Origin of the sequence: Serratia sp. CMO1, from assembly GCF_015689115.1 — a bacterium.
Lineage (GTDB): Bacteria > Pseudomonadota > Gammaproteobacteria > Enterobacterales > Enterobacteriaceae > Serratia > Serratia marcescens.
Map to the genome: position 1 here is coordinate 3,009,848 of NZ_CP065032.1, position 56,130 is coordinate 3,065,977.

General features: G+C 59.4%; 56 protein-coding genes and 3 pseudogenes (1 of these 59 running past the window's edge). 35 read left to right on the forward strand and 24 right to left on the reverse strand.

The features are described 5' to 3' along the window. The 6 genes from IT763_RS14350 to IT763_RS14370 form a co-directional block, all read left to right on the forward strand. On the forward strand, nt 1–889 hold the 3' portion of the coding sequence (locus IT763_RS14350) for a serine/threonine-protein kinase (RefSeq protein WP_193842866.1). The gene continues 557 nt to the left of window position 1, outside the view; 889 of the gene's 1,446 nt are visible here — the last part of the coding sequence; the start codon falls outside the window, past its left edge; it ends in the stop codon at nt 887–889. Between the two features lie 81 nt (nt 890–970). Further along, nucleotides 971–2,899 (forward strand): type VI secretion system Vgr family protein, encoded by a 1,929-nt coding sequence (locus IT763_RS14355; protein WP_206194791.1) that lies wholly within the window; start codon nt 971–973, stop codon nt 2,897–2,899. 55 nt (nt 2,900–2,954) lie between these two features. Continuing rightward, the gene (locus IT763_RS14360; protein ID WP_016927243.1) at nt 2,955–3,395 is read left to right on the forward strand and encodes a DcrB-related protein; all 441 of its coding nucleotides are present in this window, start codon (nt 2,955–2,957) and stop codon (nt 3,393–3,395) included. 2 nt (nt 3,396–3,397) lie between these two features. Continuing rightward, nucleotides 3,398–4,624, forward strand: coding sequence for a DUF6531 domain-containing protein (locus tag IT763_RS23380; protein WP_241005474.1), 1,227 nt, complete (start codon nt 3,398–3,400; stop codon nt 4,622–4,624). Nucleotides 4,625–4,633: 9 nt separating this feature from the next. Then, nucleotides 4,634–7,858 carry a glycohydrolase toxin TNT-related protein gene (locus tag IT763_RS14365; RefSeq protein WP_241005475.1) on the forward strand — a complete coding sequence of 1,075 codons (3,225 nt, stop codon included), beginning with the start codon at nt 4,634–4,636 and terminating at the stop codon, nt 7,856–7,858. Between the two features lie 6 nt (nt 7,859–7,864). Then, a complete protein-coding gene (locus tag IT763_RS14370) occupies nt 7,865–8,239 on the forward strand; it encodes a hypothetical protein (RefSeq protein ID WP_016927241.1) in 375 nt (124 codons plus the stop codon). Between the two features lie 181 nt (nt 8,240–8,420). On the opposite strand, the gene sbmC is transcribed toward IT763_RS14370, so the two are convergent. Together sbmC and kynA are read right to left on the reverse strand one after the other, a co-directional pair. Then, a complete protein-coding gene (sbmC, locus tag IT763_RS14375) occupies nt 8,421–8,888 on the reverse strand; it encodes a DNA gyrase inhibitor SbmC (protein ID WP_049299086.1) in 468 nt (155 codons plus the stop codon). 23 nt (nt 8,889–8,911) lie between these two features. After that, the gene (kynA, locus tag IT763_RS14380) at nt 8,912–9,754 is read right to left on the reverse strand and encodes a tryptophan 2,3-dioxygenase (RefSeq protein ID WP_016927239.1); all 843 of its coding nucleotides are present in this window, start codon (nt 9,752–9,754) and stop codon (nt 8,912–8,914) included. 295 nt (nt 9,755–10,049) lie between these two features. Here kynA and IT763_RS14385 point away from each other — a divergent pair, with 295 nt between their 5' ends. From IT763_RS14385 to IT763_RS14400, 4 genes are all read left to right on the forward strand, one after another. Then, nucleotides 10,050–11,084: a LacI family DNA-binding transcriptional regulator gene (locus IT763_RS14385; protein WP_049299084.1), complete on the forward strand. Its 1,035-nt coding sequence runs from the start codon at nt 10,050–10,052 to the stop codon at nt 11,082–11,084. A 271-nt stretch (nt 11,085–11,355) separates the two neighbouring features. Then, nucleotides 11,356–12,591, forward strand: coding sequence for an MFS transporter (locus tag IT763_RS14390; RefSeq protein WP_016927236.1), 1,236 nt, complete (start codon nt 11,356–11,358; stop codon nt 12,589–12,591). Between the two features lie 21 nt (nt 12,592–12,612). After that, the gene (locus tag IT763_RS14395) at nt 12,613–13,377 is read left to right on the forward strand and encodes an SDR family NAD(P)-dependent oxidoreductase (protein WP_016927235.1); all 765 of its coding nucleotides are present in this window, start codon (nt 12,613–12,615) and stop codon (nt 13,375–13,377) included. Between the two features lie 49 nt (nt 13,378–13,426). Further along, nucleotides 13,427–13,843 carry an RbsD/FucU domain-containing protein gene (locus IT763_RS14400; protein WP_016927234.1) on the forward strand — a complete coding sequence of 139 codons (417 nt, stop codon included), beginning with the start codon at nt 13,427–13,429 and terminating at the stop codon, nt 13,841–13,843. A 52-nt stretch (nt 13,844–13,895) separates the two neighbouring features. Here the strand turns inward: IT763_RS14400 and IT763_RS23460 are convergent, their stop codons facing one another. The 4 genes and pseudogenes from IT763_RS23460 to IT763_RS23470 form a co-directional block, all read right to left on the reverse strand. Continuing rightward, nucleotides 13,896–15,245 (reverse strand): colicin-like pore-forming protein, encoded by a 1,350-nt coding sequence (locus tag IT763_RS23460; protein WP_049299081.1) that lies wholly within the window; start codon nt 15,243–15,245, stop codon nt 13,896–13,898. A 379-nt stretch (nt 15,246–15,624) separates the two neighbouring features. Beyond that, nucleotides 15,625–16,977 carry a translesion error-prone DNA polymerase V subunit UmuC gene (gene umuC, locus IT763_RS14410; RefSeq protein WP_241005476.1) on the reverse strand — a complete coding sequence of 451 codons (1,353 nt, stop codon included), beginning with the start codon at nt 16,975–16,977 and terminating at the stop codon, nt 15,625–15,627. Between the two features lie 2 nt (nt 16,978–16,979). Continuing rightward, complete coding sequence (umuD, locus tag IT763_RS14415; protein ID WP_047574693.1) at nt 16,980–17,414, reverse strand: translesion error-prone DNA polymerase V autoproteolytic subunit; 435 nt, start codon at nt 17,412–17,414, stop codon at nt 16,980–16,982. A 188-nt stretch (nt 17,415–17,602) separates the two neighbouring features. Then, nucleotides 17,603–17,782 (reverse strand): annotated as a pseudogene (locus IT763_RS23470) (hypothetical protein); the annotation flags it as partial. Nucleotides 17,783–17,803: 21 nt separating this feature from the next. On the opposite strand from IT763_RS23470, the pseudogene IT763_RS23395 reads away from it, so the two are divergent. Continuing rightward, nucleotides 17,804–18,037: pseudogene (locus IT763_RS23395) on the forward strand (resolvase); the annotation flags it as partial. 58 nt (nt 18,038–18,095) lie between these two features. Here IT763_RS23395 and IT763_RS14420 read toward each other — a convergent pair. The 3 genes and pseudogenes from IT763_RS14420 to IT763_RS14430 all read right to left on the reverse strand — a co-directional run. Next, nucleotides 18,096–18,467, reverse strand: a complete 372-nt coding sequence (locus IT763_RS14420) for a hypothetical protein (protein ID WP_126502249.1) — start codon at nt 18,465–18,467, stop codon at nt 18,096–18,098. A 75-nt stretch (nt 18,468–18,542) separates the two neighbouring features. Then, nucleotides 18,543–19,052, reverse strand: a complete 510-nt coding sequence (locus IT763_RS14425) for a recombinase family protein (RefSeq protein ID WP_239664309.1) — start codon at nt 19,050–19,052, stop codon at nt 18,543–18,545. 152 nt (nt 19,053–19,204) lie between these two features. Further along, nucleotides 19,205–19,390 (reverse strand): annotated as a pseudogene (locus IT763_RS14430) (DNA polymerase V); the annotation flags it as partial. A gap of 294 nt (nt 19,391–19,684) precedes the next feature. Between IT763_RS14430 and fdhD the strand changes: the two are divergent. The 3 genes from fdhD to IT763_RS14445 are packed head-to-tail and all read left to right on the forward strand — an operon-like array spanning nt 19,685 to nt 22,500. Continuing rightward, entirely contained in the window at nt 19,685–20,527 is an 843-nt protein-coding gene (fdhD, locus tag IT763_RS14435) for a formate dehydrogenase accessory sulfurtransferase FdhD (protein WP_049300278.1), read from the forward strand. A 58-nt stretch (nt 20,528–20,585) separates the two neighbouring features. Next, nucleotides 20,586–21,503 carry a bestrophin family protein gene (locus tag IT763_RS14440; RefSeq protein ID WP_016927223.1) on the forward strand — a complete coding sequence of 306 codons (918 nt, stop codon included), beginning with the start codon at nt 20,586–20,588 and terminating at the stop codon, nt 21,501–21,503. 34 nt (nt 21,504–21,537) lie between these two features. Beyond that, nucleotides 21,538–22,500: a Dyp-type peroxidase gene (locus IT763_RS14445; protein WP_016927222.1), complete on the forward strand. Its 963-nt coding sequence runs from the start codon at nt 21,538–21,540 to the stop codon at nt 22,498–22,500. 32 nt (nt 22,501–22,532) lie between these two features. On the opposite strand, the gene arsC is transcribed toward IT763_RS14445, so the two are convergent. The 3 genes from arsC to IT763_RS14460 all read right to left on the reverse strand — a co-directional run bounded on the left by arsC (nt 22,533) and on the right by IT763_RS14460 (nt 24,658). Then, the gene (gene arsC / locus IT763_RS14450; protein WP_016927221.1) at nt 22,533–22,958 is read right to left on the reverse strand and encodes a glutaredoxin-dependent arsenate reductase; all 426 of its coding nucleotides are present in this window, start codon (nt 22,956–22,958) and stop codon (nt 22,533–22,535) included. 14 nt (nt 22,959–22,972) lie between these two features. Then, nucleotides 22,973–24,262, reverse strand: coding sequence for an arsenic transporter (locus tag IT763_RS14455; protein ID WP_049300279.1), 1,290 nt, complete (start codon nt 24,260–24,262; stop codon nt 22,973–22,975). A gap of 69 nt (nt 24,263–24,331) precedes the next feature. Further along, nucleotides 24,332–24,658 (reverse strand): metalloregulator ArsR/SmtB family transcription factor, encoded by a 327-nt coding sequence (locus IT763_RS14460; RefSeq protein WP_049300280.1) that lies wholly within the window; start codon nt 24,656–24,658, stop codon nt 24,332–24,334. A 151-nt stretch (nt 24,659–24,809) separates the two neighbouring features. Between IT763_RS14460 and IT763_RS14465 the strand changes: the two genes are divergently transcribed. The 4 genes from IT763_RS14465 to IT763_RS14480 all read left to right on the forward strand — a co-directional run bounded on the left by IT763_RS14465 (nt 24,810) and on the right by IT763_RS14480 (nt 27,780). Then, the gene (locus IT763_RS14465) at nt 24,810–25,919 is read left to right on the forward strand and encodes a YbdK family carboxylate-amine ligase (RefSeq protein ID WP_151254663.1); all 1,110 of its coding nucleotides are present in this window, start codon (nt 24,810–24,812) and stop codon (nt 25,917–25,919) included. A gap of 95 nt (nt 25,920–26,014) precedes the next feature. Further along, entirely contained in the window at nt 26,015–26,194 is a 180-nt protein-coding gene (locus tag IT763_RS14470; protein ID WP_004935085.1) for a hypothetical protein, read from the forward strand. Nucleotides 26,195–26,407: 213 nt separating this feature from the next. Further along, nucleotides 26,408–27,004, forward strand: a complete 597-nt coding sequence (locus IT763_RS14475; protein WP_015378329.1) for a hypothetical protein — start codon at nt 26,408–26,410, stop codon at nt 27,002–27,004. 2 nt (nt 27,005–27,006) lie between these two features. Then, nucleotides 27,007–27,780 (forward strand): DUF3307 domain-containing protein, encoded by a 774-nt coding sequence (locus tag IT763_RS14480; protein ID WP_151254662.1) that lies wholly within the window; start codon nt 27,007–27,009, stop codon nt 27,778–27,780. A 48-nt stretch (nt 27,781–27,828) separates the two neighbouring features. On the opposite strand, the gene mgtA is transcribed toward IT763_RS14480, so the two are convergent. Next, nucleotides 27,829–30,528 (reverse strand): magnesium-translocating P-type ATPase, encoded by a 2,700-nt coding sequence (gene mgtA, locus IT763_RS14485; protein WP_028128126.1) that lies wholly within the window; start codon nt 30,526–30,528, stop codon nt 27,829–27,831. Nucleotides 30,529–30,771: 243 nt separating this feature from the next. Beyond that, complete coding sequence (locus tag IT763_RS14490) at nt 30,772–31,470, reverse strand: MgtC family protein (protein WP_028128127.1); 699 nt, start codon at nt 31,468–31,470, stop codon at nt 30,772–30,774. A gap of 432 nt (nt 31,471–31,902) precedes the next feature. On the opposite strand from IT763_RS14490, the gene IT763_RS14495 reads away from it, so the two are divergent. After that, on the forward strand, nt 31,903–32,064 hold the full coding sequence (locus tag IT763_RS14495; RefSeq protein WP_176062997.1) for a hypothetical protein: 162 nt from the start codon (nt 31,903–31,905) through the stop codon (nt 32,062–32,064). A 61-nt stretch (nt 32,065–32,125) separates the two neighbouring features. After that, nucleotides 32,126–33,511, forward strand: a complete 1,386-nt coding sequence (locus IT763_RS14500) for a CoA transferase (protein WP_143778263.1) — start codon at nt 32,126–32,128, stop codon at nt 33,509–33,511. On the opposite strand, the gene IT763_RS14505 is transcribed toward IT763_RS14500, so the two are convergent. Further along, entirely contained in the window at nt 33,508–34,383 is an 876-nt protein-coding gene (locus IT763_RS14505; protein ID WP_016927211.1) for a LysR substrate-binding domain-containing protein, read from the reverse strand. The genes IT763_RS14500 and IT763_RS14505 overlap by 4 nt on opposite strands. A 101-nt stretch (nt 34,384–34,484) precedes the next feature. Here IT763_RS14505 and IT763_RS14510 point away from each other — a divergent pair, with 101 nt between their 5' ends. After that, nucleotides 34,485–35,900 carry a pyridoxal-dependent decarboxylase gene (locus tag IT763_RS14510; RefSeq protein ID WP_033641392.1) on the forward strand — a complete coding sequence of 472 codons (1,416 nt, stop codon included), beginning with the start codon at nt 34,485–34,487 and terminating at the stop codon, nt 35,898–35,900. A gap of 13 nt (nt 35,901–35,913) precedes the next feature. Here IT763_RS14510 and IT763_RS14515 read toward each other — a convergent pair whose 3' ends face one another. After that, nucleotides 35,914–36,555 (reverse strand): GNAT family N-acetyltransferase, encoded by a 642-nt coding sequence (locus IT763_RS14515; protein ID WP_080353574.1) that lies wholly within the window; start codon nt 36,553–36,555, stop codon nt 35,914–35,916. Nucleotides 36,556–37,351: 796 nt separating this feature from the next. Here IT763_RS14515 and rcsA point away from each other — a divergent pair. After that, a complete protein-coding gene (gene rcsA, locus IT763_RS14520; RefSeq protein WP_004935115.1) occupies nt 37,352–37,981 on the forward strand; it encodes a transcriptional regulator RcsA in 630 nt (209 codons plus the stop codon). Between the two features lie 217 nt (nt 37,982–38,198). On the opposite strand, the gene dsrB is transcribed toward rcsA, so the two are convergent. Together dsrB and cspE are read right to left on the reverse strand one after the other, a co-directional pair. After that, nucleotides 38,199–38,399 carry a protein DsrB gene (gene dsrB, locus IT763_RS14525; protein ID WP_004935117.1) on the reverse strand — a complete coding sequence of 67 codons (201 nt, stop codon included), beginning with the start codon at nt 38,397–38,399 and terminating at the stop codon, nt 38,199–38,201. A 320-nt stretch (nt 38,400–38,719) separates the two neighbouring features. Continuing rightward, a complete protein-coding gene (gene cspE, locus IT763_RS14530; protein ID WP_004935122.1) occupies nt 38,720–38,932 on the reverse strand; it encodes a transcription antiterminator/RNA stability regulator CspE in 213 nt (70 codons plus the stop codon). Nucleotides 38,933–39,309: 377 nt separating this feature from the next. Here cspE and IT763_RS14535 point away from each other — a divergent pair, with 377 nt between their 5' ends. The 3 genes from IT763_RS14535 to IT763_RS14545 all read left to right on the forward strand — a co-directional run bounded on the left by IT763_RS14535 (nt 39,310) and on the right by IT763_RS14545 (nt 41,570). Beyond that, entirely contained in the window at nt 39,310–39,687 is a 378-nt protein-coding gene (locus tag IT763_RS14535) for a hypothetical protein (RefSeq protein WP_033639980.1), read from the forward strand. Nucleotides 39,688–40,199: 512 nt separating this feature from the next. Further along, nucleotides 40,200–40,409, forward strand: a complete 210-nt coding sequence (locus tag IT763_RS14540; protein WP_004935132.1) for a hypothetical protein — start codon at nt 40,200–40,202, stop codon at nt 40,407–40,409. Between the two features lie 153 nt (nt 40,410–40,562). Next, nucleotides 40,563–41,570 carry an NAD(P)H-quinone oxidoreductase gene (locus IT763_RS14545; RefSeq protein ID WP_028128134.1) on the forward strand — a complete coding sequence of 336 codons (1,008 nt, stop codon included), beginning with the start codon at nt 40,563–40,565 and terminating at the stop codon, nt 41,568–41,570. Between the two features lie 44 nt (nt 41,571–41,614). On the opposite strand, the gene IT763_RS14550 is transcribed toward IT763_RS14545, so the two are convergent. After that, nucleotides 41,615–42,667, reverse strand: coding sequence for an SDR family oxidoreductase (locus IT763_RS14550; RefSeq protein WP_206194792.1), 1,053 nt, complete (start codon nt 42,665–42,667; stop codon nt 41,615–41,617). Nucleotides 42,668–42,777: 110 nt separating this feature from the next. On the opposite strand from IT763_RS14550, the gene IT763_RS14555 reads away from it, so the two are divergent. Continuing rightward, nucleotides 42,778–43,710: a LysR family transcriptional regulator gene (locus tag IT763_RS14555; RefSeq protein ID WP_033639977.1), complete on the forward strand. Its 933-nt coding sequence runs from the start codon at nt 42,778–42,780 to the stop codon at nt 43,708–43,710. Nucleotides 43,711–43,713: 3 nt separating this feature from the next. On the opposite strand, the gene IT763_RS14560 is transcribed toward IT763_RS14555, so the two are convergent. The 3 genes from IT763_RS14560 to IT763_RS23475 all read right to left on the reverse strand — a co-directional run bounded on the left by IT763_RS14560 (nt 43,714) and on the right by IT763_RS23475 (nt 44,662). Next, complete coding sequence (locus IT763_RS14560) at nt 43,714–44,106, reverse strand: YidB family protein (protein WP_016927203.1); 393 nt, start codon at nt 44,104–44,106, stop codon at nt 43,714–43,716. 95 nt (nt 44,107–44,201) lie between these two features. After that, nucleotides 44,202–44,450, reverse strand: a complete 249-nt coding sequence (locus IT763_RS14565) for a GlsB/YeaQ/YmgE family stress response membrane protein (protein ID WP_004935146.1) — start codon at nt 44,448–44,450, stop codon at nt 44,202–44,204. Nucleotides 44,451–44,464: 14 nt separating this feature from the next. Next, the gene (locus IT763_RS23475) at nt 44,465–44,662 is read right to left on the reverse strand and encodes a hypothetical protein (protein WP_371811594.1); all 198 of its coding nucleotides are present in this window, start codon (nt 44,660–44,662) and stop codon (nt 44,465–44,467) included. A 628-nt stretch (nt 44,663–45,290) separates the two neighbouring features. Here IT763_RS23475 and IT763_RS14570 point away from each other — a divergent pair. Both IT763_RS14570 and yjdN read left to right on the forward strand, forming a co-directional pair. Beyond that, nucleotides 45,291–46,211, forward strand: a complete 921-nt coding sequence (locus IT763_RS14570; RefSeq protein ID WP_028128135.1) for a Kdo(2)-lipid IV(A) acyltransferase — start codon at nt 45,291–45,293, stop codon at nt 46,209–46,211. 176 nt (nt 46,212–46,387) lie between these two features. After that, nucleotides 46,388–46,807: a VOC family metalloprotein YjdN gene (gene yjdN / locus IT763_RS14575; protein ID WP_016927200.1), complete on the forward strand. Its 420-nt coding sequence runs from the start codon at nt 46,388–46,390 to the stop codon at nt 46,805–46,807. Between the two features lie 15 nt (nt 46,808–46,822). Here the strand turns inward: yjdN and IT763_RS14580 are convergent, their stop codons facing one another. After that, nucleotides 46,823–47,017, reverse strand: a complete 195-nt coding sequence (locus tag IT763_RS14580) for a hypothetical protein (RefSeq protein WP_016927199.1) — start codon at nt 47,015–47,017, stop codon at nt 46,823–46,825. A gap of 160 nt (nt 47,018–47,177) precedes the next feature. Between IT763_RS14580 and IT763_RS14585 the strand changes: the two genes are divergently transcribed. Together IT763_RS14585 and IT763_RS14590 are read left to right on the forward strand one after the other, a co-directional pair. Then, nucleotides 47,178–48,731: a sensor domain-containing diguanylate cyclase gene (locus IT763_RS14585; RefSeq protein WP_033639975.1), complete on the forward strand. Its 1,554-nt coding sequence runs from the start codon at nt 47,178–47,180 to the stop codon at nt 48,729–48,731. Between the two features lie 479 nt (nt 48,732–49,210). Continuing rightward, entirely contained in the window at nt 49,211–50,104 is an 894-nt protein-coding gene (locus IT763_RS14590; RefSeq protein ID WP_028128136.1) for a Kdo hydroxylase family protein, read from the forward strand. 43 nt (nt 50,105–50,147) lie between these two features. Here IT763_RS14590 and paaZ read toward each other — a convergent pair whose 3' ends face one another. Beyond that, the gene (paaZ, locus tag IT763_RS14595; RefSeq protein WP_016927196.1) at nt 50,148–52,214 is read right to left on the reverse strand and encodes a phenylacetic acid degradation bifunctional protein PaaZ; all 2,067 of its coding nucleotides are present in this window, start codon (nt 52,212–52,214) and stop codon (nt 50,148–50,150) included. A 316-nt stretch (nt 52,215–52,530) separates the two neighbouring features. Between paaZ and paaA the strand changes: the two genes are divergently transcribed. The 5 genes from paaA to paaE are packed head-to-tail and all read left to right on the forward strand — an operon-like array spanning nt 52,531 to nt 56,124. Beyond that, nucleotides 52,531–53,469, forward strand: coding sequence for a 1,2-phenylacetyl-CoA epoxidase subunit PaaA (paaA, locus tag IT763_RS14600; protein WP_049300290.1), 939 nt, complete (start codon nt 52,531–52,533; stop codon nt 53,467–53,469). A gap of 21 nt (nt 53,470–53,490) precedes the next feature. Then, nucleotides 53,491–53,778, forward strand: a complete 288-nt coding sequence (paaB, locus tag IT763_RS14605) for a 1,2-phenylacetyl-CoA epoxidase subunit PaaB (protein ID WP_004935173.1) — start codon at nt 53,491–53,493, stop codon at nt 53,776–53,778. Nucleotides 53,779–53,786: 8 nt separating this feature from the next. After that, nucleotides 53,787–54,545, forward strand: a complete 759-nt coding sequence (gene paaC, locus IT763_RS14610) for a 1,2-phenylacetyl-CoA epoxidase subunit PaaC (RefSeq protein ID WP_016927195.1) — start codon at nt 53,787–53,789, stop codon at nt 54,543–54,545. A 9-nt stretch (nt 54,546–54,554) separates the two neighbouring features. Beyond that, the gene (gene paaD / locus IT763_RS14615) at nt 54,555–55,052 is read left to right on the forward strand and encodes a 1,2-phenylacetyl-CoA epoxidase subunit PaaD (RefSeq protein WP_060444593.1); all 498 of its coding nucleotides are present in this window, start codon (nt 54,555–54,557) and stop codon (nt 55,050–55,052) included. 13 nt (nt 55,053–55,065) lie between these two features. After that, entirely contained in the window at nt 55,066–56,124 is a 1,059-nt protein-coding gene (gene paaE, locus IT763_RS14620; RefSeq protein WP_049300292.1) for a 1,2-phenylacetyl-CoA epoxidase subunit PaaE, read from the forward strand. Nucleotides 56,125–56,130: the final 6 nt, after the last annotated feature.

A 56,130-nucleotide genomic window follows, 5' to 3' on the forward strand; every position in this document is an offset into this window, starting at 1 on the left:
GGCGCGCAAAGAGATCGGCAACCTGTCGGACGAAACGGAAATCATGCTCAAACCGGGCTTCGCGCCGATCGAGCAGTACACCGAGAACAGCGACGGCGAACAGGGGCCGTGGACCGATATCTATGCGCTGGGCGCCGTGCTGCACACGCTGATCGTCGGTTCGCCGCCGCCGGTCAGCGTGGTGCGCAGCATCGAAGACAGCTACCAGCCGCTGGCCGAGCGCCGCCCCGCCGGCTACTCGCCGGAGCTGTTGCGCACCGTCGATCGCGCGCTGGCGCTGAAGCCGGAAGACCGCCCGCAGACCATCGATGAAATGGCCGAGCTGTTGCATCTGCCGATCGCCGATGAAAACGAAATCATCAGCACCCCGGCCGCCGCGCCGGAGAACTTGTTGGTCGCCGCCAACCCGGCCGCCGCTGCGGCCGCCGCCGGCGCCGTTACCGCGCGCGGCACCCAATTCTCGCGCCCGATGATGGCCGGCGCAGGCGTCGCGGCGCTGCTGGTGATCGGCGCGATCGCCTGGCTGAGCGGCGGCAAGGACGATGCCCAGGCCGTCGCCCAAAACACCGTGGCGTCACCGGCACAGAAAACCCTGACGGAGCAACCGAGCGCGCCGCAAACCGCGCAGCCTGCAGCGGCGGAACCTGAAAAAGCGGCGCCACCACCGCAGCCGGTGGCGCTGGTGTACTTCAAACTGCAGCCGGGTGAGCAGGTCAGCCTCGACGGCAAGCCGCAGCAGGTGACGCCGGGCGAAAACGGCTTCGCCAGCCTGAACCTAGCGCCGGGCCGTTATCAGTTGGAGATCCGCCACAACGATCGGCTGCGCCGCCAACAGCTCAGCATCGACACCGCCGGCACCTGGCTGGTCAACCCGGCCACCGCCGGTTAATCCCGTTCTTAAACGCCGCCGCGGCGGGGTTTTCCCTATTTCATGAGACTGACGCATGCGTCAATCACAGAGGACGTTCTCATGTTGGATCGCATTATTGCGCACACGCCGCTGGGCCAGGAGCAACTGCTGTTCCGCTCGCTGGACGGCATCGAAGCGCTTTCCACTCCTTTCGACTTCGATATTGAATTGCTGAGCACCGACGCGCGGCTCGATCGCAAAGCGCTGCTCGGCCAACCGCTGACGCTGGAGATCCCGACCCAGGGCTTTCTCAGCGCCCCGCGCTACCTGAACGGCAAGATCACCGCCATCGCCGTCAGCAGCGAAGAGATCGGCGGCACGCGCTACGCGGTGTATAACCTGCACGTGCAGCCGGATCTGTGGCCGATGACCAAAGACCGCAACTTCCGCATCTTCCAGGAACAGACGGTGCCGCAGATCGTCAAGACCCTGCTGGCGGAGCACAACGTGCAGCTGGAAGATCAGCTGACCGGCGACTATCGCCTGTGGGGCTACTGCGTGCAGTACAACGAAAGCAGCTTCAACTTCATCAGCCGCCTGATGGAGCTGGAGGGCATCTATTACTATTTCAAACACGAGATGGGCAAACACACGCTGGTGCTCGGGGATGCGCCCCACCACCACCAGCCCTATCCCGGCTACGAGATGATCCCCTACCACCTGACGCCGTCCGGCGGCAGCACCAGCGAGGAAGGCATCAGCCAGTGGACGTTGTCCGATCGCGTCACGCCGGGCATCTACAGCCTGGACGACTACGATTTTCGCAAACCGAACGCCTGGCTGTTCCAGGCGCGGCAAAACCCGGTCTCCCCCACGCCGGGGCAGATCGACGTTTACGACTGGCCAGGCCGCTACACCGAGCATCAGCAGGGGGAGTTCTACGCCCGCGTGCGCCAGGAGGCCTGGCAGGCCGAGCATCAGCAGATCCGGGGCACCGCCACCGCGTTGGGCATCGCTCCCGGCAGCACCTTTACGTTGTATAACGCCCCGCACGCCGACGACAACCGCGAGTACCTGACGCTGCAGGCCAACTACCATCTGAAAGAGAACCGCTACGCCAGCGGCGACGATCAGAGCAGTGAACACCGCATTGACTTCACCGTGCTGCCGGCGGACGTGCCCTGGCACCCGCCGCAGCAGGCCATCTGGCCGAAAACCCACGGGCCGCAGACCGCCCGGGTGGTCGGTCCGGCCGGCGAATCGATCTGGACCGATAAATACGGCCGCATCAAGGTGAAATTCCACTGGGATCGCTTCGGGCCGAAAGACGACGGCAGCTCCTGCTGGGTGCGTGTCTCCAGCGCCTGGGCCGGCCAGGGCTACGGCGGCGTGCAGATCCCGCGCGTCAACGACGAAGTGGTGGTGGACTTTATCAACGGCGATCCGGATCGGCCGATCGTCACCGGGCGCGTCTATAACGAAGCCAGCATGCCGCCGTGGGCGCTGCCGGCCGCCGCCACCCAGATGGGCTTTATGAGCCGCACCAAGGACGGCACAGCCGACAACGCCAACGCCCTGCGTTTCGAAGACAAGGCCGGCGCCGAACAGGTGTGGATCCAGGCGGAACGCAACATGGACACCCAGGTGAAAAACGATGAAAGCCACACCATCGCTAACGACCACACGCATCTGGTGGGCGGTAACCAGATCAAACGGGTGGTGCTCAATCAGGCGACCGGCGTCAAAGGCGAATCCTCCGCGCTGACCGGCAAAACGCGCAGCGACGCCGTAGTCAACGCCTTTACCCTCGGCTCCGGCGAATCGCTGCGGCTGGAGTGCGGCGAAAGCGTGATCGAGCTACTGGCGAACGGCCAAATCAACATCACCGGCACCAGCTTCAATATCACGGTGAAAGAGGACGGGGAGATCAACACCGGCGGCCAGCTGGATCTCAACCAGCCTGGCGGCGCCGCGCGCACCGCCGCACCGGGTGGCGGCCATCAGGCGGCAATCCAGAGCGCCGTCGATCAGCTGTTCCCGAAATCCTGATGCCGACGCGGCCCTGCGCCGCGTCCTTTCCCCCTGATTACTTGCAAGGACATCCATGGATTACCTTTTCCAGGAAGGCTATTTCACCCTACCCGCCATCGCCTGGCAGGACTGCACGGTCAATATTCTCAAAAACCCGCAAACCGGCGCCTCGCTGGTCATCACCCGCGGCATCATTCCACAAGGTGCCACGCTGGAGGACGAATTCGAGAAGCAGTGGCAAGCACTGCTGCCACAGATCAGCGATTTGCAACAGTCGCCGCGCCGGCGCATCAGCGCCGGGCCGCAGGGCCATCTCAAGGCGATTGAAGTCACCAGTCGCTTTATCCGCGCCGGACACCACCATCATCAGCATCAGTTGACGGTGCAGCCGGACGAGAGCCAGACGTTACTGATCGTCACCTATGCCGCCATGCGCCCCTTCACCCCCGAGGATGACGCTCACTGGCAGCAGGTGAAAGCGTCGCTGGTCTTGACCGAACACAGTGAACGATAGCCATGGCTGAGATCTGGGCAGCAAGAAAGGATGACGAACTGATCCACACCAGCGCGTTGGCGGACATCGCCAGCGCCGTCGCGGAAGTCGCGGTATATGCGGTAGCGACCGCCGCCGTGTCCGCAGCAGCCGCCGCCGCAGCGCCGGCATTGGCAGGGGTGGCGGTGCTCGGCGCAGCGGCGACGGCGGCCTCCGGCTGCGTCGGCGCCGGGCTAATCGTCGGTTTTGTCACCAGCCTGACCGGCGTCGGAGAACATATCAGCAACGGCTGCGACGCCGTGGCCAACTGGCTCTTCCCGCCTTCCGTCTCCGGCGTCATTCTCACGGGCTCCCCCAACGTCTTCACCAACGCCAAACCGGCGGCACGCGCCGCCGGTCGCTTACTCACGCCCGCAGAGATCAAAGCGTTACCGGCGCCACAGCCGCCGCAAAGCTTCTGGGATTATGGCGCCGAGCTGCTGGCCGCCGGCGGTAATATCCTCTCGCAGCTATGGCAGCCCGGTGTCGCCGGCCCCAGCCAGCCCAGCCAACCGCTGGAAGAAGATAAAATCAGCTGCGACAAACACCCGCTTCCGCAATACCTGGCGGAAGGCTCCCGTAAAGTATTTATCAACGGCCAACCGGCCGTACGCAGCAATGACCGTTCAACCTGCGAGGCGAAAGTCTCGACCGACGTCTCCAAAAATGTGCAGATCGGCGGCGGCACGGCGGTGGTACGCGACATCAAGAGCGGCAAGCTGCCGGGTATCGGTTTGGCGCTGACCGTGCTGCCGCTGCTGCTCGGTAATCCGGCCAAGCTGGTTAAGAACCTGCCTTGCATGATCGGCGGCGGTCTGGCGGCGGCGGGCGTTAACGCCCTCGGCGAAGCGATCCACGCCGCCTTTAACCCGGTGCATGCCGCCACCGGCGCCAAGGTATTGAACGGCGAAGAAGATCTGGACCTGTTGCTGCCGGCGCGCTTTCCGCTGGTCTGGCAGCGCAATTACAACAGCCGCAATGGCTATCAGGGACTGTTTGGCCACGGCTGGCGCACGCCTTTTGAAATTTGGGTCGATCTTAACGACCGGGACGGCGTCGTTGAGTGTTGCCTGCATGATGAAACCGGTCGTGAGCTACGCTTCCCGCTGCCTGAGGTGAACCAGCCGAGCTTCAGCGCCGGTGAAGGGCTGATGTTCCGCCGCGGTGAAGAGGGACAGCTGCTGATCGCCGACACCGACGGCAGCGTCTGACGCCTGTTCGTGCCGCTGCCGCAGAACCCTTCCCGCCTGCGGCTAGTGTCGTTGAGCGATGAGTACGATAACGCGCTGCTGCTGAACTACGACGAACGACAGCGCCTGAGCAGTATCACCGATAGCGCCGGCGCCATGACATTGCGGCTGGAATACGGCGATCCGCGCTTCGACGATCGCGTCACCGCCTTGCGACATAACGACGAAGCACGCGTACGCTACCGTTATGACGACGGCGGCGATCTGCATCAGGTGATCGACGCCGGCGGCTTGGTCACGCGTGAATTTCACTATAACGCCCAACATCTGTTGACCCGCCACCAACAGGCCGGTGGGCCCAGCTTCGAGTATCGCTGGGCGATGTTCGACGACTGGCGCGTGGTGGAACACCGCGACAGCGCCGGCGGCGGCTGCACAATCGACTACGATTTGGCCACCGGGTTAACGACGGTCACCGAGTATGACGGCTTGCGGCACCAGCACCGCTGGAACGCCCAACGGCTGATCGTCGAATATACCGACGAGCGTGGTGAGGTCTGGCATTATCAATGGAATGACGAAGACATGCTGATCGCCACGCGCGATCCGCTCGGCCACGGCTGGCATTTCCGCTACGATGAAGCCGGCAATCTGGTCGAGGAAGAGGATCCGCTCGGCCATATTCGCCTCACCGGTTGGCTACCGCAGCGCGCGCTGCCGATCAGCGTCAAGGAGCCCAACGGCGCCACACAGCATTTCTACTACGACGAGCGCCATGCCTTGATTGCCGAGATCGATGCGCTCGGCCATACCCAGCGCTACCTGCGCGATGGCTATGGCCAGGTGGTGCAAGCCGTCGACGCCAACGGCGGCATCAGCCATTTCGCTTATGATGAGCACGGGCAATTATTGCGCGCCCGCGATTGCTCCGGCAAACAAACCCTCTACAAATATACGGCTCAAGGCTGGCTCAGCGAGGTAACCGACGCCGCCGGCGAACGCGTTCATTACCGCTACGATGCCGCCGGTCGCCTGACACAGCTGCAGCGCGCCGAGGGCTGGCAAGAGACGCTGAGCTGGAACGCGCAGGGCCAGTTGGATCGCTATCAGGGGGCCAATGGGCGCCTGACGCATTATCGCTATGACGCAGCCGGCCGCCTGCTGGCCACGCGCAATCCGCTCGATGGCGAGGTGGTGCGCCACTACGACGCCCGCGGCAGATTAACGGCGCTGCGCAACGAGAATGCCGAAAGCTACCTGTTCCATTGGACGGCCTGCAACTTGTTGCAGGAAGAAATCGGATTGGACGGCGTCAGCACCCGTTATCGTTACGACGAATGCCGCCGGGTCGTCGAGCGCCGCTTCGCCGCCAATACCTCCGCCTCCTTCTCGCACTATTTCAGCCATGACGCCGCCGGCCAACTGGTGAGCAAACAAACGCCCGATGGAGAAACCCGCTACCGCTACAGCCCGATCGGCCAACTGCTGCATGCCGCCAGTGACCGCGGCAACGCATGGCATGACGAGCCGACAACGGCTCAGAGCGAGGTCAGTTTTGACTATGACTTGCTGGGGCGGGTAACCCGTGAACAAGGTGCCAACGGTACGCTGCGCTATGATTACGATCCGATGGGTAACCGCACGCAAACCACATTGCCCGACGGACGCGCGCTGCGCGCGCTGTACTATGGCAGCGGCCACCTGCTGCAGCTGGCGCTGGACGATATCACCCTCAGCGAGTTCGAACGCGACAATCTGCACCGCGAGCTGAGCCGTACGCAGGGTCGCCTGACCAGCCGAGTGCATTATGACCGGCTGGGGCGCAAAGACCGGCGGGAGATCTTCAATGACAACCGCCAGCGCCCGGCGCCGGCCAGCAGCTCGCGCCAATGGACCTACGACTATCAAAACAACCTGACGCGCGAAGAACACAACGCCAACCCGTTCTCCTACCAGCGTTATCAGTACGATGCCTCCGGTCGATTGCTGAACCGGGACGGCACGCTGCCGGATACCGAGCGCTACCGGTACGATCCGGCATCCAACCTGCTGGATGAGGGGCAATTCCGCCAGCGGCACAACCGCGTACTGCATTATCAGGGCGTTGATTATCGGTACGATGTCTTTGGCCGCACGGTGGAAAAACGCAAAGGCCACTACCGTTGGCAATATCTCTACGACGCCGATCATCGCCTCTGCGAGGTGGTGCGCTACAGCCAGCATCGCAGCGAAGCACAGCAGCATGTGCAGTTCCACTATGATCCGCTCGGGCGGCGCACGCAAAAGCGGGTGTGGCAGCAAAGTCAGGATCTGCGCCAACCGGCCGGCAAATGCCAAACCACCACGTTTTTGTGGGAAGGTTTCCGGCTGCTGCAGGAAACTCGCGACGGCATGCCCCTCACCTATGTCTATGCCGATCAGGGCAGCTATGAACCTTTGGCGCGCATCGACGGCCACGCGCCGGCCCAAGTGTTTTACTTCCACACGGCGCCGAACGGCGAACCGGAAAGCCTGACCGACAGCGACGGAACGCTGCGCTGGCAGAGCCACAGCAGCGCCTGGGGCCGCATAAAGTATGAGGAAAATCAGCAAGATCTGGATTACTCCCAAAACCTGCGCCTGCAGGGTCAATACCTGGATCGGGAAACGGGATTGCACTACAATTTGTTCCGCTATTACGATCCGGATATCGGCAGATTTACCCAGCACGATCCGATAGGTTTGGCCGGCGGGATCAACCTGTACCAATACGCGCCGAACTCGCTGGGTTGGGTGGATCCGTTGGGGTTGAGTTGCGGCAATTCCTGGAATAATTTTCAATCGAAGTCGAAAGGTGTTTTTGCATCCAGAAGCCAGGCATCTAAAGCTTATAATCTGTGGAAAAAACAAGATTGGGCGGCCTTAGAAAAATTCATGGGGCATGGCTCATGGCCTCCCAATAGAGGTTTTGTACAAGCAACGCCTACTACTCTTATGCCTGGAGCAAAAATTGATAGATACGGTGGCTGGACAAATAATGGCGTATTCAACGACCGAGGTACCTTTGTCTCTCCTGCTGGAGCCTCTTTTGGCAGCCGGGCATTACCGTTAGATACACTGGAAAAACCGTATCGAGTATATGAGGTGGTTAAACCAATCCAAGCAGATATGGGGCCTGCTATACCGTGGTTTAACCAAGCTGGTGGAGGAACACAATTTGAACTGTCCAAATCCATCAGTCAACTTCTTGCAGAAGGCCGAATCCGGCCAATTTGAGGAATTATGAGCGAAAAATACGTTAGCGTGAAGAAAGATAAGCAACTGTTTGATGGTAACGAAGAGCAGTTTCGCTTATTTAAAAAAGAAGTATCCATCCCTAACTCTAACGAAAAAGTACTTTATGATAACAGCTCTGCGATACCCATATGGGATATAGATGAAAACATCAGGAAGGCGATCGCAGAAAAAATAAGCGGAATAAAAGTCATAGAGTACCCATATGACCCAATACCTTCATATAAAAATGAAAATCTGGATATCTATGTTCAACCAGTAGAGTCGGACATGCACAAAAAAAGAATAACAATAATCACGGCGACGGGTGAATCACAACCAGCAAGATATAAGATAAAGTTGCTGGGTTTCATTTTTCACTAGCATTCTATTAAGTTCGCTTACTGCAAACAATAGATTTTATAAAAAACCTTAAACATACATTCTATGATATAGACATGGAATAATTATTCTTATGACTTTTCCTCTTTTAAATGAGTCTTTAAATACCCCATCAAAAGGCTCCCAAAGAGCCTTTTGATACGCTACCGCGCCGTTAGCCCCCTCACCACTTCTTCACCGTCTGGTAAATATCGAGGTCGAAATAGCCGTCGGCTTCGCAGTCGTTGAGATAGTGTTCGTAGCTCACCCCCTCAACCGGCTGGTAGCCGCTGGCCGGCAGCAGCTTCTGGTAAAACTCGCCCCACACCCGCTCGAAATCGCCATCGCTGATGCGCACGTGGTAGACCGCGTACTGCCCGGCGGGCAGCGTCTGCACGGTAACGCCCTCGCTGCCCGCCGGCAGCGCGAAATCGTCCGCCACGCTCATCACCACGTCGGCGCGCAGCTTTTCCGGCGCCACTTCCGCCGGATCGTCCCAATACAGCACTAGCCATTTGCCAAACGGCACGCCGTGGCGCTGCCGCCATGCCAGCAGTTGCTGCGAGCCCTGCGGGATCGTCTGCGGATACGGCCCCACGACTCTGACACCCACCACCCTCTCCGCCGCCTTATCGATAATCCTCACGCTCATCGCCCTTATCCTCTTTCGTTATCTCAGGCGCCGATTTCGGTGCGCACATCCAGCAGCTCGGGGAAAAAGGTCAGATCCAACGCCTTTTTCAGGAAGCTGACGCCGCTGGAACCGCCGGTGCCCGACTTAAAGCCGATGATCCGCTCCACCGTTTTCATATGGCGGAAACGCCACAGGTGAAAACTCTCTTCGATATCCACCAGCTTCTCCGCCATTTCATAGGCTTCCCAGTAGGTCTGCGGGTTGTCGTAGATCACTTTAAACGCCGGCAGCAGATCCGGGTTGCGCTGGTAGGGCTGCGTCCAGTCGCGCTTGAGGCACTCCTGCGGGATCGGCAGGCCGTGGCGCGCCAGGTACAGCAAGTATTCGTCGTACAGGCTCGGCGCTTCGAGGATCGCCTTCAGCGCGGCGTGCTTTTCCGCGTCGTTGCTGAACACCGCCAGCATCGCCGCATTCTTGTTGCCGAGCAGGAACTCGATCGACCGGTATTGGTGCGACTGGAAGCCCGATGAGCTGCCCAGCACGTCGCGAAACTCGACGTACTCCGACGGCGTCAGCGTTTCCAGCACCGCCCACTGCTCGAACAGCAGCCGCTGGATCTGTTTGACGCGCGCGAGGATTTTGAAACAGTGGCTGAGTTTGTCCTGCTGCACCAGCCGCAACGCCGCCTGCAGCTCGTGCAGCATCAGCTTCATCCACAGTTCGGAGGTTTGATGCTGTATCACGAACAGCATTTCGTCATGATGCGGCGGGTTGGAGAGCGGGTGCTGGCAGTCCAGCAGCGAGTCCAGGCACAGGTAGTCGCCATAGCTCATGCGTTTGGAAAAATCGGTGACAATCGCGCTTTCTAAGTCCCGTTTGTTCATCTGTGATCTCCGTTGCGCCCAGCGCCCCATCGGCCTGGAACGTGCCGCAAAGAGAAAACAATAGTACAGAACCCGCCGCCCCGAAGGACGATAAACGAGAGGTGCTTCGCAGATCTCACTCATCTGCGTTAACACATGCCCCCTGCCCCTTTGTTGTTTAGTAAACAACACGGCTGCCGCCTGACGACTCTCACAAATGCGCAATCCCATGCGCGCGGCGCCCCGGTTGCGGCTTGCCTGCGGCCGGCTTCCCTTATAGATTGCAGGCTAACGGCAGGCAGCAAGGTATCGGCAAATGGCAAATATTCGTGATGTGGCGCGGTTGGCCGGCGTGTCCATCAGCAGCGTGTCGAACCTGCTGAACAATCGCAGCCACCAGATGAGCGCGCAGACCCGTGAGCGCATCGAACGGGCGATGGAAACCCTGGGATACCGGCCGGCCCGAGCGGCGGCGCCCGCGCCGCAGGCGAAGATCATCGGCCTGCTGCTGCCGTCGATCGTCAACCCGAGCTTTTCGGCGCTGGCGCATGCGGTCGACGGCGCGGCGCGGGCTCACCGTTACCGCGTCTTGCTCGGCAACGCCTACCGCCAGGAACAGGAAGAAGCCGCGTTTATCGACGATATGTTCCTGCACGGCGTGCGCGGCATCATCGTGGCGGCGAGCGACATTCGCCAGACTCATTTTGTTCGGGCCGCCGAGCGAGGCATGAAGATTGTCAGCTACGACAGCCCGTTCGCCGAGCCGATGGCCACCGATACCCGGTTGTTCGACAGCGTGTCGATGGACAATATCGCCGCCGGGCGCCTGGCCGCGCAGCACCTGCTCGAGCGCGGCTGCCGACACATCGTGTTCGCCACCGAAGCGACGCTGACCGTCGGGCGCAGCCACAAGATCGACGGTTTTCTGAGCGCGCTGGGGCACAGCCTAAGCGAACGCCAACGGGTGATCGAAGGCAAAGCCACCAGCGCCTACGGCGACACGGAAATGTTCGAATTGGGGCTGACGCTGGCGCCGCGCGTTCTCGCGTTGGCGCCGCGCCCGGACGGCATCGTGGCGATTAACGATGCGTTGGGCATCGGCCTGATGGTGGGCCTGCGCGCCGCCAGCGTCCAGGTGCCCGCAGAGATCTCGGTGATCGGCATCGACAATATCGCGCTGGCCGGCCTGGCCGAACCGGGGTTGACGTCGATTGGCCCGCCGCTGGCGGAGATGGCGCAGCTGATGGTCGAACGCCTGATCGGCCGCATCAACAATGATTCGAAACCGCCCGGCGAGTTTCTCTTTCCGCCGACGGTCATCAGCCGGCGCTCGGTCAAAGCCGCCGGTTAATACGGTAAAAACGACTTTCCCAGACGATGCGCAGTCGGCATCGTCCGGATCGCCACAGCTAAAAGCAGAAAAAATAGAATCGTCGCAATAAATAAACGGCGCGACGCTTTTATGCACGCAACGTTGTTATTCAGCTCTCCGCTCATGGCTTTGGGCCGGGACGCTATTATTCCGATTAACCACATGGGGAAAAACCATGATGAAAAAAACAATGCCAAAGGATATTGAACGCAGCGCTATCAGGAAATTGACGCTGCATATTGTGCCCCTCATGATATTGTTGTATTTCCTGGCCTTTCTCGACCGCAACAATATGGCCTACGCCGCCAAAGCGCTGGAAGATAATTTGGGATTGACCGCCTCGGCTTTCGGCTTCGCCTCCGGAATTTTCTTTATCGGCTATTTCCTGTTTGAAATACCCAGCAACGCCGGCACCATTAAATTTGGCCCGCGCATCTGGTTCGCCAGAATATTAATTTCCTGGGGCATCTTCGCGACCCTGCTCGGTTTTGTGCGCACGCCGCTGGAGCTGTATATTTGCCGTTTTATGCTGGGCGTGTGCGAAGCCGGTTTCTTTCCCTCGGTGGTGTATTACTTCACGGTCTTCTTCCCGGAAAAGTACCGCACTAAAATTCTCGGCATGTTTATCATCGTCCAGCCGCTGTCCAACGCCGTCGGCTCGCCGATTTCCGGCTTTATTCTCAATATTCAGCATGACTGGTTCGGCTTCGCCCCCTGGCAGCTGCTGTTCATCCTCGAAGGGCTGCCGCCGATCGTCATCGGCCTGCTGATCCCGTTCCTGATCAAGAACTCGCCCAAGGATGTCGGTTATCTGAACGTGGAGGAAAAGGCCTGGCTGATGAGCAACGCCGGCCGCTCCAAATCCGGCTCTAAAATCACGCTGGCCGACTTCCTGAAAGGGATTAAAAACAAGAAATACCTGCTCTACGCGCTGCTCAACTTCGGCATGGTGTGCGGCATTTACGGCTTCGGCACCTGGCTGCCGTCGATCATCAGCGCCCTCTCCGGCGGCGATATCTTCCGCGTCAGCCTGCTGGCGCTCATTCCCTACGGCCTGGCTGCGCTGTTGGTGTATCCGTGGAGCCTGTGGGCCAGCAAAACCAAAAAACTCGGCGTGTTTGCCGGCCTCAGCATGGTGGTCGCCGCCATCGGCCTGATGGGGGCGGTGACGTTTTTTAAATACGACCCGCTCGTCGCGCTGTCGTTCCTATGCATCGCCGCCATCGGCATCTACACCGCCGTGCCGCCGTTTTTATCCATGCCCGCCAATATCTCCACCGGCGCGGCCGCGGCCGCCGGGCTGGCGGTGGTCAGCTGCATCGGCAATATCGGCGGTTTCGTCGCCCCCTATGCGGTGGGCGTGCTGAACGATCTGACCGGCAGCAGCGCGCCGGGGCTGTTTTTCCTGGCCTCGTGCCTGCTGGCCACCGGGCTGATCTGCATTTTCTACTGCGCCAAACAGCGTGAAGGCGTCATCAATTCTTAACGAACCAATAAGGAGTCAATCATGGGCGATCTTGCGGGCAAAAAGGTCTTTATCACCGGGGCGGAACAGGGCATCGGCCGCGCCACCGCGGAGCGGCTGATCAAGGCCGGGTGCGACATCTATTTTCACTATCACAGCGACGAAAGCGGCCCCAAGGCGCTGGTGGCGCTGGCCCATTCACTCGGACAAAAGGCCGCCTACGGCTACGCCGATCTCATCGACACCGACGAAACGCAGCGCTGCGTCTCGGCCGGCGCCGAGTTTCTCGGCGGCATCGATATCCTGATCAATAACGTCGGCGGCATCGTCGGGCGCAAATGGCTGGGCGAGATCGACCGCGCCTTCTGGCAAACCGTGATCGACGTGAACATGACCACCATGCTGAACGTCACCCAGAGCGCGCTGCCGCATCTGAAAGCGGCGCCGGACGGCGCCAGCATCGTTAACCTGGCCTCACAGGCGGGCCGCGCCGGCGGGCACTCCGGCTCGCTGGTCTATTCCGCCACCAAGGGCGCGGTACTCACCTGGACGCGCTCGCTGGCGGCGGAGCTGGGCGAGCACGGCATCCGGGTGAATGCGGTCGCGCCCGGCCTGATCCTCGGCACCCGTTTCCACAATCGCCACACTACCCAGGCATCGGCGGAGGAAACCGTTCGCGCCATCCCGCTGGGCCGCGCAGGCGCACCGGACGACGTGGCGCGCGCCATCGCCTTCCTGGCGGCGGAATACGACGGCTTCATCTCCGGCGCGACTCTCGACATCAACGGCGGCATCTACCGCATGTAATTCAGCTGCGGGCGGCGCGCTTGCCGCCCGCCCATTCAGGAATCGCTTTATGATCAAATCCGCCATCACTCACCCGCCGCTGCTTGCCGCGCTGGCGCAATGCGGGCATAAAACCCAGGTGTTGATCGCCGACGGCAACTACGCCTGCGTGACCCACGCGCCGAAAGACGCCACCGTGGTCTATCTGAACCTGGCGCCCGGCACGCTCGCCGCCCCGCCGATCCTGGAAAAACTACTGGCCTGCATCAACGTGGAAAGCGCGGCGCTGATGGCCTGCCCGCCGGACTTCACCAACACCATCGAAGCCGAATACCGGCAGCTGCTGCCAGAGCATTGCCCGATAGAATACCTGCCGCGCGAGGCATTTTACGCCGCGGTCAAATCGGATCGGACGCTGCTGGTGATCGCCTCCGGCGAACAACGCCGTTTCGCCAACCTGCTGCTGACGGTGGCGCCGGTGGTGTGAAAGAGGTAGAGGGTGTGAGGGGTAAAATGAGGGGGCCAGCCCCCTCATGCCGTTACAGGTCAACGACCCACTTCTCCAGCTCCCCCGCACGTTCCGCATCGATATAGCTGGTGGCCCAGCCAAACAGGTAAGCGAAGGCGAAAATGCCCACCGTCGACGACACCAGCGTCGGCGCGAAAAACGCGGCGATAGCGGAAAGCGTATACCCTGCGCCGATCGACAACCCGAGCGCTTCGAGCTGGTTGCGGAACGCTTTCCAGTTGCCGGTAGAGAAACCTTCAATCGCGGCGTTTACCAGATCCGCGCCCTTGATCGCCCAGTCCACCCCGGTGAAGACCTTGCCCAATACCCGCGCATTGCGGGCATACTGTTCCGCATCGATCATTTTCAGCCAGGCGACAATCGCCGCTTTGTCCTGCGCCTTGAGCTTTTTGTTCAGGCCCTTCGTCAATTGCTCGTAGGTTTTCTCCGCATCTTGCACGTTGCGGATATATTTTCCTTGAATTCCCGCCTCCAAATCCTTGGCGAGTTTGGCGTATTTCGCGCCGATCTTTTCCGCGATATCTTTATTGATACCTGCGGCCAGGCTGACGCCATCCTTGATGGCTTTTAATTCCGCATTTTGATATTCGACGAACTCCTTAACGATCGTTTTTACCGAGCCGGGCGATTTTACCGGCTTGCCGTTGGCATATTTCACCTCCATGGCATTCAGGTTATCCCCTCTCACCACGGCGATAAACGCGGGCCGGTTCTTATTGGCCTTATAGTAGAGGTTGTAGGTCGCCACTCCGTCTTGCTTTTCCACCTTCAAATGATGAAAACCGTAGTAACTCCCGGTCGTGCGGGTCGTCGAGAATTCGCCGGTTTTGCCGTTGCCATGCCAGCCGCTGACGGGCCGATCGCGATGCGAGTCTGTCACGAAACTGCCTAACGAAGAGGCGCCGATCTGCCCGGCATTCAGGCCATTGTTGCCGCCTTTGCCAGGGGGTGAGGGCTTGCGCGCATGGCCGGTTTCGATATCCCCGATCGCCACTGTCACCCCCTTGGCGTTGACCCCCATCACCAGCCCCCCCAGGCCAATGTGCTTCGCCTGATCGGCCGTCAAACCGGTGGCGGAAAGGCTCAGCGTGCCGGATGGGCTGACGCTTTCAATATGCAATTTCGCATCCGGGTTAATTCTGCGCGCCGCCTTAATCACCGCCTCCAGTTTCATGCGCAGCGCCGGATCGTTTTGGATCGCCGCTATCTGTTGCTGTTCCGGGCTGTTGCCAACGCCGGCGCCGCCGCGATCGCGATCGCCGGAATGGCCTTTATCGCCGCCCCCCGGCTCAGGGCCCGTACCGCGTTCAGAACTCCAGTTAGTTCCATCTCCTTTACCACCATAATTAAATCCAGGCATATGCTTTCATCCTTATTTCGTTTTATTTTTAAGATGCCGATATTCTCGTTTAACGCGGATTGACACGCGTATTATCCCTATCGGCAAACCGTTTTTAGCTGCCCGTCATTTATAAAAAACCGCAGAAATAAGGACAACGGATGGCGGCTGTCTGGTCGGTGAAACAATCAACGAGCCAACGCATGCGCGCCTTTTGCAATACAGGCGTTAAAGACCGAAATATCCAAGGGACATATGTGATCAAACAACACAAAACGGTGAATGACGAATAAAGGGAGGCCATACGCGCCCTGCCGCCAGGCGGCCAGCGACGCATCCGGGTTCTGAACTCGGGGGGGTGGACGCGGTGAAGATCGTCGGCGCACAGATCATGCCATGCTTATCCTGCCTTATTATCGCCTATTCCCTTAGGTCTCGACGGATTGGGCTGCGCAGCAGCCCGTGGGGCATCACGCGGCGCCCGCTCCCCCAGCCGCGCCACCGGGATATCCGCCAGCCGGGTGGTGTAGGCCGGCGACAGCATGTCGCGCTTCATTTGCCACGGCTTGACGATCCCCTGCCCGGCGAACCATACGCGCCCGCGCCCTTCCTGATTCAGGCGATCGAGAGTCGCCATCAGCCGTTCGCTGTTGCGGCGCGGCGGGCAGTCGTCGAACAGGTCGATCTGCGCCATGGCGGCGGCGCTGAAATCCCCCAGCACCACGCCGCCCTTCAGGTAACGCCGCCCTTCCTGCCAGATGCTCTCCAGCGCGCGCACCGCCATGGCGATGATGTCACGGCTGTCGTTGCTCGGCGTTTGCAGCCGGGCGGTGCCCATATTGCTGTAATACCCTTCGCCCGCCGAATGCGGGCTGGTTTTGATAAACACCGAGACGTTGCGGCAGTAGCGCTTTTCCTGCCGCAGCTTTTCGGCGGCGCGTTCGGCGTAGCTGCAGATCGCCTCGCGCATGTGCGGATAATGCGTCAACCGCTGGCCGAACGAACGGGAACAGATGATCTGCTCTTTCGCCGCCGCCTCATCTTCCCACTGCAGGCACGATTCGCCGCGCAGCTCGCGTATCGTGCGCTCCAGCACTACGCTGAAGGTTTTACGCGCCAGACGGGTATCGCAGTCCGCCAGCTGTAGCGCGGTGTGAATACCCATCGCCTGCAGCTGGCGAGTCAGGCGGCGCCCCACGCCCCACACCTCTTCCACCGGAAGCAGCGCCAGCAGTTTACGCTGGCGCACCGGATCGGATAAATCCACCACGCCGCCGGTGCCGCGCCATTTCTTGGCAGCGAAGTTGGCCAGCTTGGCCAGCGTTTTGCTCGGCGCAATGCCGACCCCGACCGTCAAATGCAGCTCGCGCCGGATGCGATCGCGCACCCGCTGGCCGAACGGCTCCAGCGCCTCGCAGTGGGCCACACCGTCCAGCCGCAGAAAGGCTTCGTCCAGCGAATAAATCTCCACCGCCGGCGCCATCTCCTCCAGCGTGTCCATCACCCGGCGGGACATATCGGCGTACAGCGCGTAGTTGGAGGAGAACACCGCAACGTTGCGACGGCGCATCTCCTCTTTGATTTTGAAATAAGGCGCGCCCATCGGCACGCCCAACGCCTTCGCCTCGGCGCTGCGGGCGATCACGCAGCCGTCGTTGTTGGACAGCACTATCACCGGTCGCCCCCGCAGGTCGGGCCGGAAAATGGTCTCGCAGGAAGCGTAGAAGCTGTTGACGTCTACCAGGGCGAACATGGTTACAGCGCCGCGTAGACGATAAAGGTCACCACGCCGAAGATCTCCAGCTGCGCTTCGTCGTCGAACACGATCGGCGCGTAGGCGGGGTTCATCGGCAACAGCCGCACATCGGGGTGGCGCTGCAGTTTTTTGACGGTGAATTCGCCATCCACCGCGGCGATCACGATATTGCCATGCTCCGGCGTCAGGGCGCTGTCGACAATCAGCAGATCGCCATCCTGAATATTGCCGTCGATCATCGACTCGCCGCTGGCGCGCACGAAATAGGTGGCGTTGGGGTGCCGCACCAACAGCTTGCCGATGTCCAGCCGGCCTTCGACATAGTCCTGCGCCGGGGAAGGAAAGCCGCAGGCCACGCGATCGGCAAACAGCGGTAACGTTAGGGGTTCACCTGGTGAAAAAGCATACAACCTTGAATTGCTCAGCATAATCATAACCAAACTGTATATTTATACAGTTAAGCATAAACAAAACGCGAACGCGTGCAACCCCCAATCCCCCTGCGGATCGCGCTTTCCCGCGTAATATAATAATTTTCTGAGCGATTTTTCCTGCAGCTTTTGGCGTTCTTCACGTGTGTTTGCACACATGATATCCACCAAAACTGTGGATAATGCGGCACTCAGACCGTTGGCGTATCGATGGGCAGGATGAGTGAGGGATTGTCATTGCGAACGGCGCCGACGGCGGGCGATACCGGTTGCCAGACGAAATCCTCTGCCTGCAGGCTGTACACGTCAGCCTGCATTTGACCAGAGGGCGGGACTAAGCGGGTGTCGAGCCAGTCGCGCGCGGCCGTCGGTCTCTGCTGCGTACAGCGCCGCAAAGAACAGCGGCAGGCCTTGCCTCAGCAAGAGCCCACGGGAGGAACGGCGGACGGCCTTACAAAATGACGCCAATAAAATTGCGACTGGCAATGGCATCAATGGGACGGCCAGAGACGAAAGTCAGTACGTTATGCCAGGAGCTTGGGATAACCCGACAAACGCTGTACCGCCACATTTCCCCTGATGGTCCACTGCGAGCTGACGGTATAAAGCTGCTCAACCGGGGATAATTTTAGCGGACGGAAAAATCTGGGGTTCCGGCGTAGAACCCCGAATAAGGAATAATCCTTAATTCATTTCCGGATTATTAATTCCATCTAAAACCTCTCGGCAATATTCTTTTTTATAGGCTTCATCATTACTTAATGACTTAACCAAAAAATCAGCATTTTTCCAACCATTATCCCAATGCGTATCGAATCCTGACTGTTCATACTTTAATGTTCTAGTTAATGAGTCTTTTATTTGTTTTTTATATTTATCAATTTTCTCATTGGTTGCCCCACAAACATCATGTGCAACACGAGCATTTGAGCCAGAAAAACCTATTGCTGAAATTGCCATCGCTTCATTTGATTTGTCGAAATCATTCGCATATGCCACAGCATTAGATAAAGCGAATATGACAAGAGCAGGTATGATTTTTTTGTATGAAATCATCTTTCACCTCTAACTCATTGATTGTTCATGGGGTCAGTTTGGATATCGAAAATTATTGTACATTAAGGCTGCTTTTTAATCAGTCTCAACTTCTTTATAGAAGGCCTGAATGCGACAAACTTGGGAAGTACTGTAGCCTGTCGCGTCTGCTGTTTCTCGGATGCTCAGTTTCTTAATCTGTCGGTAGTACAGGACTTTCTGATGTCGTTCCTGATCTGCCTGCTTTCCCCGGTATCTACCCAACGTATGCGCCCGTTCAATTCCCTGCTTTTGCCGTTGGCGGCGACTCAACCAGTCCTTATGTGACATCGCGGCCATCAGGTCGATTAGCATGTTATTGATGGCGGTTATTACTGCACGGGTGATCGGGTCCGCCTGTGAAGGATCTTTCTCTGACAGCGCCTGCCATGAGGTAGGGACATCCAGGCTGACAATCCGTAACTCATGCTGCTCAATCTGCTTTTTCAACGTCATCCAGTCACTGTTGCTGAGACGGGTCAGGCGGTCTATCTGCTCAACCAGCAAAATATCAGTTACCGTTTGGGGGCGGCATACTTCCGCATCAGTCTCCAGCAGAGCGCCGATGAGGACAGGCTCCAACCCCAGCGTCTATTCCTTTGCCCGGATACGGCCGTCATTCACCTGGATCTGCACCGGCAGTCCGGCATCATACGCGGCCTGATACCCGCCGGCGACCTGCAGCGCGTCACCTTCCAGCTTTATGAACGTTCCGTCCGCGCGCCACGCACGAAATAAGTGGCATTAGGATGCCGCACCAGCAGTTTGCCGATATCCAGCCGGCTCTCGACATAGTCCTGCGCCGGGGAGGGAAAACCGCAGGCCACGCGATCGGCAAACAGCGGTAACGTCAGGGGCTCACCTGGTGAAAAAGCATACAACCTTGAATTGCTCAGCATAATCATAACCAAACTGTATATTTATACAGTAAAGCATAAACAAAACGCGAACGCGTGCAACCCCCTATCCCCCTGCGGATCGCGCTTTGTCGCGTAATATAATAATTTTCTGAGCGATTTTTTTTTACGCCTGCTAAGTGTTTCACTGCCCCTTGCACACACGTTATCCACCAAAACTGTGGATAACCTGCAGGGCGTGATTCCCTACGCGAGCGGGATCAGAATCCTGTATAATCCCCACACCTGCTAATAAGAATTCATCCTCGTCGGCGCCTCGTCACCGACGGTCACGAGAACGTTATGAACAAGCACCTACTCCTCGCAGAAACCGACGATATCAAACAGGAATGCCTGTCGCGCCACGCGGTCTGGCAGCGCAACGATCTGGCACAGGTGCATCAGGATTGGCTGGCGGAAGAAGTGCCGGTCGCCCTGGTGTACAACGGCATTTCCCACGTGGTGATGATGGCGACGCCGAAAGATCTGGCGGCCTTCGCCATCGGTTTTTCGCTGTCCGAAGGCATCATCGCCTCCCCCGACGACATCTACGACATCCGCCAGCAACCGGCCTGCAACGGCATTGAAGTGCATGTGGAACTCTCGAGCCGCCGCTTTATGCAGCTGAAAGAGAAGCGCCGCAGCCTGGCCGGCCGCACCGGCTGCGGCGTCTGCGGGGTCGAGCAGCTGCAGGAGGTTGCTCAGCCCATCGCGCCGCTGCCTTTCACGCAACGTTTCGATTTGGCGCTGCTCGACCGGGCATTGGCGCAGCTGCAGGACGTGCAAACGGTGGGTAAACTGACCGGCTGCACCCACGCGGCGGCCTGGATCCAGCCGGACGGCGCGCTCAGCGGCGGATGTGAAGACGTCGGCCGCCACGTGGCGCTCGATAAGCTGCTGGGCTACCGCAGCCAACAGGCGTGGCTGCAGGGTGCGGCGCTCGTGTCGAGCCGCGCCAGCTATGAAATGGTGCAAAAATCCGCCATGTGCGGCGTCGAGATCCTGTTCGCCGTTTCCGCCGCCACCCGCCTGGCGGTGGAGGTGGCCGAGCGCAGCAACCTGACGCTGGTGGGCTTCAGCAAGCCGGGGCGCGCCACCGTCTATACGCACCCGCAGCGGCTCTGGCAATCGACAACGGCGGCCTAACGCCGCCGGATAAGAATCGACTATTCTCAATAGCAGGACACCAGGAAGCATCCACGTCATGATAATTCGCCCGCACCAGAACTGGTTTTTTCGCCTGTTCGCCTGGCACGGTTCCGTGCTGTCAAAGATCACCTTTCGTCTGTCGCTGAACGTGCTGATGTCGATAGTGGCGGTGATCAGCTACCAATGGTACGAACAGCTCGGCGTGCATTTAACCATCGCGCCGTTCAGCCTGCTGGGCATCGCCATCGCGATTTTTCTCGGCTTTCGCAATAATGCCGGCTACAGCCGCTTTGTCGAAGCGCGCAACCTGTGGGGCTCGTTGCTGATTACCGAGCGATCCCTGCTGCGACAGATCAAAAGCCTGCTGCCGGACGAACCGGCGGTGCAGCAAAAGGTCGCCAAGCTGCTGATCGCCTTCAGCTGGAGCCTGAAGCATCAACTGCGCGCCACCGATCCCACCGCCGATCTGTACCACAATCTCAGCAGCAAAGAGCTGGCCGAGGTGATCGCCAGCCCGATGCCGACCAACCGCATCCTGCTGATGCTGGGCCAGGAGATCGGCAAGCTGCGCCGACAGGGGCTGCTGAGCGACATCACTTTCGAACTGCTCGACAACAAGCTGAGCGAACTGTCCCACGCCCTCGGCGGCTGCGAACGGCTCGCCAGCACGCCGGTGCCGTTCGCCTATACCCTGATCCTGCAGCGCACCGTTTACCTGTTCTGCAGCCTGTTGCCTTTTGCCCTGGTGACCGACCTGCATTACATGACACCGTTTGTTTCGGTGTTCATTTCCTATACCTTCTTATCCTGGGACTCACTGGCCGAAGAGCTGGAGGATCCGTTTGGCGTGTCGGCCAACCATCTGCCGTTAAACGCCATCTGCAACACCATCGAGCGCAACCTGCTGGAAATGAATGACCAAAGCCCGCTGCCGCCGCCGATGAAACCCGACGAGCACTTTAATTTGATCTGAGCTATTTCACCCGAACACACTGGAGCCGAATGCAATGAATGCAAATACCCCCCTGCCGCAAGCCGTATTCACGCCGGTGACGCGCCATGCCATCTTTATCGTCGCCACCCTGTCGCCCGTTCCCGCCCATCTGGCGGCGGTGCGCGCCTGGTGCGGCGACATCGCCGCCGTGGTGCGTTCGGTCGGCAAACGCGCGCCGGCGGGCAACCTCACCTGCGTCTGCGGCTTCGGCTCCGAGGCCTGGGATACGCTGTTCGGCGCACCGCGCCCTCGCCAGCTGCATCCGTTCAGCCCGATCGGCAGCGGGGAACGCGTCGCCGTCGCCACGCCTGGCGACATCCTGCTGCATATCCGCGCCGATGAAATGGATCTGTGTTTTGAACTGGCCTCTCAGTTGACCGCCAAGCTCGGCGACGCCGTGACGGTGATCGAGGAGGTGCACGGCTTCCGTTACTTCGATCAGCGCGCCATGATCGGCTTCGTCGACGGCACGGAGAACCCGGAAGGGCACGAAGCCTTCGACTACACGGTGATCGGCGACGAAGACGCGGCGTTCAGCGGCGGCAGCTATGTGCTGGTGCAGAAATACCTGCACGACATGCAGGGCTGGAATTCGCTCAGCGTGGAAACGCAGGAGAAGATCATCGGCCGCCATAAGCAGTCCAACATCGAGCTGGATGAAGCGGTCAAACCGTCGTCGTCGCACAGTTCGCTGACCACCATCACCGACGAGCAAGGCAACGAGGTGAAAATTCTGCGCGACAACATGCCGTTCGGCCGCCCCGGCCTGCGCGAGTTCGGCACCTACTTTATCGGCTATGCGCGCTCCCCGCAGCCGATCGAGCAGATGCTGGAAAACATGTTTATCGGCCGCCCGGCCGGCAACTACGATCGGCTGCTCGATTTTAGCCGCGCGGTGACCGGCACCCTGTTCTTCGTGCCTTCCGCCCCGCTGCTGGAAGCGCTGGCCGATCGCAGCGGCGCCGAACTGCACTGATTGGCCGAAATGCGGGGCCGCAGCGATCAGCCTTAGGTTATCCTGCGGCCCTGCGCGTCGATCACCGGCTCGCCGTCTTCTTTGCTGAAGGCGCCGCGCTGCGGATCCGGCAGAATCTCCAACACCGCCTCCGACGGACGGCATAGGCGCGTGCCAAGCGGCGTCACCACGATGGGGCGATTGATCAGGATCGGCTGTTGCACCATGAAGTCGATCAGTTGTTCGTCGCTCCAGGCGCTGTCGTCCAGCTGCAGCTCGGCGTAAGGCTCGACGTTTTTTCGCAACAACGCGCGCGGCGGCATGTTCATGTCGGCCAGCAACGCAATCAACCGTTCGCGGCTGGGAGGCGTTTCCAGATACAGAATCACCTCCGGCTCAACGCCGCTGTTGCGGATCAGCGCCAACGTATTGCGCGACGTGCCGCAGGCCGGGTTGTGATAAATCTTGATACTGCTCATGACGGTTTCTCCGGTTAGGATAAAACGGACAGCCGCAGCGCCAGCGCTGCCAGGGTGACGAACAGAATTGGCAGCGTCATCACCAGTCCTGCGCGGAAATAATAGCCCCAGGTAATGACGATGTTTTTCCTTGCCAACACATGCAGCCACAGCAACGTGGCCAGGCTGCCGATCGGGGTGATTTTAGGGCCGAGATCGCTGCCGATGACGTTAGCGTAAATCATCGCCTGCCTGATGACGCCTTCCGCGCCGCTGCCGTCGATCGACAGCGCCCCCACCAGCACCGTCGGCATGTTATTCATGACGGAAGAGAGAAACGCACTCAGGAAGCCGGTGCCGAGCGTCGCCGCCCACAGCCCCTGCCGCGCCAGCGCATCCAGCACACCGGACAGCAGATCGGTCAAGCCGGCATTGCGCAGCCCATAGACCACCAGATACATGCCCAGCGAGAAAATCACGATCTGCCAGGGCGCCCCGCGCAGCACTTTACCGGTATCGATCGCCCGCCCGCGTTTCGCAACCGCCAGCAGCACCAGCGCGCCGCTGGCGGCGACCAAACTCACCGGCACGCCGAGCGGTTCCAGGGCGAAAAAGCCAATCAGCAACAGCGCCAATACCGCCCAACCGGCTCGAAACGTCGCGCGATCGCGAATCGCTTCCCGCGGCACCGGTAAACGCGTCAGCGCATAGCCCGGCGGAATATCCTTGCGGAAGAACAGATGCAACATCACCAGCGTCGCCGCCACGGCGACGAGGTTGACCGGCACCATCACCGCCGCATACTCCGTAAAGCCCAAGTGAAAGAAATCCGCCGAAACGATATTCACCAGGTTGGACACCACCAGCGGCAGGCTGGCGGTATCGGCGATAAAGCCCGCCGCCATGACGAAAGCCAGCACCGCAGCAGGACGAAAACCGAGCGCCGACAGCATGGCGATCACGATCGGCGTGAGGATTAACGCGGCGCCATCATTGGCGAACAGCGCCGCCACAGCCGCGCCCAACAGGAGCATATAGGTAAACAGCCAGCGGCCCCTGCCGTTGCCCCAGCGCGCGACGTGCAAGGCGGCCCAGGCAAAAAAGCCACTTTCATCCAGCAACAGGCTGATGATGATGACGGCGATAAAGGTCGCAGTCGCATTCCAGACTATCTGCCATACCACGGGGATGTCGCCGACGTGCACCACGCCGCTCAATAATGCCAATCCCGCCCCGATCGACGCACTCCAGCCAATACCCAGCCCCTTCGGTTGCCAGATGACCAAGATCAACGTCAGAATAAAGATCGCCCCTGCCACTATCATCGCTGTCCTTCCGCCCCTTTAAGTTTACATATTCGATTTTTCATATGTGTTTGCGTAAATTTTTTACCGTTACGGGCAACCTTTCGCCACGCGTTGCGCTAACTCCGTCATCTGTTCTGGCCGGCACTGATAAGCCTGCTCAATAATCGCCGCCGCCCAGGCCGGCATATGCGGCGACAGGCGATAATGTATCCATTTACCATCGCGCCGATCGAGCAGCAGCCCGCTTTCACGCAGCATCGCCAGATGCCTTGAAATCTTGGGTTGCGGCAGCGCCAGTGCGCCCGACAGCTCGCACACGCACAGTTCACCGGCGTGGCGCAACAGCAGCACCAAGGTCAGACGCGTCTCGTCAGACAGGTTTTTAAACAGCTTCAGCGGCGTCAATGACGGCATGTCACACTCCCGTTAACCTTTCTCTTCACCACAACTCGCTCGTGAAGATACCAGCTTCACATTCGAAAAAACAAATATAAAATGCAAAACGTTGCCCTCCTCACCGAGACATATACTTATCTTTATGCCGTTCTTGCAGGAAGGAGGTACCATGCCGCTCACATTCAAACGTTCGGAAAGGCTCTCCATCGGCACCGAAATAGAGTTACAGCTGGTCGATGCCGAACACTACGATCTTACGGATCGAGCCGATCGGGTGGTCGGCGCGGTCGGCGACCGCCGGCGCGTCAAGCATGAGCTCACCAAATCGATGGTGGAACTGAACAGCTCGGTGCACCGCGATCTCGATGAGCTGCACACCGAGCTGCGCGCCCTGACCCATACCGTCCGACGCAGCGCGCAGCGCCTGGGCTGTGACGTCTGCGGCGGTGGCCGCCACCTGAGCAACGACTGGCGCAAGCAGGTCATCAGCGACAACGCGCGCTACAGGCAGCTGGCCAGCCGTTTTGGCTATCTCTCCAAGCTGGCCTGCGTGTTCGGCCAACACATTCACCTCGGCGTCAACGACGGGGACGAAGCGATGTACCTGTGCCATGCGCTGACGCCCTACTTTCCGCAGTTGATCGCGCTCAGCGCCTCGTCGCCGCTGTATCAAGGGGTCGACACGTGCTTTGCCAGTTCCCGCTTCAGCGCCCAGAACTCCTTCCCCAACTACGGATGCCTGGAACACATCTACAGCTGGCATGAATTCAACGCCTACTACGAACGGTTGAATGCCGCCGGCGTGATTGAAAGCGTCAAGGATATTTACTGGGATGCGCGGCCAAAACCGGAGCTGGGCACGGTGGAGATCCGCATCTGCGATACGCCGCTGCGCCTCACCCACGCCGTGCTGCTGGTCGGTTACTGCCGCCTGCTGGCCGATTTTCTGTTGCAGCACCGCTCACCGATCGCGCCGGAATACGATGCCTTCACCAATTACAACAAGATCAACGCCTATCGCAGCGGCTTTGCCGCCGAATACGTCGATCCCGCGACGCTGCGCCGCAGCAGCCTGACCGCCCACATCCTGCACACTCTCGAAGCGCTGAGCGGTTTTGCCGAGCGGCGGGAGGATCGTGCCCTGCTGCAGGCCGTCGAGCGCCATGTCCGCCAGGGCATCAGCGATTCGGAGCATATCCGCCAGATGTTGCACAACGGCCTGCCGCAAGCTCAGGTGATCAAGCGCCTGTGCGATGAGCTGTTGCAGCCTGCAAGTTAAGTTTCGGCTATCGATTCCATACGCCAAAGCCGCTGTTCATTATGTGCTCTTTCGCTACAATCGTGAGCACTGACATTCACCGTATCGAGGACACCATGTACAACTTCTCCCGCTATCAGGCAAAAGAACTGGCGCTGGCTTACATGAGCGGCAAAAAACACGATCTGTCGCCGCAGGAATTTTTGCAGCAACTGAAAAGCAGCGAGCGATCGTTTGAGCATCTGCTGAAACACGGCAGCGAAATGCCGCGTGACGTGCTGGTTAAAAGCTTCTGAACAGCCGGTTGCCGGCCATTTTCCCTCTACGCCGCCGGTGGCGAGCCTGACAGGCCCGCGCATTCCCGGCCGTTCATTCCCCGTTCCTCATCCTGCCTCGTTTCGTCCCCACAGGCGAAAACCCCGTAAATTCGTACCCAGAGGCGAATTATTGACATATTCGTATCCAGGTGCGAATTTATAGTTATCTCTCCACAAACAATGGAACGCGCCATGCCGACGCCAATCAGCGTAATCAGCGGCGATCTGGTCGATTCCCGCCGATCAGACACCGTCAACTACCTCAATGGGCTGCATAACCTGCTCGATCGACTGCGGCGTGACGGGCGGCTGCATCAGGTGGAAATCTTTCGCGGCGATGCCTTCCAGGCGCAGGCCGCCCCGGAGGACGGGCTGTTGCTGGCGGTGTACATTCGCCTCGCGCTGCGAGCGATGGGCGCCGCGCACTGGGATGCGCGCATCGCCGTCGGGCTGGGCAGCCAACGGCCCGACGCCGCCGGTTACGGCAGCGCCTTTATCAACTCCGGCAGCGCGCTGGACGCCATGGCAAAAAATTGCCGGCTGGCTCTGAAAACCGACAACGATCGGACAAACGCCATTGTCAGCGATCTGCTGCCGATGTTAGATCATGTGATTGGCCGCCTGTCACAGGCCGAAGCGCGCATCGTTCAGGCGAGAATGTTCGCCGACAGCGGCGCCGCCGTGGCGGACCAGCTGCAAAAAGCCGCCTCCACGGTCTCCGCCGCGCTGAAACGCGCGGCCTACGAGGAAATCATGCGGTTTATTCACGCCATTAACAGGATCGTCTGACCATGGATCTGACCTATGCGCCTTTGCTGGCCTGGCTGTTGCTCGTCCATCTGCTGGCGGATTTTCCGCTGCAGCCGCTGAGTTGGGTGGAAGATAAAATTCGGCATCGCGCGCGTTCGCGTTTTCTGGTGTTGCACGCGTTGCTGCACGGGGTGCTGGCCGCCTGGGTGGTGGCCGGTTTCGGCCTGCTGCATGGCGGGCTTTCTTCACTGCAGGTGCTGGCCAGCCTGCTGGTCATCGCCGTCAGCCACTACCTGATCGATTTGCTGAAAGTCACCGCGATGAACCGCCTGAGCCCGGCCCGCAGTTTCCTGCTCGATCAGGGATTGCATCTGGCGGTGATCGCCTTGCTGTGGCTGGGGCTAACGCCGAACGCCGGTGAACTGCTCGCCGCGCTGGGGCGGCAGCTGGGGCGTTGGCAAACCGGGCTGGTGCTGGTGGCCTACAGCCTGATTTATCTGCCGATGAGCCTGCTGATCGGGCAACTGCTGGCGCACTGGACGCCGCAAATGCCGCCTTCGGCCAAGGCCGACAACGACTCGCTGCTGCGCGCGGGCAAACAGATTGGCTATCTGGAGAGAACGCTGATCCTGACCTTCGTGCTGCTGGGGCAAATCCCGGCGATCGGCTTTTTGCTGGCGGCCAAATCTATCTTCCGTTTCGGCGATCTGCGCCAGAGCGACGATAAGATGCGTACCGAGTATGTGCTGCTCGGCACGTTGTTTTCCTTCACGCTGACCATCATGCTCGGCCTGCTGGTCAACAAACTGCTGTAGCGGTGCAGGGGCGACGAATTTCGCCCCTGGAGCGAACGCCGAGGCGGCTTACAGCCACTCGCCGAAGCGGCGGATATAGAAACGCTTCATCAACTGGGCGACCACGCAGTAGCTGACCAGCGTAGCGGCCAACCACGGGAAGTATTCCCACGGCAGCGGCTGCAGGCCAACCAGGGCGCCGAGCGGCGAGAACGGAATGTAGATGCCGAGCGCCATCACCAACCCGGTGGTCAGCAACACCGGCAGCGCCGCGGTGCTCTGAATGAACGGGATCTTCTGGGTGCGCAGCATATGCACCACCAGCGTTTGCGACAGCAGCCCCTCAATGAACCAGCCGGACTGGAACAGCGCCTGGTGTTCTACGCTGTTGGCGGCGAAGACGTACCACATCAGCGCATAGGTCGTAATATCGAAGATCGACGAGGTCGGCCCAATCCACAGCATAAAGCGCCCGATGTTTTTGGAATCCCACTTGCGCGGCTTGCGCAGGAACTCTTTGTCCATCTTGTCCCACGGCAGCGACAGCTGGGAAATGTCGTACATCAGGTTTTGAATCAACAGGTGGATCGCCAGCATCGGCAGGAACGGGATGAAAGCGCTCGCCACCAGCACCGAGAACACGTTGCCGAAGTTGGAGCTGGCGGTCATGTTCAGGTACTTGATGATATTGCCGAAGGTTTCGCGCCCTTTGATCACCCCCTCTTCCAGCACCATCAGGTTCTTTTCCAACAGGATGATGTCCGCCGATTCCTTGGCGATGTCGGTGCCGGTGTCGACCGAGATGCCGACGTCGGCGTCGCGCAGCGCCGGCGCATCGTTGATGCCGTCGCCGAGGAAGCCGACGGTATGGCCGTTGCTCTGCAACATTTTCAGCACCCGCGATTTCTGCAGCGGCGTCAGCTTGGTGAAGACCGTACGCTGTTCCACTTCGCGCGCCAGCTCTTCGTCATCCATCTGTTCAATCTGCAGCCCGGAGAGCGGCTCGCCCGGCTCCAGCCCGACATCGCGGCAAATCTTGCAGGTGATCACCGGGTTGTCGCCGGTCAGCACCTTCACCGTCACACCGTTTTCCTGCAGCGCGGCGATCGCCTGCTGCGCGCTCTCCTTCGGCGGGTCAAGGAAAGTCAGCAGCCCTTGCACCACCATGTCGCGCTCGTCGGCCACGCTCAACGGTTCGGCCGGGCGCTTCGCATCCAGTTCGCGCGTCGCCAGCACCAGCACGCGGAAACCGTCTTCGTTATACTCGCGAGCCAACGCCTGCAGCGCCGCACGGCGCGCGTCGTCCAGTTCCAGCGTTTTGTCGCCTTCGCGCACGTGGGTGGCGATCTCAAGCATCTCCTCTACCGCGCCCTTACAGATCAGCTGCTGCTTGCCATTTTCGTCCGCCACCACGATCGACAAACGGCGGCGCACGAAATCGAACGGCAGCTCATCCACCTTGCTGAAACGCCCCAGGGCTTCAATCCCCGGTTTGCCGCGGCCAAAGCGGATCACCGCCTGATCCATCAGGTTCTTCATGCCGCTCTGATGGAAGCTGTTCAGCCAGGCCAGGTGCAGCACCTCGTTATCTCTGGCGCCAGTGACGTCGATGTGGTGCTCGAGAATGATGCGATCCTGGGTCAGCGTGCCGGTCTTGTCGGTGCAGAGCACGTCCATGGCGCCGAAGTTCTGAATGGCGTTCAGGCGCTTCACCACCACCTTGCGGCGCGACATGGCGATCGCCCCTTTCGCCAGGTTGGAGCTGACGATCATCGGCAACATTTCCGGCGTCAGACCGACCGCCACCGCCAGTGCGAACAGCGCCGCCTCGCTCCAGTCGCCTTTGGTGAAACCGTTGATCAGCAACACCACCGGCACCATCACCAGCATGAAGCGAATCAGCAGCCAGCTGACGCTGTTCACCCCGCGATCGAACGCGGTTTGCGCCCGCGAACCGACGATCGACTTGGCCAGCGAGCCGAAGTAAGTGCGCCCGCCGGTCGCCACCACCACCGCCGTGGCGGTGCCGCTGGCGACGTTGGTGCCCATCAGGCAGATATTGGACAGCTCAAGCAGCGCGTTCTCGCTGGATACTTCCCCTTCGCTCGACTTCTGCGCCACGTTGCCCATGGCATCGTATTTCTCGATCGGGATCGCTTCGCCGGTCAAAATCGCCTGGCTGATGAACAGATCGCGCGAGGCGATAAGACGCACGTCGGCCGGCACCATGTCACCGGCGGAGAGCTGAATGATATCCCCCGGCACCAGTTCACGGATCGGCACTTCCAGCGTCAGCGGATGCGCGCTGTAGCTGCTGCGGCGCAGCACCGTGGCGGTGGTGCGCACCATCGACTTCAACGCTTCCGCCGCTTTGTTGGTGCGGTATTCCTGCCAAAAACGCAGCAGCCCGCTCAGCGTGACCATGGTCAGAATGATAATGACGCCGGTGAGTTCAGTTTCTTCACCGTTCTGGCGCGGCAGCCAATAATCGGTAAAGAAACTGATCGCAGCCAGCACCATCAGTACGAAGATAAACGGGTTGTTGAAGGCCTTGATCAGCTGAATCAAGGCATGCGGCGCCTTGTCGTGGGCGACCTGGTTGGCGCCGAACTGCTCCAGCCGCTCATCGGCGTCGTCCTGGGTCAAGCCGTTGCGGTTGCACTTCAGGTTCGCCAGCGTTTGGGCGATGCTGTTGGTCGCCTCTTGCGCAATGGCGTAGGCCGCCGCATCTTTATCACGGCGACGCATTCTTTCATTAATCTGAGTCATAACGCTATTCTCTTATTTTCGTTCTACGCACAGGGATATCCCGCCCGATAAACGGGTGACTCTGCGCAGAGTGGAATTTTTAATTAGCGTGACTAAATGGCGGAATTACCCTGTCAGCCACGCAAGAATCATTTCCCTTCCGGGGTCATCGTCCATAACGCCTCCTTAATGCCCCACGTTATTCAAGGTACTCATGAATAAAACCGAACATATAATCAAGTTAATCAATATTTATATTATTATTCAGACCGGTAATTCGGACGCGACGCGCCAGCGAACGGCACTCACGCTTTTTTCCAGACTGACGCGGCAAACAATACCTTCGATTTCTTTTTGCGCGGCCGGAGTGGCGGTAATTTCCGCGCACACTTCCAATTGCCCCGGACTGGAAATATCGGCGCTGCGCAAGGATTGCAGCCGCAAGGCGACGCCGTTCAGCGCCTGCAAGATCAGGGTGCGCACCAGAATTTCGTCCTGCTCGCCGCAGGTCACCTGAATGCGGTAGCACAATTCCAGATCGGTCGCCTGCTGATGCGGCTGCAGATTGATGCGCTGCGCGGCTTCGCGCAGCAGGATATTGGCGCACAGGATCACCAGCGTAGCGACCACCGCATCCCAATGCTGGCCCAGGCCGCACAGGACGCCAATCCCCGCCGAACACCACAGCGTGGCGGCGGTGTTGAGGCCGCGAATGTTCAGCCCTTCACGCATGATAACGCCGGCGCCGAGGAAACCGATACCGGATACGATCTGCGCGGCCACCCGGCCGGCGCTGGCCGGATCGGTGGACATGGCGCTGAGAATAAAGACCGCCGCACCGGTCGCCACCAGCGCATTGGTGCGCAGGCCAGCCATGCGCTGGCGCCACTGGCGCTCAGCGCCAATTACCGCGCCCAGGCACATCGCCAGCAATAAATTTAAAACGAAAGGAGTCATCGCCATGACTGTCCCCTTAATAACCGCAGGAGATAAAATCATGTGCTGTTTAGCACACGCGAAAGCGCGCTGAAAATAAATCAGCGAATCAGCGTGTCGTGCCTGGAGGGAAAAGGCTGTGGCTGCAAAATACCATAATAACGTCCAACTCGATTCACCTGAAACCGTCAGGCATCAGGAAACGTTTATTACTCGGGTATGCACAGCTCAGAAATAACTGGAGAGGGGTGCTGCCCGCCGATAACGGCAAGCAACAAATCAGAAGAGAATTGGTCAGCTTGCCTTATTTGTTTTATTACAACTACAACTGTCCAATTGGGTTTCTCCACCGAAATTTTGGCTGAGTATAGTGACGTCGGATAATGAAGTAAAGGCTAATTTATTAAACGAAAAATAAACTGGAATACGGCGATGATATTTCGATGTCACAAATAGAAGATGGCGACATTGGGCGCCGACACCGCCTTCCGGCCGCTGCATCAGGCCCTATGGGACAAAGCGCTGACCGCCAATTTCAGCGCGCAGCCTTTCGCCGGCATCGCGGCCCACAGCCTGCGCGCCACACTGGCCGACGGCCGCACGTTCGACGTTGCGCCTTAGCAAGGTCGCCGGCAGTGGGCTACGCTAGGCTATATTTCCGACGACCCGCAAGGAGTGGCCGATGACGCCTCTGATCCACACTCTGCTCGACGAAATTTGGCAAAGCCTGGGGCAGCGCCCCGCCCCCGCCGACCGGCTAACCGTAAGCGGCACCGGCGCATTGCCTTCGGCGTTTCCCGTGACCGAATTGGCTACCGCCGCCTGGGGCGCCGCCGGTTTGGCCTGCGCCGAGTTGCTTCGCCGCGAGGCGGCCGACGCGCCGCAGGTCTGGATCGATCAACGCCTGGCCTCGCTCTGGTTCGGCTGGACGCTGCGTCCGCTGGGGTGGACGCTGCCTGCGGCCTGGGATGCACTGGCCGGCGACTATGCGACGGCGGATGGCTGGATACGCCTACATACCAATGCGCCGCACCATCGGCGAGCGGTGGAGCAGGTGCTGGGTTCGGCATCGGATAAAGGCACGCTGGCGGAACGCGTGCTGGGCTGGAAAAAAAGCGAGCTGGAGGAAGCGGTGATCGAGGCCGGCGGCTGCGCGGCCCAAATGCGCTCGGCGGCCGCGTGGCGACAACATATTCAGGGCAAAAGCGTGGCGCTCGAACCGCTGATCCACGCCTCGCTGCAGCCGGAAGCGCCACCGCCGGGCTGGGCGCTACCCGTCGCCCGGCCGCTGCACGGCGTGCGGGTGCTGGACCTGACGCGCATTCTCGCCGGGCCGATCGCCACGCGTTTTCTTGCCGGTTTGGGCGCCGACGTGCTGCGCATCGATCCCTACGGTTGGGATGAGCCTGGCGTTGAACATGAAGTCATGCTGGGCAAACGCAGCACGCGCCTCAACCTGACCAATGCGCACGATCGCCATACGTTTGAACATCTGCTGAGAAACACCGACGTGATCGTGCACGGCTACCGTGCCGGTGCGCTGGAGAAGTTGGGCTATGGCGCGGAGGAAAGACGCGCGCTGGCGCCGGGCCTGATAGACGTCTGCCTGAATGCCTACGGCTGGAGCGGGCCGTGGCGCACCCGGCGCGGTTTCGACAGCCTGGTACAGATGAGCTGTGGGTTGGCGGAGGCGGGCATGGTTTGGCGCAGCGCCAGTTTGCCGGTGCCGTTGCCGGTACAGGCGCTGGATCACGCCACCGGCTATTTGATGGCGGCGGCGGTGCTGACCGGTATGGCGCAGCGCCTGAGCCGCGGCACCGGCTACCACGCGCGGCTGTCGCTGGCGCGCACGGCGCAGTTGCTGCTGGCGCATCCCTGTTCGGCAGACTACCGGCCGGAACCGCTGGCACCGGCCGGAACCGCCGACGAGAACCCGGAAACGGAATTGACTTACTGGGGGGCCGCGCAACGCCTGCGCGCCCCGTTAAGCCTGCAGGGCACGGCGCTGCAATGGGCGCTGCCGGCGACTACGCTCGGCACCTCGCAACCGGAATGGCTACGCCGCTAAATCGCCGCCAACTGTTGCTGCAGCCACTGCAGCAAGCGGGTGACCGCCGGCGTCAACCCGGCGGTCTGCGGCCACACCAGATAAACGTCGTCATCGCTCAGACGACGGGGCGCGGCCAACGCCACCAGTCTCCCCGCGTCGAGAGCATCCTGGACCAGCAGCTTTTTCGCCAACGCGATGCCAAACCCTTGCTCCGCCGCGCGAATCAACAATCCGGCATCGTTGAACAACGCCTGTTGCCGCCCGCATAACGGCCGCCCCTGCGCGTTGAACCAGTCGCGCCAGGGACTGACGTCGTGCTCGAGCAACGGAATATCGCCACCGTTCTCGAACGCCGCCCCCCATTCTCGCGCCATATCCGGCGAAGCGACAGGCAGCACGTCACCCGACGCGATGCGCTGCGCCTGCAGCCCCGCCCATTGACCGCTGCCGATGCGGATCGCCGCATCGAACCCTCGCTGCGACAGATCCTGCAGCGCCAGCGACGCATCGATATCCAGCGCAATATCGGCGCAGGCCTCATGAAAAGCAGGCAGACGCGGCAACAGCCAATAATGGGCAAAAGACGGCAACACGCTGATGCGCAGCGTCTGGCTTGTCGCCGCACGCCGGGCGCGGGCGACTCCCTGCTGCAGCGCCTGCAGCGCCGGTTCCACCGCCGCCAGCATCTCTTTCCCGGCCGCATTCAGGCGCACGCCGCGCCCGCGCCGTTCAAACAGCGGATAGCCGACCGCCTGCTCCAGCAGCTGAATTTGCTGGCTGACCGCACCGTGCGTCAAATGCACCTGTTCCGCCGTAGCGCGCAAATTTTCCAACCTGGCGGCGATCGCAAAGGTCGGCAAGACATGCAGGGGAATGCGTTCATTCATCATTGGTTAACCAGGCTATCCAAAAAGGTTATTTTTCATCGATTTTGACCGGCAGGCAAATGTTCTATGTTTACCCCATCATCCCTGACGCTTTCGGAGCCACCATGCACCCACGTTTACAACAGGATCTCGCGCAGTTTCCGCAGATCCTCGACCACACCCGCCAGTTGGCGGAAGATTTCCTGACCGGGCTGCAGCAACGCTCGGTCTGCCCGCCGCTCGAGCATCAGCAGCTGCAACCGGGCGACGATCGACTAGATGAAAACGGCGAAGGCGCCCTGGCGGCGCTGGAGCGTTTTTGGCAACGTTATCAGGCCGGCATTTCCGCCAGCGCCGGCCCGCGTTATTTCGGCTTCGTCACCGGCGGCGGCACCCCGGCGGCGGTCGCAGCGGACTGGCTGGTTAGCGTGACAGACCAAAATAGCTTGCTCAGCCATGATACCATCGCAGCCACGATCGAGCTGGCGGCCGTGACGCAGTTGAAATCCCTGCTGGGCCTGCCGGAAACGTTCAGCGGCAGCCTGGTCAGCGGCGCGACCATGGCCAATTTCACCGGGCTGGCCATTGGCCGGCAGTGGCTGGGACAACAGCACGGCGTGGATATCGCCCAACAGGGCCTGGCGGCGCTGGGTTCCATCCGGGTATTGTCGGCCAATCCACATTCCAGCAGCGTGAAGGCGCTCAGCATGCTCGGTATCGGCCGCGAGGCGCTGACGACCGTCGCCAGCCTGCCGGAGTCTGAAGCCATGGATATGGAAGCACTGGAACGGCAGCTCGCCGCCGGCGCCGGCCAGCCAACGTTGGTACTGGCCAGCGCCGGTACGGTCAACACCGTCGCTTTCGACGACCTGCCGCGTCTGCTGGCGCTGCGGGAGCGTTATCCGTTTTGGCTGCATGTCGATGCGGCATTTGGCGGCGTGGCGGCCTGCTCGCCGCTCTACGCTCCAAGACTTGAGGGCTGGCAGCATGCCGATTCCATCACTGTCGACGCGCACAAATGGCTGAACGTGCCTTATGACAGCGCGATCCAATTTACCCGCCATTTGGATCTGCAAATGCAGGTATTTCAGAACCATTCGGCCTACCTGGAAGCACCGACATTGCGGCCAGACAACTATCTGCATCTGACGCCGGAAAATTCGCGCCGCTTCCGCGCCCTGCCGCTTTGGCTGACGCTGAAAGCCTATGGCCGCAGCGGCATACGGGATATCGTCGAGCGCAACGTCCGATTGGCGCAGGCGCTGGGGGCGGCGCTGGCAGCCGATGACGGTTTCCAGCTGCTGGCGCCGGTGAATTTGAACGTGGTGTGCTTCGCACTCAGCCATCCACAGGGCGACAGCGAGGCGGCGCGCGATCGCTTTCTCGAGCGCCTGAGCCGGCACGGCGTGGTGCGCTGCACCCCTACGCGCTATAACGGTCAGCCGGGGATCCGCGCCGCGCTGGTCAACTGGATGACGGAGGAACAGGACATCCGGCTGGCGTTGGACTCGCTGCGCCATTGCCTGGCGGAAACGGCCTAGCGCGCGCGGCGTATTACCCGAGTTGGAAGGCCAGCAAACGCCGTTCTTGCCGCCCGTCATCGCCGATGTTATCCGGCGACAGCCAGGCGGCAAACGCCGCGCGCCGCGCCGGCCATTCCCCGTCGACGATCGACAGCCAGTCGGTGTCGCGCGTGCGTCCTTTGACGACGACGGCCTGGCGGAACGTGCCTTCATAGCGGAAACCCAAGCGCTCGGCGGCCTGGCGTGAAGGCAGATTGAGGCTATCGCATTTCCATTCGCAGCGCCGGTAGCCAAGATCGTCGAACAGATGCCGCAGCATCAGGAAAATCGCCTCGCTGCCCAGCGCGCTGCGCTTCATCAGCGGCGACCAGTTGATGGTGCCCAGTTCGGCCACGCCGTTGGCAGGATCGATGCGCAAAAAAGCGCAGCTTCCCACCGCGCACCCGTTTGACTGATCGATCACTACCATCGTGTTTCTGTCAGCGCTGGACGCCTGAGCCTGAAGATAACGCTGGAAATCTGCGCGCGACTGCGGCCGTTCCCAAAACAGATAAGTCCAGTCGCGATCGTCCTCGGCGGATTGATAAGCCTGATAAAGCGCCTCCCCCCAGCGCGCGAGGTTAAGCGGTTCGAGGCGGCAAAACCGCCCTTGCAACGGCGAGTGCCCGGGCATGCCTGCCGGCTGCCAATGAGGGAGGGCTTCGCCTATCGGCTGCCCATACTGATTCCGTCTCACCGCGACATCCTGTTTTTGAAAGGTGGAGAGGCAAGTTAAAACCAACGCGAGCCAGAGACAACTCCGACCTGCCATTCCTCCCCTGCGGATCGGGCCGCAGGATGATAGTTTAGAGAAATCACTGAATCACCGTTAAACATTCACGAAAACTATTTCATGTAAAATAAATATCCAGATAACTCATTGTAAAACGGTGATTTATAGCAACAAATAAGCTACACATTCCGGCCATAATGTTAACTTTCGTTTGCCGTTATGATAAAAAAAGAAGTGCTAATCATTAGCATGGAAAGCAGAAAAACACCATAACTTAATGATTTTTAAATAAAAAAACGAAAAACACCAGATGGAGCGTTTTTTGTCCACTCAAAAAATGCGCTGAAAGACGTCAAAAAAACGACACATGAATTTTTTTTAAGACTTTTCCTAGCAAACTAAAATTTTGTTTCGTGACATGATGAACAGATTCGCGGCAAGCAATGCAGACAGGCACGGGCGCCAAGCGCAGATCAGGCTCAACATGCCGAAGCTGGACGAGCAGCAGATCGCTCTGACTTAAGCCAAACTTATAGATTCATGCAATTAATAAGTTTAGTATGAAAATATCATTGAGTGACGCCGTGTTTATTGATAGAACACTCGCTACACTGAATTATTGCTCCATTTTGCCTTTCGGCTTTTTAGGCTTTTTCTCATATTACCGCAGTAAAACGGATTTAAGTGGGGGTGCGATATGCCAACGATTATCATGGATTCATGTAGCTATACCAGATTGGGGTTAACCGACTATCTGACTTCGCATGGCGTGAAGAAGCGCCATATTAATGCCATCGAGGACATTGACAGCCTGCATGAAAAATGCAGCAAGTTGAATCCGAGCCTGGTGTTTATTAACGAGGACTGCTTCATCCACGAAGCAAACGCCACCGAGCGAATAAAACGGGTCATTTCACTGCACCCGGATACGTTATTCTTCATCTTCATGGCCATTACCAACGTACATTTCGACGATTATTTATATGTTCGCAAGAACGTCATCATATCGTCAAAATCCATCAAGCCAGAGACTATGAATCAGCTACTTAGTCACTATCTCGAGAGAACGTCTCTGCGTACGGAGAAATCCTCTCTGGATCAAACGCCGGTAACGCTGAGCCAGACTGAATCAAACATGTTACGCATGTGGATGTCCGGTCAAGGCACCATCCAGATATCAGACCAGATGCAAATAAAGGCCAAAACGGTCTCTTCCCACAAGGGAAACATCAAGCGGAAAATAAAAACGCACAACAAGCAGATCATTTATCACGTTGTTCGTTTGACCGATACATTGACCAGTGGAATATTCGTCAATAGCCGCTGAACCACAGAGAACGCCCCCGCTCTGTTTTACCAGCCGTTAAATACCCGGTGATAATGTCATCTGGATAGCCGCCGCTGGAACCACAAAAAAATACCTGCTGCGTTATCCCCCGCTAGCGCAACGGGTATTTTTTTGCCGTCGATAAAAAAAATCTTACCGCAATGAAATAATCTCAAAATGGACAATTTCATTAGCAAATTAATGAGATTAGCCTAAGTTACTGCCCGTGCTCGCGACAGGGCTCCACAAACGTGCCGTCACGGCTGTCGATTTCATTAAAAAACCAGACGCCCGCCGGGTAGTCGTCAAGAGAAACCAGATACATGGTGCCTTCGTTGAACACCTCTACGGCCAGAATGACGCCTTCACGCCGCGGGCCGCCGTCTGTTTTTACCGTCACTCGATCGTTAACCTGCATACCCTTCTCCATTATTTGCGATTGCCGTCAGTGTATTACAAAACCGGAGGTGATGGACACCGCTCCAGCCCTGCCGGCCTCTGCTATCAGCGTAGCAGCCGCCTGGATTTTCACTTTCTTAACGGTTTGGCCGCAGAATCTTAAGCCGGTCTCGCGTAGCCTGTCTTCAGGCGTTTCCCCCCCAGAGAAGCGCTCGCAAATGAAGAAGTAACAAGGAACTTTTGCCCGCAGACTTGCGGGCTTTTTTTTGCGCACCGCTGAATTGCAGGCATAAAAAAACCCGCCGCGGCGGGTTTTTCTCAATCAGCGCCAGGCGCCAATTAGATAGCGGTAACGTTAGCCGCAGATGGACCTTTCGCACCGTTCTCGATAGAGAACTGTACGTTCTGGCCTTCAGCCAGGGTCTTGAAGCCTTGATCCTGGATAGCAGAGAAGTGTACGAATACGTCTTTGCTGCCGTCTGCTGGGGTGATGAAACCAAAACCTTTAGCTTCGTTGAACCACTTCACTTGACCTTTGATCATGTTAGACATGTCTAATTTCCTTCAATAATAAATGTAAGCCGCCATGGGCGAGGTAGCCGGTCATCAGTTACTTATGGAGGCACTGGAAAGGAAATTCGTCAGAGAAGGGCTATCCGGGATAACGCTTTAAATTTGAACTACTTTACTCAAAATGTCGTGCATAAATAGGTCTGTACCACAGGCCGACATCATTAACTCATGAGCGAGCGGCAATAGCAACCTTTTTCGCCGCAATGGGGCGCTAATCTCGGCTAAACGCACAGGAATTGACCCTGTCTGCCGATAGGGCCGCCGCCTGACTCGCCCGTAACGCCCAAGGCAAATGATAGTAATTCTCGTTCTGCTGTTTTATAGTTGCCTGACGAAATCATTCAGGGAGATTCACCATGCCGAGATGGCTTACATTACCGGCTGTCAGTACCGCCGCCCTGCTGGCCTTTGCCGCTTACAGCGCTCCGCAGAGTGCACTGGAGCTCAATTATCAAGCCCCCGACCCCAGCATGGCTCCCGCGCCCAAGCCGCCTGCCTCCTCTGAGCCGGCCCCCAAAACGGGAAAACCGCCGATCGCCTGGACAGAGGCGAGAGATAAAAGCGGTTTTCGCGTCGATATTGAGTGCGATCATCCTGGCTGCAGCAAACCGCGCGCCAAACCTTATCCCGCGTATGAAGGCCCGGTGAAGAAAACCGATCGCCGCCGCCAGTCTGATCCTTATTCCACCAATCAGGATCCCGATTACAACATTCAGTTGGGCTATGAGTGGTAGTGGCGCTTTCGGAGTAATGCCTATATCAGCCTCCTTTGCCGCTGCATAGAATATGCCTTAGTTCACCACTCCTCCTGGTGTTGAACACAACAAGCTGTGTTGCAAATCTTTATGCGCCTCCCTATAGGCGCTTTTTTTTGGGGCCTATCCCTCAAAGCGTCTTCCGATTACAGATTGCTCTCATTGCCCCACAAAGTGATGAATGTCACAAATACGCCTCCTTGCCATTCTTATTCGGAGGTAACGTTCATGGCCACAGGATCCCGTGCCCTCCTGGCCGTCTTGGCCGGCATTGCGGGCTTCGCCCTCTACAAGCATTTAAAATCTCAGAAAAAAAGCACACTCGTCCGCCCGCACGATCGGTAACCGACAACGCGCTTTCACCGCGAAGGCCCGGCACATCGCACGCCGCGCCTTCGCGGGCTGTCATGCTTTCATCACAAAATTGTCACATTATGGCCATATGATGATTCGCGTTTATCCGCTCTGGCTTAACACCAAGGATTTCGCCCATGACCATAATTAAAGCTGCAAACCATCAGGAAGCAGAAAAACTCATCCGCGCCGGCACCGCCAAGAAAATCGAACTGGCCTACGATATCGGCAGCGACGACTTCTTCCAGCTTGCCAGCCTGTGGTGCGATAAAGGCGCCAAAATCTCCAAAGGAAAAGAACACTTCATCGTCTCGTTGAAAGGGTTCCGCATCCCGCCTAACGATTAATGCCCTGCCGCCCATCGCGGCGGCTTCGCCCCTTCCTCGCAAAACCGCTCTATTCAACCACGCGCGCCTCATTCGATTTCGCTAAGCTAACAGCAGACTTTATTGCGGACGTTTCGCCTGATAATCACGTCCGCCACGATGAGGAGAGTAACCATGTCAACAAATGCAGCGCTGCCCGACACGATGAAAGCGATTGAAATCAGCCAACCGGGCGCTCCCGACGTTCTGGTCGTTACCGAACGCCCGGTGCCCGTTCCGCAAGCGGGCGAACTGCTGGTGAAAATCGCCGCCGCCGGCGTTAACCGCCCCGACGTGCTGCAGCGCCAGGGGAACTATGCCCCGCCGCCCGGCGCCTCGGATATCCCCGGCCTGGAAATTGCCGGCGAAGTGGTGGCCATCGGTGAAGGCGTGACCCACTTCGCGCTCGGCGATCGGGTTTGCGCCCTTATCGCCGGCGGTGGCTATGCGGAATACTGCACCGTGCATGAAAGCAATGCGTTGCCGGTGCCGGCGGGGCTGAGCCTGACCGAGGCCGCCGCGCTGCCGGAAACCTTCTTCACCGTCTGGGTCAACGTGTTCCAGCGCGGTCATCTCAAAGCCGGCGAAACCGTGTTGATCCATGGCGGCACCTCCGGCATCGGCACGGTCGCCACCATGCTGGCGAAGGCCTTCTGCGCCCAGGTGATCACCACCGTCGGCTCCGAAGAGAAACGTCAGGCCAGCCTGGCGCTGGGCGCCGACGTGGCGATTAATTACCGCAGCGAAGACTTTGTCGCACGCACCAAAGACGCCACCAACGGTAAAGGCGCCGACGTCATCGTCGACCTGATCGCCGGCGATTATGTCGCCAAAAACTATCAGGCCGCAGCGATGGAAGGCCGCATCGTGCAAATCGGCACGCAAAACGGCGTGGTGAAAGAGCTCAATCTGATGCCGCTGCTGCTGAAACGCCTGACCCATACCGGGTCGACGTTACGCTCGCGCAGCGTGGCGGACAAAGCGCAGATTGCCGCCGATCTGCGCGAAAAGGTTTGGCCGCTGCTGGAGCGCGGCGTGCTGAAACCGCAAATTTTTAAAACCTTCCCGCTTGAGCAGGCCGCCGCCGCGCATACGCTGATGGAGTCCAGCGAGCACATCGGCAAGATCATGCTGACGTTCTGAGCCTATTCCCCGCGGCCGGTGCTGCGGGGAAACCAATGCCACGTTCAGGGAATGATGCCGCGGCGGCGGAACTCATCGAACAGCGAGAAAAACATGGCTTCGGTTTCGACAAACTGGTGGAAACCGAAGCGCCGCGCCTTGCTGCCATCCGCGAACATGTCATAGTCCCAGGAAAAGACGAAATCGGCGAAACGCCAGCCGGCCACCGCGCGATAGTCCGGTTCGGCCAATTGGTGCCGCTGCGCCAACTCCCGCCACAGCGACGCTTTGTCCGCCATCATGCTCTCCAGCGGCATCGGCAGCGGCGGCGCACATTCCAGCCCAAAGTAAGCGGCGATTTTCGGCCACATCTCGCTCCAGCGAAACAGATCGCCGTTGTTGATATTAAACGCCTGATTGGCCGCCGCCGGCTCGGTCGCCGCCCACAGCGTGGCGCGCGCCAACAGCCCGGCCTCGGTCATTTCCAACAGGCTGTGGTAAGCGCCCGGTTTACCCGGGAAGCGCAACGGCAGCCCGAGCGCTTTGCTGATCGAGGCGTAAACCGCGATGCTTAACGCCAGATTCATCGGATTGCCGAGGGAGAAGCCCCCCACCACGCTTGGACGGATGGCGCTCCAACGCCAGCGCTTGCCGGCCTGCCGCTGCGCCAGATACTGCTGCTGCGCCACGTTAAACTCCGGCGGCATATGCCCGGCGTCGCTTTCGCGCGCCGGCGTTTTAAACGGCCCCAAATGCGCGCCATACACCTTATAGCCCTGCATCAGGCTGATATGTTCCAACGCCGGCGCGACCGGCTCCAGTTCCTCGACGACGTGTTGCAGCATCTGCAGGTTCGGCGCCACCAGCCCCGCCCAGTCCGGCGCATCCTGATAGGCGGCATAGAAAACGTGGCTAATCGCGCTCAGCGGCCGCAGCGCGTCGCGCGTCGCCGCCGCATCCAGCAGATCAACCTGAAGGTGGCGCACTCCCGGCGCCGGTTGCCCACCCCGCCGCGAGACGCCCACCACTGGCCAGCCCTGTCCGGCCAGTTCCTCAATCAATCGGCGCCCAATCACGCCATTGGCGCCGATCACCAATGCCTGCCGCTTTGCATTCATCTTGTCACTCCTCGGGTTATCGATGCCCTGAGTGTCATTGATTAGTAATGCTTGCGGTAGAAGAGACTTTCCACTAACACTTATAAGAAAAATCTAGAGGCAAGATCGACATGGATAAGCTGAACGCCATGAAAACTTTTATGCGGGTGGCGGAGCTGGGCAGCCTGTCGGCCGCCGCTCGCGATCTGCGTTTGACGCAGCCGGCGGTCAGTCAGCAAATCGCCGGCCTGGAGCAGCAACTCGGGGCCCAACTGCTGTTTCGCAGCACCCGGGCGGTCACCCTGACCGATGCCGGCAGCAGTTATTATCAGCGCCTCAAACCGATTCTGGCGGCGGTCGACGAAGCGGAAGAAGCGCTGCGCGGCCAGCGCCACCAGTTACAGGGCAATCTGCGCATTCATGCCCCGACCGGGTTCGGGCAGTTGCACGTCACGCCGCTGGCCATCGCTTTCCAGCAACGTCATCCGAGCCTCGCCATCGAGCTGCTGCTGGACGATCGTCGCGCCGACGTGATCGGCGAAGGCATCGACGTAGCGCTGCGTTTCGGTGAACTGCATGCGCCCGGCATGGTGGCGAAACGTTTGGGCGAGCTGCAACGCCTGCTGGTGGCGTCACCGGCCTATCTGGACAAACATGGCACGCCCCGTTCGCCGGCGGAGCTGGCTAAACATGCGCACATTCGTTACAGCGGTTTGAACGACGGCGATACGCTCACTCTGTTCGGGCCGCACGGCCCCGAGATGGTTGCAGTGCGGCCCACGTTCCGCGCCAACAATACGCTATCGCTGCTGGCCGCCATTGAGGCTGGAGCCGGTATCGGCGGCGCCCAACGACCGTTAATCGCCGAGCAGCTGGCGACGGGGGCGCTGGTGCCCGTTTTGCCGGAATACCGCTACCCGCCCATGGCGCTGCACGCGGTCTATCCCGCCTTACGTTTTATTCCGGAGAAAGTGCGCGCCTGGGTGGCGCATCTGCAGCAGGCGTTGACGGCGATCGAGGGAATTAGCGGAGTGAAGGCTCCCGGCCAGGCGCCGGGAGCCTAATCATTATTTGAACAGTTTACCGACCATATCGCCCAGCTCGTTGCTGTCTTGCTGAACTTCACCGTTTGGTGAGGCGGCATCCGCGACCGTTGGCAAGAACTGTGCAATGGTGCTGGACGCCTGTGCCGGATCGATGCCCAGCTTTTCAGCCAGTTGGTTGATGGCGTCGCTACCCAACGCCTGCTGCACATGGTCGCCGGTAATCGACTGATTTTCGCCATTGCCGAGCCAGGAACCGACGATATCGCCGAACTGCCCCTGACGGAACTTGTCCAAAATGGCCTGCAGGCCGCCTTGTTGCTCGACCCACTGCATAATGGCGATGTAGTCGATACCTTTACCACCGTTGGCGCCGCCGCCCAGAATGTTACCCAATACGCTATCGAACAGACCCATGATATTCCCCTTTCAGCGGGTACGGCCCGCGCCGCACCGCCGGATTGATTTCACGAAAAAGGGCCGCCGCGGCGACCCTGTTGAGCAACGGCTGCTTAGCCTTTGATCTTCCTGTAGACAAAAAGCACCACCAGAGCACCGATTACCGCCACCACAAAGCTGCCCAGGTTAAAACCGTCAACGCGGCCCATACCGAAGAAGGTGCTGATATAGCCGCCGACGACGGCGCCCACGATCCCCAATATAACGGTCACAATAAAGCCGCCGCCGTCTTTGCCCGGCATAATCCACTTGGCCAGGATACCGGCGATTAAACCAAAAATGATCCAGGAAATGATGCCCATCTTTACTCTCCCTATTACCTTTTGCCTAACAGAAATCCTATTACCAGGCCCACGACGGCGCCGGCGCCTATCCCCGCCCAAGGGTTATCCTTAAGGCAGGCACATGATTGCTCGAGCGCTGCTTTTACACCGCTGCTCATTTCGCAGGCGGTGGTTTTCACGTAGTCGCTCGGTTGCTCAACACCGTTTAGATCGTCATTTTCATATGACATGTCAAACCCTTACAGACCAACTCTCTGAGAATTTCGTCACATGTTTCGCGCCAGGCGCCGTCCGCTCCGCGATCTTGCTCTGGGCAATCTGCCCGCTGCCGCTCAATGCGGAGGCGTCCGGCGGCAAACGCACAACTTCACACTATGACTATAGTAAAAAATCAGCGGTTTACCCATTTCCGTCCGTCTGAATTTCACCATACAAAAAACGATCTGATTTCATCCCGCTGTCATCTTGCAAGGCTAAACTTTAAACACATCCTCCTGGAGGAAACGCCAATGTTCAATGCCCCCATAGTCCTGATCCTCGCGCTACTGTACGCACTGGCCGCCGCTTGGGACGGTTCCGCGGCGTTACTGTTTCATTGAGGTTACATAGCCGTTGTCACTTTTGCGATGCGCTTAATTGTGTCTTTATTTTTCAATTTCGCCAGCCGGTTGAAATAGCGGAAAATATCCCCTCCTCCCTCGGTAAAAATCCTATTTCGCTTCGTTTTTCGCCTGCGTTTAAATAAAGCGTAAAAAAAGCATTAATGGAAAATCCTGTTTAGCACAAAATATTCTATCATCTTCCTTATGGAAATTTGGGTTAAGGTCCCATTGGGAAAGAAAAGGAATAACAGGAAAAATGCTTTCTAACCAACGCTTTGAGCGCGAATTCTTGCGCCCTCGTTATTGGTTGTTGTGGATAGGACTGGGAATACTCTATCTCTTGGTATTACTGCCCTACCCGCTCATTTATCGGCTCGGACACGGCCTTGGCAGAATAGCCATGCGCCTAATGAAACGCCGGGTAAAAATAGCGCGCCGCAATTTAGAACTCTGCTTCCCCGCGATGCCCGCCGCCGAGCGCGAGGCGCTGATCGTCAAAAATTTTGAGTCCGTCGGCATGGGGCTGTTCGAAGTCGGCATGGCCTGGTTCTGGCCCGACTGGCGCATCGCCCGCTGGTTCAAGGTGAGCGGCATGGAAAACATGCGGTTGGCGCGTCAGGACGGCAAAGGCGTTCTGCTGATCGGTCTGCATTTCCTGACGCTGGAACTGGGCGCGCGCATTTTCGGCATGCAAAACCCCGGCATCGGCGTGCACCGCCCGCACAACAACAAGCTGATGGAATGGGTACAGACCCGCGGCCGGCTGCGCTCGAATAAATTCATGATCGATCGTAAAGATATCAAAGGCATGATCCGCAACCTGAAACAGGGCGAAATCCTGTGGTACGCGCCGGATCACGATTATGGGCCGCAAAGTAGCGTATTCACACCGTTCTTCGCCGTGGAAAATGCCGCCACGACCACCGGCACCTTTATCCTAGCGCGCATGGGGCGGCCGTCGATCGTGCCTTTCGTGCCGCGCCGCCTGCCAAACGCTCAGGGCTATGAGCTGATCGTGCAGCCGCCGTTGACGGACTTCCCGCTGGATGATGAAACGCGCGCGGCGGCCATGATGAACCGCGTGGTGGAAGAACAGGTGCTGCTGGCGCCCGATCAATACATGTGGTTGCACCGCCGCTTTAAAACCCGCCCACCCGGCGAGCCGTCGCTGTATTAACCGCGTTCGCGCCTTTGCCCGTCCTACCGGCGGCGAAGGCGCTCACCTCGCACGAGCATTCTACGTCAGGGGGACTACACTAATAAGTCACCGACGGCAATTATTGCCGCCAGCAATCATTTCTTCCCGCCCGAGGGCCGGTCGTTGCCTGTCGGGCCACAACCGAGGTCAATGTCATGCTGGTACAACCCTATTTGTTCTTCAGCGGCAACTGTGAGCAAGCGATTAACTTCTATGTACAGCAGTTGAATGCCAAAATTGAAATGGTCATGCGCTTCAAAGACATGCCCGAAGAAGCCCGCCAAGGCGGGCCGGAGGACGTCAATCCTGAAGCGATCATGCATGCGCGCCTGCTGATCGGCGACGGCGTACTGATGGCCTCCGACGGCTGTCCGCAAGATGACAGCGGCGGTGCTTCCCACAAAGGTTTCTCGCTGTCGCTGAACCCCAGCGATGCGGAACAAGGACGCAAACTGTTCGACAATCTGGCGCAGGGCGGCCAGGTGACGATGCCTTACCAAGCCACCTTCTGGGCCAAAGGTTTTGGCATGCTGACCGACAAATTCGGCGTCAACTGGATGATCAACGTCGAATAACCCCGCATGGCGCCGCTAGCTGTAGCGGTGCCAGTCATACGCCGCTTTGGCGAACAGCGCGAACAGCAGCGCCAACAGCGCCAATCCCAACCGCCAATAGGGCGACCGGCGGCGGCGCCAGGCGAAGTACATCATCACCGCCAGCGTTCCCAGCGTAAGGGGGTAATACACCGCCAGCGTCAGTAAAGCGATAATGATGTAATCAGACATTGCTCTTTCACTCCGAGGTGCTCACACCGCCGCTGATGCGGGCTGCGATCGACCTTTCGCCTTATCGCCTCGTTAAAGGCTAGAGGTCTGGCGCATTTATGCATAAAATATAAGATTGCTCTTAACTCAAACTGAATAGTAATCACACAACAAGGGTGACATGACTCAGCAGCAACCCATACAGGATGCCGTGCCGGCGCGCAGCGTTAAAAGCTCCCCATTATTATTTCAGGCCGGCGTGTTTGTCATCATCGTTGCCGCCACGCTGATCCTCTTTAACAGCTGGCAAATCTGGAACGCACACCAGCGCGATCTGCGCAGCGCCGAGCATGAATCCGCCAACCTCGCCCGCTCGCTGGCGCAGCATGCCGACGATACTTTCATGCAGGTGGACGGCAATCTGCTCGATCTGACCGAACGTCTCCAGAACGACGGATTGGGGCCCTCGCAATTGACCCGGCTGCAGCGGGTGATGCAAACGCAGGTCGGCAACCTGCCGCAGCTGCATGGGCTGTTTCTCTACGATGCGCGCGGCCGCTGGCTGGCGACCTCCTCGGGCAAATTCATCAAGAACGCCAACAATGCCGATCGCGATTACTTCATATACCATCAAAACCGCGACGACGGCGGCCTGTACATCGGCAAGGTGATCCGCAGCCGCACCACCGGCGATCTGATCATTCCCGTTTCGCGGCGTTTCAACAACCCGGACGGCAGCTTTGGCGGCGTGGTGCTGGCAACGCTGTACATCGATTATTTCCGCCAGTTTTACGACAGCTTCGCCCTCAACACCGACGCCTCACTGAACCTGCTGCTGGCGGACGGCACCATCCTTTACCGCCGCCCTTACTCGGCGGCGTCGATCGGTAAAAACATCGCCAAGGGCGTGCTGTTCAGCGAAATTTTGCCGCATTCGGAATTCGGTAACGCCACCATCACCTCGCTGTACGATAAAGTAGAGCGCATCTACGGCTATTCGCGGGTCAACCGCTTTCCGCTGGTGATCGCCGCCGGGCTGTCGAAACGCGACGCGCTGGCGGACTGGCGCACCGACGCCGGGCTGTTCGCCGCCGGCGGCCTCTCGCTGCTGGTGATCCTGTTGGCGATGGGCATGGTGCTGCTGCGGCAAATCAAGCACAGCATGCAAACCGAAGCTGAGCTGATGCGTACCCGCGATCAGTTGACCAGCATCAACCAGATGCTCGAAGAGCTGGCGCTGCTGGACGGCCTGACCGGGCTGGCCAACCGCCGCCAGTTTGATATCGCGCTGAAGAACGAGCTGGCGCGGGCTTCGCGCAACTACCGCAGCGTGGCGCTGCTGATGCTGGATATCGACTATTTCAAACAGTACAACGACAGCTATGGCCACGTCGCCGGTGACCAATGCCTGCAGCAGATCGGCCAAACGCTCAAAGGGTTGGCGTGCCGCAGCAACGACGTTCTGGCGCGTTACGGCGGCGAAGAGATGGGGATTATCCTGCCGGATACCGACGTCCAGGGCGCACTGATTTTCGCCGAACGCGTCATCAACGCGGTGCGCGATCTGAAAATTCCGCATCAGGGTAATCCGCACGGCATCGTCACCATCAGCATCGGTATCTGCGCCAAAGTGCCGCATATGTATAACGATACGCCGATCAGCTTTATCAATGAGGCGGACAGTGCGTTGTATCAGGCCAAGAAAAAAGGCAAAAACTGCATTTACGGCGCTTAATCATTAATCGGGCCACCAAAATTTGGCGGCCCGATTTATTACCAACCCAAATGAAATAATTCCCCTCCGCAACATTATTTCCCCGGTTTACCCTGCGCTCTGGATAAAATAACGCCAATAATAAGCGCAATATTTATTTCTATTAAAATTCAATGAGATAAAAAACTCGCCATTCCGCAGACAATTCGTGCCATTTTTGATTATTCGTGCCTACACGTAGCTCCGTTTAGCCCTCGTTTACTTTTCATTGGTATTGCCGGTGATACTCTTATCAGGACTATTCTCTATATCAGGAAGCCATCGCACGCTTCGGCGCACTGCGCCCTGCTGATACATCCATAATAGAACCCACAAATTTCACGTTGCAATTGGGCGGCCTGTTGACGCCGCTCCAGCCAGCCACGGCGCAAGCCAGTGCAGCCAACCACGCGGCAACCTGAAAGCGGGAATAAAGCGATATAGATTTGCGAGGAGATCTCATGCCTACTGGCGATATTATGCGTGAACAGGCCGTCCTGACGCTGCCGTTGCGACAATGGGCGGCAGCGGAAGCATCCAGCGCGGTCAGCGAACTGGAACAGGGCAAGGTGCTGTTTCTGCCCGAGCTGGCCTTCACTCTATCTGAGCAGGAAATGCCGCTGCTGGATCCGACGTTGGTCGATCCGAAGCGCAAAAACATCAGCTATCAACCGCTGTCCGGCAAACTGAGCGGCGTCGCCGTCGCGGAACGCCGGCAACAGGTTCAGCAACTGCTGGAGCGCTATTATCAATCTTGCCGCCAGCTGATCGCCGGGCTGTTGCCCGAGTATCAGGAGGCGCTGCACCACCCCACCGGCAGCCTGCGTTTGCACCCGGTTTCCGCTTGGCGGGCGACCAGTTCCTGGCGCAAAGACGACAGCCGCCTGCACGTTGACGCTTTCCCGTCGCGCCCGAACTACGGCGAACGCATTCTGCGCATTTTCACCAACATCAACCCGCACGGCGAGCGTCGCCAATGGCGCGTCGGCGAGCCGTTTCCTGAACTTGCGCAACGCTTTATGCCGCGCCTCGCGCGCTATTCCGCCTTCAGCAGCTGGCTGCAGCACCAGGTGCGCATCACCAAAACCCGGCGCAGCCATTATGACCACCTGATGCTGCAGTTGCATGACGCCATGAAGGCCGACGGTGATTATCAGCAACGGGGTCCGCAGCTGGCGCTGGAATTCCCGCCGGGCAGCAGCTGGATTTGCTTCTCGGATCAAACGCCGCACGCCGCGATGGGCGGCCAGTTTATGTTGGAACAGACCTTCCTGTTGCCGGTGAACAAGATGCAGGATCCGCAGCGTTCGCCGCTGAAAGTGTTGGAACAGCTGCGCGGGCAGCCGCTGATCTGAATGACTCGCCGCCGCCGGGATGCCGGCGGCGGCGAAACGCGCATTATGCCTCGAAGTCCCCTTGCTGGCGCGCCACCAGCGTCAGGATGCTGTACAGCGCCACCGGTTGCTGCTCCTGATTCAACACCTGAACATCCCACACCACCACGCCGTGCGGCCGATCTTCGGCGGTTTTTTGCGGCTTGCGGATTTTCTTTTTGCAGGTCAGCCGCACCTGAATGGTGTCGCCGATCTTCACCGGTTCGATAAAGCGCAGATTCTCCATGCCATAGTTGGCGATCACCGGCCCGACGGCGGCGTCGACAAACAGCCCAGCCGCGGCGGACACCACAAAGTAACCGTGCGCCACCCGCTCGCCGAACAGCGAATCGGCAGCGCCGATCTTGTCCATGTGCGCGTAAAAGTGGTCGCCGCTCAGGCAGGCGAAGTTGACGATATCCGCTTCGGTCACGGTGCGGCGCGCGGTCAACAGGCTGTCGCCCAGCTGCAACTGCTCGAAGTATTTCCGGAACGGGTGCACCGGGTGTTCGGCGACCGGCGCGCCGCGCACCCATTCGCCGCCGATGGCCGCCAGCATCGCCGGGCTGCCCTGGATCGCCGTGCGCTGCATATAGTGCTTCACCGCGCGCAGTCCACCCAGCTCTTCACCGCCGCCGGCGCGCCCCGGGCCGCCGTGCACCAGCATCGGCAGCGGCGAACCGTGGCCGGTGGACTCCGCCGCCGCCTGTTCATCCAAAATCAACATGCGGCCATGGGCGCACGCCGCCGCGCGAATGAATCGCTTGGCCAATGCCGGATCGGCGGTCACCAGCGATCCCGCCAGGCTGCCCTGCCCCAGCAACGCCAACGCGATCGCCTGCTCGGTATCCGCATACGGCATCAGCGTCGCCACCGGGCCGAAGGCCTCAGTGCCGTGCACCGCCTGATGGGTGAACGGATCGGCGCAATACAGCAGGGTCGGCGGATAAAACGCCCCGCCGCGCGCGCCGTCGCCCATGACTTCCAGCTTATCCAGCGACGCGCCGCACAGCGGTTCGCAGCCGTTGCGCAGCAGGAACTCCACCTTGCTTTGCACATCATCACGCTGCTCGTGGCTGACCAGCGCCCCCATGCGCACCTGCTCCAACTGCGGGTCGCCCACCGTCACTCCCGCCAGACGCTGCAGCAAGGCCTGACGTACCGCCGCCACCTGCGCCGCCGGCACGATGATGCGGCGGATCGCGGTGCATTTCTGCCCCGCCTTGGCAGTCATTTCACGGCACACTTCTTTGATAAACAGCGCAAATTCCGGCATCTCCGGCGTCACGTCTTCCGCCAGCACGCAGCAGTTGAGCGAATCCGCCTCCATGGTGAACGCGATCGATTTTTCCAACAGGCGCGGATGCGCCCGCAGCCGCTGCCCGGTCTGCGCCGAGCCGGTAAAGGTCACCGCATCCTGGTAATCCAGGTGCGCAAACATGTCGCCGACGCCGCCGCATACCAACTGCAGCGCCCCTTCCGGCACCAGCCCGCTGTCGACAATCAGCCTGACCATCGCCTGCGTCAGTTGCGCGGTGGCGGTGGCCGGCTTGATGATGGCCGGCATGCCCGCCAGCCAGGTCGGCGCCAGTTTTTCCAGCATGCCCCAGCAAGGGAAGTTGAAGGCGTTGATATGCAGCGCCACGCCGGGGCGCGAGGTCAATACGTGGCGGGCGGCGAACTGCGCCTGCTTCGACAGCGGGATCAGCTCATCTTCCGGCCACAGCGTATCATCCGGCAGATCGCGGCCGGCCATGCCGGCATAGGCGAACAGCGTGGCGATGCCGCCTTCGATATCGACCCAGCCGTCGCCGCGCGTCGCGCCGGTTTGATAGGAAATCTGATACAGCGCCTCTTTATGCGCCAGCAGGTGTTTCGCCACCGCTTTCAGCATCTGGGCGCGCTGCTGGAATGTCATGTGCGCCAGCGCCGGGCCGCCGTGGCTGCGCGCATAGCTCAGGCTCGCCGCTAACGGCAGGCCGTCGGAGCAGACCTGGTACAACGCTTCGCCGGTCACGGCGTGACGGATCTCGCGCGCCTCTCCCTGCCCGTACACCCAGGCGCCAGAAAGATAACTGTGTAACTGCTGCATGTGCCCTCCGGAATTCATAAATTTTCACCATACAGCTTAATTACGTATCACATAAATGCCAGTCGACGCCAAACTCAATTTTAACAAAAAAAGAACAAGAAGCGCTTTCAAGCCGATTTTCCGGCGTTAATACGGAGTCATTGCTTTTATTTATTAAATAAAATCAAAGAATTAACACAAACACTTGTGAGTGAGCTCGCAAAACCACATAAATCTCGTTTGATCTTTTTGTTATCAGTTTGTAGCCTTATGGTTAGTTAAAGTGATTCACATTTTTATATTTAATGTGAAAAATACGAATCACCAAGAGGCAAGCATGACAACTGACGCACAGTATCAGCAGCATTTCGACGACAAGATCGCGGCGGATATCGCCATTGAGGCCAAAGACTGGATGCCGGACGCCTATCGTCAGAACCTGATTCGGCAAATCGGCCAACACGCCCACTCGGAAGTCATCGGCATGCTGCCGGAAGCCAACTGGCTGACGCGCGCCCCCACGCTGCGCCGCAAGGCGGTGCTGCTGGCCAAAGTGCAGGATGAGGCCGGCCACGGTCTGTACCTCTACAGCGCCGCCGAGACCCTCGGCTGTTCGCGCCAGGACATCTACCAAAAGATGCTCGACGGCAAGATGAAGTACTCCTCTATCTTCAATTACCCCACGCTCAACTGGGCGGATATCGGCGTGATCGGCTGGCTGGTCGACGGCGCCGCCATCGTCAACCAGGTGGCGCTGTGCCGCGCGTCCTACGGCCCCTATGCGCGGGCGATGGTGAAGATCTGCAAAGAGGAAAGCTTCCACCAGCGCCAGGGCTACGAGGCGGTAATGGCGATGGCCAACGGCAGCGACACGCAGCGCGCCATGCTGCAGGACGCCATCGATCGCTTCTGGTGGCCGGTGCTGATGATGTTCGGCCCGAGCGACGCCGACTCCCCCCACAGCGCCCAGAGCATGGCGTGGAAGATCAAACGCCACAGCAACGATGAGCTGCGGCAGAAGTTCGTCGACAACACCGTACCGCAGCTGGAAGCGCTGGGCATGACGGCGCCGGATCCGGATCTGCACTGGGATGCCGCCGCCGGCCACTATCACTTCGGCGAGATCGACTGGAGCGAGCTGCATGAGGTGATCAAAGGGCGTGGCCAATGTAACCACGAACGCCTGCAGGCCAAACGCCGCGCCTGGGAAGACGGCGCCTGGGTGCGTGACGGCGCCATGGCTCACGCCGCGAAAAACGCCGCTTCCGCCGCATAGCCAACATAAGGAACCGAGATCATGAGCCACGTTGAATGGCCGCTGTATGAAGTGTTTATCCGCAGCAAACAAGGGCTGGCGCATCGCCACGTCGGCAGCCTGCACGCCGCCGACGACCAAATGGCGCTGGAAAACGCCCGCGACGCCTACACGCGCCGTAATGAAGGCTGCTCGATTTGGGTGGTGCAATCCCGCCATCTGATCGCCTCGCAGCCGGAAGACCGCGGCGCCTTCTTCGATCCGTCCGAAGACAAGATCTACCGTCATCCGACGTTTTACACCATTCCCGACGGCATCAAGAACATGTAGAGGCGACCATGACGGTTAACGATCCGCGCATCAGCTATTTGCTCCGCCAGGGCGACACGCCTTTGATCCTCGCCCAGCGTCTGTGCGCCTGGTGCGGCCACGCGCCCGAGCTGGAAATCGATCTGGCGTTGGCCAACATCGGGCTCGATCTGCTCGGCCAGGCGCGCAACTTCCTGAGCTACGCCGCCGAACTGGCCGGGCCGCCCTGCAGCGAAGACAGCCTGGCCTTCGGCCGCGACGAACGCCAGTTTCATAACCTGTTGCTGGCGGAACAGCCGAACGGCGGTTTCAACGACACGTTGGTGCGCCAGTTCCTGCTCGACGTCTACCACGTGCAGCTGCATCAGGCGTTGAGCCGCAGCGGCGATGCGCAGATCGCCGCCATCGCCGCCAAGTCATTGAAGGAGGCCGATTACCACCTGCGCTTCAGCCGCGGCTGGATGATCCGCCTTGGCGACGGCAACGACATCAGCCACCGCAAGATCCAGCAGTCGCTGGATAACCTGTGGCGCTTCACCGCCGAGCTGTTCCACGCCGACGCGCTGGAGCTTGAGCTGGCGGAACAGGGCATCGCCGTCGATCCGCGCCAGCTGCAGGCTCCCTGGCAAGCGCAGGTGGAGGAGACGCTGCGCCAGGCGACGTTGACGCTGCCCGCCGAGCAGGCGTTCCGGCACGGCGGCAAACAAGGCCGACACAGTGAACACCTCGGCCCGCTGCTGGCGGAGATGCAGTTCCTGCAACGCGCCTATCCAAACGGCCAATGGTAGGAGGCTGCGATGAACGTCACTCGTTTGCAACCCGCTGAAATCCCGCAGATTTGGCACTGTCTGCAACAGATCAGCGATCCCGAACTGCCGGTGCTGTCGATCACCGATTTGGGCATGGTGCGCGACGTGGCCCGCGACGGCAGCGGCTGGCGCGTGACCTTCACCCCAACCTATTCCGGCTGCCCGGCCACCGAATTTCTGCTCAACGCCATTGAGCAGCGGCTGACGGCCGCCGGCTTCAGCCCGGTGCAGGTGGACATCCGTCTCAGCCCGGCCTGGACCACTGATTGGATGAACGCCGACGCCCGCGAGCGGCTGCGGCAATACGGTGTAGCGCCGCCGCAGGGCCACACCTGCGATCGGCCGCATGCCCACGGCCCGGTAGCCTGCCCACGCTGCGGCAGCACCCACAGCGAGAAGATCAGCGAGTTCGGCTCTACCGCCTGTAAAGCGCTGTACCGCTGTTGCGACTGCCGGGAACCGTTCGACTATTTCAAATGCATATAGGAGCGCTGACACCATGACGGTCTTTCATCGCCTGAGCGTCGCCGCCATCGAGCGCGAAACGCCTGACGCCGTAGCCATCACCCTGCGGGTGCCCGAAGAGCTGCAAAACCAATACCGCTATACCCCCGGCCAGCACCTGACGCTCAAGGCGCTAGTCAACGGCGAAGAACTGCGGCGTTGCTATTCCATCTGCAGTTCGCCGCAGGAAGGCCTGCTGCAGATCGGCGTAAAAGCGATTGATCAGGGCCGTTTCTCCGGCTTCGTCAACCGCATGCTGAAAGTCGGCGATGCGCTGGAAGTGATGGTGCCGCAGGGGCGCTTCGGCTATCAGCCGCAGGCGGAGCGCCACGGCAACTACCTGGCGATCGCCGCCGGCTCCGGCATCACACCGATGCTGTCGATCATCAAGGCAACGCTGCAGTTCGAACCGGGCAGCAGTTTCACCCTGATCTACGGCAACCGCAACAGCCGTTCGATGATGTTCAAAGAGGCGCTGTCGGATCTGAAAAACCGCTACCCGCAGCGTTTTCAGCCGCTGTACCTGTTCAGCCAGGAGAGCCTCGACAGCCCGCTGCTCAGCGGCCGCATAGACCGAGAACGCCTGGCGGCGATCGGCGGCGCGCTGCTGGATTTCCGCGACTATGACCACGCCTTTATCTGCGGGCCGGAATCGATGATGGACGACGCGCAGACCGTGCTGGAGCAGGCCGGCGTACCGGCCAATCACATCCACAGCGAACGCTTCAACACCAGCGGCCTGGTCACCCGCCCGCGCCACAGCGGCGATCGCAACGCCACCCGGGTGGCGATCCTGCTCGACGGCCGCCGGTTGGATATCGAGGTCGGCGAACAGGACGACAGCATTCTCGATGCCGCGCTGCGCCAGGGCGCCGATCTGCCCTACGCCTGCAAAGGCGGCGTGTGCGCCACCTGCAAATGCCGTCTCAAGGCCGGCCAGGTGGAGATGGGCGTCAACTACAGCCTGGAGCCGGATCAGTTGGCGGCGGGCTATGTATTGAGCTGCCAGTCGTGGCCGAAAGGCGACGGCGTGGTGTTGGACTTCGACGTCTAGGAGCCG

Coding starts and splice junctions, on each gene's coding strand:
- paaC (WP_016927195.1), top strand. CDS start 53,787: ATGACGGTTAACGATCCGCGCATCAGCTATTTGCTCCGCCAGGGCGAC.
- yjdN (WP_016927200.1), top strand. CDS start 46,388: ATGCTGGTACAACCCTATTTGTTCTTCAGCGGCAACTGTGAGCAAGCG.
- IT763_RS14500 (WP_143778263.1), top strand. CDS start 32,126: ATGACGCCTCTGATCCACACTCTGCTCGACGAAATTTGGCAAAGCCTG.
- sbmC (WP_049299086.1), bottom strand. CDS start 8,888: ATGAGCGTGAGGATTATCGATAAGGCGGCGGAGAGGGTGGTGGGTGTC.
- IT763_RS14480 (WP_151254662.1), top strand. CDS start 27,007: ATGGATCTGACCTATGCGCCTTTGCTGGCCTGGCTGTTGCTCGTCCAT.
- IT763_RS14565 (WP_004935146.1), bottom strand. CDS start 44,450: ATGGGCATCATTTCCTGGATCATTTTTGGTTTAATCGCCGGTATCCTG.
- cspE (WP_004935122.1), bottom strand. CDS start 38,932: ATGTCTAACATGATCAAAGGTCAAGTGAAGTGGTTCAACGAAGCTAAA.
- mgtA (WP_028128126.1), bottom strand. CDS start 30,528: ATGACTCAGATTAATGAAAGAATGCGTCGCCGTGATAAAGATGCGGCG.
- IT763_RS14585 (WP_033639975.1), top strand. CDS start 47,178: ATGACTCAGCAGCAACCCATACAGGATGCCGTGCCGGCGCGCAGCGTT.
- IT763_RS14510 (WP_033641392.1), top strand. CDS start 34,485: ATGCACCCACGTTTACAACAGGATCTCGCGCAGTTTCCGCAGATCCTC.
- IT763_RS23460 (WP_049299081.1), bottom strand. CDS start 15,245: ATGCCTGGATTTAATTATGGTGGTAAAGGAGATGGAACTAACTGGAGT.
- IT763_RS14540 (WP_004935132.1), top strand. CDS start 40,200: ATGACCATAATTAAAGCTGCAAACCATCAGGAAGCAGAAAAACTCATC.
- IT763_RS14390 (WP_016927236.1), top strand. CDS start 11,356: ATGATATTGTTGTATTTCCTGGCCTTTCTCGACCGCAACAATATGGCC.
- kynA (WP_016927239.1), bottom strand. CDS start 9,754: ATGAACAAACGGGACTTAGAAAGCGCGATTGTCACCGATTTTTCCAAA.
- IT763_RS14355 (WP_206194791.1), top strand. CDS start 971: ATGTTGGATCGCATTATTGCGCACACGCCGCTGGGCCAGGAGCAACTG.
- IT763_RS14360 (WP_016927243.1), top strand. CDS start 2,955: ATGGATTACCTTTTCCAGGAAGGCTATTTCACCCTACCCGCCATCGCC.
- paaD (WP_060444593.1), top strand. CDS start 54,555: ATGAACGTCACTCGTTTGCAACCCGCTGAAATCCCGCAGATTTGGCAC.
- IT763_RS14370 (WP_016927241.1), top strand. CDS start 7,865: ATGAGCGAAAAATACGTTAGCGTGAAGAAAGATAAGCAACTGTTTGAT.
- IT763_RS14395 (WP_016927235.1), top strand. CDS start 12,613: ATGGGCGATCTTGCGGGCAAAAAGGTCTTTATCACCGGGGCGGAACAG.
- paaA (WP_049300290.1), top strand. CDS start 52,531: ATGACAACTGACGCACAGTATCAGCAGCATTTCGACGACAAGATCGCG.
- IT763_RS14490 (WP_028128127.1), bottom strand. CDS start 31,470: ATGGCGATGACTCCTTTCGTTTTAAATTTATTGCTGGCGATGTGCCTG.
- IT763_RS14460 (WP_049300280.1), bottom strand. CDS start 24,658: ATGCCGTCATTGACGCCGCTGAAGCTGTTTAAAAACCTGTCTGACGAG.
- IT763_RS14505 (WP_016927211.1), bottom strand. CDS start 34,383: ATGATGAATGAACGCATTCCCCTGCATGTCTTGCCGACCTTTGCGATC.
- IT763_RS14580 (WP_016927199.1), bottom strand. CDS start 47,017: ATGTCTGATTACATCATTATCGCTTTACTGACGCTGGCGGTGTATTAC.
- IT763_RS14455 (WP_049300279.1), bottom strand. CDS start 24,262: ATGATAGTGGCAGGGGCGATCTTTATTCTGACGTTGATCTTGGTCATC.
- IT763_RS14475 (WP_015378329.1), top strand. CDS start 26,408: ATGCCGACGCCAATCAGCGTAATCAGCGGCGATCTGGTCGATTCCCGC.
- paaB (WP_004935173.1), top strand. CDS start 53,491: ATGAGCCACGTTGAATGGCCGCTGTATGAAGTGTTTATCCGCAGCAAA.
- fdhD (WP_049300278.1), top strand. CDS start 19,685: ATGAACAAGCACCTACTCCTCGCAGAAACCGACGATATCAAACAGGAA.
- IT763_RS14590 (WP_028128136.1), top strand. CDS start 49,211: ATGCCTACTGGCGATATTATGCGTGAACAGGCCGTCCTGACGCTGCCG.
- paaZ (WP_016927196.1), bottom strand. CDS start 52,214: ATGCAGCAGTTACACAGTTATCTTTCTGGCGCCTGGGTGTACGGGCAG.
- IT763_RS14400 (WP_016927234.1), top strand. CDS start 13,427: ATGATCAAATCCGCCATCACTCACCCGCCGCTGCTTGCCGCGCTGGCG.
- IT763_RS14560 (WP_016927203.1), bottom strand. CDS start 44,106: ATGGGTCTGTTCGATAGCGTATTGGGTAACATTCTGGGCGGCGGCGCC.
- IT763_RS14440 (WP_016927223.1), top strand. CDS start 20,586: ATGATAATTCGCCCGCACCAGAACTGGTTTTTTCGCCTGTTCGCCTGG.
- IT763_RS14470 (WP_004935085.1), top strand. CDS start 26,015: ATGTACAACTTCTCCCGCTATCAGGCAAAAGAACTGGCGCTGGCTTAC.
- IT763_RS14515 (WP_080353574.1), bottom strand. CDS start 36,555: ATGCCCGGGCACTCGCCGTTGCAAGGGCGGTTTTGCCGCCTCGAACCG.
- IT763_RS14445 (WP_016927222.1), top strand. CDS start 21,538: ATGAATGCAAATACCCCCCTGCCGCAAGCCGTATTCACGCCGGTGACG.
- IT763_RS14555 (WP_033639977.1), top strand. CDS start 42,778: ATGGATAAGCTGAACGCCATGAAAACTTTTATGCGGGTGGCGGAGCTG.
- rcsA (WP_004935115.1), top strand. CDS start 37,352: ATGCCAACGATTATCATGGATTCATGTAGCTATACCAGATTGGGGTTA.
- IT763_RS14545 (WP_028128134.1), top strand. CDS start 40,563: ATGTCAACAAATGCAGCGCTGCCCGACACGATGAAAGCGATTGAAATC.
- IT763_RS23380 (WP_241005474.1), top strand. CDS start 3,398: ATGGCTGAGATCTGGGCAGCAAGAAAGGATGACGAACTGATCCACACC.
- IT763_RS14570 (WP_028128135.1), top strand. CDS start 45,291: ATGCTTTCTAACCAACGCTTTGAGCGCGAATTCTTGCGCCCTCGTTAT.
- umuD (WP_047574693.1), bottom strand. CDS start 17,414: ATGATTATGCTGAGCAATTCAAGGTTGTATGCTTTTTCACCAGGTGAA.
- IT763_RS14495 (WP_176062997.1), top strand. CDS start 31,903: ATGGCGACATTGGGCGCCGACACCGCCTTCCGGCCGCTGCATCAGGCC.
- IT763_RS23475 (WP_371811594.1), bottom strand. CDS start 44,662: ATGTCATATGAAAATGACGATCTAAACGGTGTTGAGCAACCGAGCGAC.
- IT763_RS14420 (WP_126502249.1), bottom strand. CDS start 18,467: ATGATTTCATACAAAAAAATCATACCTGCTCTTGTCATATTCGCTTTA.
- IT763_RS14465 (WP_151254663.1), top strand. CDS start 24,810: ATGCCGCTCACATTCAAACGTTCGGAAAGGCTCTCCATCGGCACCGAA.
- paaE (WP_049300292.1), top strand. CDS start 55,066: ATGACGGTCTTTCATCGCCTGAGCGTCGCCGCCATCGAGCGCGAAACG.
- arsC (WP_016927221.1), bottom strand. CDS start 22,958: ATGAGCAGTATCAAGATTTATCACAACCCGGCCTGCGGCACGTCGCGC.
- IT763_RS14550 (WP_206194792.1), bottom strand. CDS start 42,667: ATGAATGCAAAGCGGCAGGCATTGGTGATCGGCGCCAATGGCGTGATT.
- IT763_RS14385 (WP_049299084.1), top strand. CDS start 10,050: ATGGCAAATATTCGTGATGTGGCGCGGTTGGCCGGCGTGTCCATCAGC.
- umuC (WP_241005476.1), bottom strand. CDS start 16,977: ATGTTCGCCCTGGTAGACGTCAACAGCTTCTACGCTTCCTGCGAGACC.
- IT763_RS14535 (WP_033639980.1), top strand. CDS start 39,310: ATGCCGAGATGGCTTACATTACCGGCTGTCAGTACCGCCGCCCTGCTG.
- dsrB (WP_004935117.1), bottom strand. CDS start 38,399: ATGCAGGTTAACGATCGAGTGACGGTAAAAACAGACGGCGGCCCGCGG.